General features: G+C 73.3%; 55 protein-coding genes (2 of these 55 running past the window's edge). 20 read left to right on the plus strand and 35 right to left on the minus strand.

Annotation, left to right across the window (positions count from 1 at the left end):
• A protein-coding gene (locus tag GA0070614_RS31020) for a terpene synthase family protein (RefSeq protein WP_231933561.1) crosses the window boundary here: on the minus strand, nt 1–880 show its 5' portion. It extends 20 nt beyond the left edge of the window; only the first 880 of its 900 coding nucleotides appear in the window; the start codon lies at nt 878–880; its stop codon lies beyond the left edge, outside the window.
• Nucleotides 881–885: 5 nt separating this feature from the next.
• Nucleotides 886–2274: a cytochrome P450 gene (locus tag GA0070614_RS06490; RefSeq protein WP_088975099.1), complete on the minus strand. Its 1389-nt coding sequence runs from the start codon at nt 2272–2274 to the stop codon at nt 886–888.
• 534 nt (nt 2275–2808) lie between these two features.
• Here GA0070614_RS06490 and GA0070614_RS06495 point away from each other — a divergent pair.
• A complete protein-coding gene (locus GA0070614_RS06495; protein ID WP_088975100.1) occupies nt 2809–3057 on the plus strand; it encodes a DUF2630 family protein in 249 nt (82 codons plus the stop codon).
• A gap of 54 nt (nt 3058–3111) precedes the next feature.
• On the opposite strand, the gene GA0070614_RS06500 is transcribed toward GA0070614_RS06495, so the two are convergent.
• From GA0070614_RS06500 to GA0070614_RS06510, 3 genes are all read right to left on the minus strand, one after another.
• A complete protein-coding gene (locus tag GA0070614_RS06500; RefSeq protein WP_088975101.1) occupies nt 3112–4041 on the minus strand; it encodes a serine protein kinase RIO in 930 nt (309 codons plus the stop codon).
• Between the two features lie 203 nt (nt 4042–4244).
• On the minus strand, nt 4245–4889 hold the full coding sequence (locus GA0070614_RS06505) for an HAD family hydrolase (RefSeq protein ID WP_088975102.1): 645 nt from the start codon (nt 4887–4889) through the stop codon (nt 4245–4247).
• 61 nt (nt 4890–4950) lie between these two features.
• Nucleotides 4951–5823, minus strand: a complete 873-nt coding sequence (locus GA0070614_RS06510; RefSeq protein WP_088975103.1) for a carbon-nitrogen hydrolase family protein — start codon at nt 5821–5823, stop codon at nt 4951–4953.
• A gap of 105 nt (nt 5824–5928) precedes the next feature.
• On the opposite strand from GA0070614_RS06510, the gene GA0070614_RS06515 reads away from it, so the two are divergent.
• From GA0070614_RS06515 to mug, 6 genes are all read left to right on the plus strand, one after another.
• On the plus strand, nt 5929–6501 hold the full coding sequence (locus GA0070614_RS06515; RefSeq protein ID WP_088975104.1) for a TetR/AcrR family transcriptional regulator: 573 nt from the start codon (nt 5929–5931) through the stop codon (nt 6499–6501).
• A 99-nt stretch (nt 6502–6600) separates the two neighbouring features.
• Nucleotides 6601–7515: a TIGR04222 domain-containing membrane protein gene (locus GA0070614_RS06520; protein ID WP_088975105.1), complete on the plus strand. Its 915-nt coding sequence runs from the start codon at nt 6601–6603 to the stop codon at nt 7513–7515.
• A complete protein-coding gene (locus GA0070614_RS06525) occupies nt 7512–8324 on the plus strand; it encodes a DUF692 domain-containing protein (RefSeq protein WP_088979271.1) in 813 nt (270 codons plus the stop codon). The genes GA0070614_RS06520 and GA0070614_RS06525 overlap by 4 nt, the downstream gene beginning before the upstream one ends.
• A gap of 179 nt (nt 8325–8503) precedes the next feature.
• A complete protein-coding gene (locus GA0070614_RS06530) occupies nt 8504–8959 on the plus strand; it encodes a hypothetical protein (RefSeq protein WP_172892382.1) in 456 nt (151 codons plus the stop codon).
• Between the two features lie 48 nt (nt 8960–9007).
• Nucleotides 9008–9769, plus strand: a complete 762-nt coding sequence (locus GA0070614_RS06535; RefSeq protein WP_088975106.1) for an SDR family oxidoreductase — start codon at nt 9008–9010, stop codon at nt 9767–9769.
• A gap of 287 nt (nt 9770–10056) precedes the next feature.
• The gene (gene mug, locus GA0070614_RS06540; RefSeq protein WP_231933665.1) at nt 10057–10581 is read left to right on the plus strand and encodes a G/U mismatch-specific DNA glycosylase; all 525 of its coding nucleotides are present in this window, start codon (nt 10057–10059) and stop codon (nt 10579–10581) included.
• Here the strand turns inward: mug and GA0070614_RS06545 are convergent.
• From GA0070614_RS06545 to GA0070614_RS06555, 3 genes are all read right to left on the minus strand, one after another.
• The gene (locus GA0070614_RS06545) at nt 10578–12560 is read right to left on the minus strand and encodes an ABC transporter ATP-binding protein (RefSeq protein WP_172892566.1); all 1983 of its coding nucleotides are present in this window, start codon (nt 12558–12560) and stop codon (nt 10578–10580) included. The genes mug and GA0070614_RS06545 overlap by 4 nt on opposite strands.
• Nucleotides 12561–12674: 114 nt before the next feature.
• The gene (locus GA0070614_RS06550; protein WP_088975108.1) at nt 12675–13442 is read right to left on the minus strand and encodes an enoyl-CoA hydratase/isomerase family protein; all 768 of its coding nucleotides are present in this window, start codon (nt 13440–13442) and stop codon (nt 12675–12677) included.
• A gap of 46 nt (nt 13443–13488) precedes the next feature.
• The gene (locus GA0070614_RS06555; protein WP_007072022.1) at nt 13489–13716 is read right to left on the minus strand and encodes a helix-turn-helix domain-containing protein; all 228 of its coding nucleotides are present in this window, start codon (nt 13714–13716) and stop codon (nt 13489–13491) included.
• 204 nt (nt 13717–13920) lie between these two features.
• Between GA0070614_RS06555 and GA0070614_RS06560 the strand changes: the two genes are divergently transcribed.
• A complete protein-coding gene (locus tag GA0070614_RS06560; protein WP_231933562.1) occupies nt 13921–14502 on the plus strand; it encodes a cadmium resistance transporter in 582 nt (193 codons plus the stop codon).
• Nucleotides 14503–14658: 156 nt separating this feature from the next.
• Here GA0070614_RS06560 and GA0070614_RS06565 read toward each other — a convergent pair whose 3' ends face one another.
• A complete protein-coding gene (locus tag GA0070614_RS06565) occupies nt 14659–16263 on the minus strand; it encodes an ABC-F family ATP-binding cassette domain-containing protein (protein WP_088975110.1) in 1605 nt (534 codons plus the stop codon).
• Between the two features lie 244 nt (nt 16264–16507).
• Here GA0070614_RS06565 and ypfJ point away from each other — a divergent pair, with 244 nt between their 5' ends.
• Complete coding sequence (gene ypfJ / locus GA0070614_RS06570; RefSeq protein WP_088979274.1) at nt 16508–17422, plus strand: KPN_02809 family neutral zinc metallopeptidase; 915 nt, start codon at nt 16508–16510, stop codon at nt 17420–17422.
• A 101-nt stretch (nt 17423–17523) separates the two neighbouring features.
• Here ypfJ and GA0070614_RS06575 read toward each other — a convergent pair whose 3' ends face one another.
• The 3 genes from GA0070614_RS06575 to GA0070614_RS06585 all read right to left on the minus strand — a co-directional run bounded on the left by GA0070614_RS06575 (nt 17524) and on the right by GA0070614_RS06585 (nt 20205).
• Entirely contained in the window at nt 17524–18738 is a 1215-nt protein-coding gene (locus tag GA0070614_RS06575; RefSeq protein WP_088975111.1) for an RCC1 domain-containing protein, read from the minus strand.
• A 160-nt stretch (nt 18739–18898) separates the two neighbouring features.
• Nucleotides 18899–19537, minus strand: a complete 639-nt coding sequence (locus tag GA0070614_RS06580; protein ID WP_088979275.1) for an acVLRF1 family peptidyl-tRNA hydrolase — start codon at nt 19535–19537, stop codon at nt 18899–18901.
• Between the two features lie 41 nt (nt 19538–19578).
• Nucleotides 19579–20205, minus strand: coding sequence for a LysE/ArgO family amino acid transporter (locus GA0070614_RS06585; protein WP_088979276.1), 627 nt, complete (start codon nt 20203–20205; stop codon nt 19579–19581).
• Between the two features lie 352 nt (nt 20206–20557).
• On the opposite strand from GA0070614_RS06585, the gene GA0070614_RS06590 reads away from it, so the two are divergent.
• Nucleotides 20558–21304, plus strand: a complete 747-nt coding sequence (locus GA0070614_RS06590; RefSeq protein ID WP_088975112.1) for a VOC family protein — start codon at nt 20558–20560, stop codon at nt 21302–21304.
• A 52-nt stretch (nt 21305–21356) separates the two neighbouring features.
• Here GA0070614_RS06590 and GA0070614_RS06595 read toward each other — a convergent pair whose 3' ends face one another.
• From GA0070614_RS06595 to GA0070614_RS06630, 8 genes are all read right to left on the minus strand, one after another.
• Nucleotides 21357–21782, minus strand: coding sequence for a metal-sulfur cluster assembly factor (locus GA0070614_RS06595; RefSeq protein ID WP_088975113.1), 426 nt, complete (start codon nt 21780–21782; stop codon nt 21357–21359).
• Nucleotides 21779–22252, minus strand: a complete 474-nt coding sequence (sufU, locus tag GA0070614_RS06600) for a Fe-S cluster assembly sulfur transfer protein SufU (protein WP_088975114.1) — start codon at nt 22250–22252, stop codon at nt 21779–21781. Before sufU ends, GA0070614_RS06595 begins: the two co-directional genes overlap by 4 nt.
• 45 nt (nt 22253–22297) lie before the next feature.
• Nucleotides 22298–23602: a cysteine desulfurase gene (locus GA0070614_RS06605; protein ID WP_088975115.1), complete on the minus strand. Its 1305-nt coding sequence runs from the start codon at nt 23600–23602 to the stop codon at nt 22298–22300.
• A gap of 20 nt (nt 23603–23622) precedes the next feature.
• A complete protein-coding gene (gene sufC, locus GA0070614_RS06610) occupies nt 23623–24396 on the minus strand; it encodes a Fe-S cluster assembly ATPase SufC (RefSeq protein WP_088975116.1) in 774 nt (257 codons plus the stop codon).
• The gene (locus GA0070614_RS06615; protein ID WP_088975117.1) at nt 24396–24722 is read right to left on the minus strand and encodes a non-heme iron oxygenase ferredoxin subunit; all 327 of its coding nucleotides are present in this window, start codon (nt 24720–24722) and stop codon (nt 24396–24398) included. The genes sufC and GA0070614_RS06615 overlap by 1 nt, the downstream gene beginning before the upstream one ends.
• A complete protein-coding gene (gene sufD / locus GA0070614_RS06620) occupies nt 24722–25867 on the minus strand; it encodes a Fe-S cluster assembly protein SufD (protein WP_088975118.1) in 1146 nt (381 codons plus the stop codon). The genes GA0070614_RS06615 and sufD overlap by 1 nt, the downstream gene beginning before the upstream one ends.
• 97 nt (nt 25868–25964) lie before the next feature.
• Complete coding sequence (gene sufB / locus GA0070614_RS06625; RefSeq protein ID WP_088975119.1) at nt 25965–27395, minus strand: Fe-S cluster assembly protein SufB; 1431 nt, start codon at nt 27393–27395, stop codon at nt 25965–25967.
• Nucleotides 27392–28189 (minus strand): helix-turn-helix transcriptional regulator, encoded by a 798-nt coding sequence (locus GA0070614_RS06630; protein ID WP_408630737.1) that lies wholly within the window; start codon nt 28187–28189, stop codon nt 27392–27394. Before GA0070614_RS06630 ends, sufB begins: the two co-directional genes overlap by 4 nt.
• A 116-nt stretch (nt 28190–28305) precedes the next feature.
• Between GA0070614_RS06630 and GA0070614_RS06635 the strand changes: the two genes are divergently transcribed.
• A complete protein-coding gene (locus tag GA0070614_RS06635) occupies nt 28306–29244 on the plus strand; it encodes a COX15/CtaA family protein (RefSeq protein ID WP_088975120.1) in 939 nt (312 codons plus the stop codon).
• 127 nt (nt 29245–29371) lie between these two features.
• Here the strand turns inward: GA0070614_RS06635 and GA0070614_RS06640 are convergent, their stop codons facing one another.
• From GA0070614_RS06640 to GA0070614_RS06650, 3 genes are all read right to left on the minus strand, one after another.
• Nucleotides 29372–30295: an ATP-grasp domain-containing protein gene (locus tag GA0070614_RS06640; protein ID WP_088979278.1), complete on the minus strand. Its 924-nt coding sequence runs from the start codon at nt 30293–30295 to the stop codon at nt 29372–29374.
• Nucleotides 30296–30303: 8 nt separating this feature from the next.
• A complete protein-coding gene (locus GA0070614_RS06645) occupies nt 30304–30636 on the minus strand; it encodes a hypothetical protein (protein ID WP_088975121.1) in 333 nt (110 codons plus the stop codon).
• A 289-nt stretch (nt 30637–30925) separates the two neighbouring features.
• A complete protein-coding gene (locus GA0070614_RS06650) occupies nt 30926–31885 on the minus strand; it encodes a heme o synthase (protein ID WP_088975122.1) in 960 nt (319 codons plus the stop codon).
• 262 nt (nt 31886–32147) lie between these two features.
• Here GA0070614_RS06650 and tkt point away from each other — a divergent pair, with 262 nt between their 5' ends.
• The 6 genes from tkt (at nt 32148) to pgl (ending at nt 40716) form a co-directional block, all read left to right on the plus strand.
• Nucleotides 32148–34286 carry a transketolase gene (gene tkt, locus GA0070614_RS06655; protein ID WP_088975123.1) on the plus strand — a complete coding sequence of 713 codons (2139 nt, stop codon included), beginning with the start codon at nt 32148–32150 and terminating at the stop codon, nt 34284–34286.
• 16 nt (nt 34287–34302) lie between these two features.
• Nucleotides 34303–35484, plus strand: a complete 1182-nt coding sequence (gene tal, locus GA0070614_RS06660; protein ID WP_088979279.1) for a transaldolase — start codon at nt 34303–34305, stop codon at nt 35482–35484.
• A gap of 75 nt (nt 35485–35559) precedes the next feature.
• Nucleotides 35560–37173: a glucose-6-phosphate isomerase gene (locus GA0070614_RS06665; protein WP_088975124.1), complete on the plus strand. Its 1614-nt coding sequence runs from the start codon at nt 35560–35562 to the stop codon at nt 37171–37173.
• Nucleotides 37174–37175: 2 nt separating this feature from the next.
• Nucleotides 37176–38726 (plus strand): glucose-6-phosphate dehydrogenase, encoded by a 1551-nt coding sequence (gene zwf, locus GA0070614_RS06670; RefSeq protein ID WP_088975125.1) that lies wholly within the window; start codon nt 37176–37178, stop codon nt 38724–38726.
• A gap of 58 nt (nt 38727–38784) precedes the next feature.
• On the plus strand, nt 38785–39801 hold the full coding sequence (locus GA0070614_RS06675) for a glucose-6-phosphate dehydrogenase assembly protein OpcA (protein WP_088975126.1): 1017 nt from the start codon (nt 38785–38787) through the stop codon (nt 39799–39801).
• 144 nt (nt 39802–39945) lie between these two features.
• Nucleotides 39946–40716: a 6-phosphogluconolactonase gene (gene pgl / locus GA0070614_RS06680; protein WP_088975127.1), complete on the plus strand. Its 771-nt coding sequence runs from the start codon at nt 39946–39948 to the stop codon at nt 40714–40716.
• A 52-nt stretch (nt 40717–40768) separates the two neighbouring features.
• Here pgl and GA0070614_RS06685 read toward each other — a convergent pair whose 3' ends face one another.
• The 8 genes from GA0070614_RS06685 to rapZ form a co-directional block, all read right to left on the minus strand.
• The gene (locus GA0070614_RS06685) at nt 40769–41113 is read right to left on the minus strand and encodes an RNA polymerase-binding protein RbpA (protein ID WP_088979280.1); all 345 of its coding nucleotides are present in this window, start codon (nt 41111–41113) and stop codon (nt 40769–40771) included.
• 133 nt (nt 41114–41246) lie between these two features.
• A complete protein-coding gene (secG, locus tag GA0070614_RS06690; protein WP_088975128.1) occupies nt 41247–41507 on the minus strand; it encodes a preprotein translocase subunit SecG in 261 nt (86 codons plus the stop codon).
• A 95-nt stretch (nt 41508–41602) separates the two neighbouring features.
• Nucleotides 41603–42394, minus strand: a complete 792-nt coding sequence (tpiA, locus tag GA0070614_RS06695; protein ID WP_088975129.1) for a triose-phosphate isomerase — start codon at nt 42392–42394, stop codon at nt 41603–41605.
• Nucleotides 42394–43593: a phosphoglycerate kinase gene (locus GA0070614_RS06700; protein WP_088975130.1), complete on the minus strand. Its 1200-nt coding sequence runs from the start codon at nt 43591–43593 to the stop codon at nt 42394–42396. The genes tpiA and GA0070614_RS06700 overlap by 1 nt, the downstream gene beginning before the upstream one ends.
• Nucleotides 43594–43645: 52 nt before the next feature.
• Nucleotides 43646–44650: a type I glyceraldehyde-3-phosphate dehydrogenase gene (gap, locus tag GA0070614_RS06705; RefSeq protein ID WP_088975131.1), complete on the minus strand. Its 1005-nt coding sequence runs from the start codon at nt 44648–44650 to the stop codon at nt 43646–43648.
• 264 nt (nt 44651–44914) lie between these two features.
• Nucleotides 44915–45895 (minus strand): DNA-binding protein WhiA, encoded by a 981-nt coding sequence (whiA, locus tag GA0070614_RS06710; protein ID WP_076467662.1) that lies wholly within the window; start codon nt 45893–45895, stop codon nt 44915–44917.
• A 54-nt stretch (nt 45896–45949) separates the two neighbouring features.
• On the minus strand, nt 45950–46912 hold the full coding sequence (locus GA0070614_RS06715; protein ID WP_088975132.1) for a gluconeogenesis factor YvcK family protein: 963 nt from the start codon (nt 46910–46912) through the stop codon (nt 45950–45952).
• Complete coding sequence (gene rapZ, locus GA0070614_RS06720; protein ID WP_408630761.1) at nt 46912–47760, minus strand: RNase adapter RapZ; 849 nt, start codon at nt 47758–47760, stop codon at nt 46912–46914. The genes GA0070614_RS06715 and rapZ overlap by 1 nt, the downstream gene beginning before the upstream one ends.
• A gap of 290 nt (nt 47761–48050) precedes the next feature.
• Here rapZ and GA0070614_RS06725 point away from each other — a divergent pair, with 290 nt between their 5' ends.
• Nucleotides 48051–48389, plus strand: coding sequence for a hypothetical protein (locus GA0070614_RS06725; RefSeq protein ID WP_088975134.1), 339 nt, complete (start codon nt 48051–48053; stop codon nt 48387–48389).
• Nucleotides 48390–48474: 85 nt separating this feature from the next.
• On the plus strand, nt 48475–50316 hold the full coding sequence (gene recQ / locus GA0070614_RS06730) for a DNA helicase RecQ (protein WP_088975135.1): 1842 nt from the start codon (nt 48475–48477) through the stop codon (nt 50314–50316).
• A gap of 137 nt (nt 50317–50453) precedes the next feature.
• Here recQ and GA0070614_RS06735 read toward each other — a convergent pair whose 3' ends face one another.
• The 4 genes from GA0070614_RS06735 to GA0070614_RS06750 all read right to left on the minus strand — a co-directional run bounded on the left by GA0070614_RS06735 (nt 50454) and on the right by GA0070614_RS06750 (nt 55955).
• Nucleotides 50454–51830, minus strand: coding sequence for a glycosyltransferase (locus GA0070614_RS06735; RefSeq protein ID WP_231933563.1), 1377 nt, complete (start codon nt 51828–51830; stop codon nt 50454–50456).
• Nucleotides 51831–52061: 231 nt separating this feature from the next.
• Entirely contained in the window at nt 52062–52592 is a 531-nt protein-coding gene (locus tag GA0070614_RS06740; protein ID WP_231933564.1) for a nucleotidyltransferase family protein, read from the minus strand.
• Between the two features lie 26 nt (nt 52593–52618).
• Nucleotides 52619–54613 carry an excinuclease ABC subunit UvrC gene (gene uvrC, locus GA0070614_RS06745; RefSeq protein ID WP_088975138.1) on the minus strand — a complete coding sequence of 665 codons (1995 nt, stop codon included), beginning with the start codon at nt 54611–54613 and terminating at the stop codon, nt 52619–52621.
• Between the two features lie 10 nt (nt 54614–54623).
• On the minus strand, nt 54624–55955 hold the full coding sequence (locus tag GA0070614_RS06750; RefSeq protein WP_088975139.1) for a jacalin-like lectin: 1332 nt from the start codon (nt 55953–55955) through the stop codon (nt 54624–54626).
• A 137-nt stretch (nt 55956–56092) separates the two neighbouring features.
• On the opposite strand from GA0070614_RS06750, the gene GA0070614_RS06755 reads away from it, so the two are divergent.
• Nucleotides 56093–56936 carry the 5' end (the start) of a penicillin acylase family protein gene (locus tag GA0070614_RS06755; protein WP_088975140.1) on the plus strand. The gene runs 2387 nt beyond the window's last position, so only the first 844 of its 3231 coding nucleotides appear in the window; the start codon lies at nt 56093–56095; its stop codon lies beyond the right edge, outside the window.

The raw sequence follows: 56936 nt of genomic DNA on the forward strand, positions 1-56936 counted from the left end.
CGGTCGACCGGTAGAAGCCGCTGGTGTAGCCGAGCTGACGGGTCAGGTAGGCGGCCTCGCGGGGGCAGTCGGGACGCAACTGGTCGAGCAGTTCGGTGGCCCGCGCGACCAGTCCGGTCAGCTCCCGTTCGACCACCGACCGGTCGTCGGCCAACAGCAGGGCGTTGAGGTCGCCCCAGCGCCGGTCCCGGTCCCAGGTGGCCAGGTCGTTGACGAGCCGCAGGGCGCGCTGCACGGCGTCGCTGGCGGCGACCAGCCGGTCGAACCGGTCGTGGGCGTCGGAGCCGCCCGCCCGGATCCAGTGCGCCACGTTCACCACCGTGCAGGCCAGGTTGTCGGCGTTGGCGAGGTAGTCGGCGAGCCCGGGCAGCGGTGCGCCGTCGCGGGCCGCGGCCCGCCAGTGCCACTCCCGCCGCATCGCCGCGCAGGTCCGGCGCACCGCCTCCCGCCAGACCCCGCCCAGCGTGGCGAAGGCCGGCACGGCGGCCAAGTCGGCGTGCAGGCCGGCGAGGAACCGACCCAACGGGTCGTCGACGTCGGCCGGCCGGCCGTCGGCGATCGCGACCTGCCGACGGACCAGCAGGTCGAGGTCGGCGGCGGCGGCGGTCTGGTGGTCCACCTGCCAGTCGAGGGCGAACCCCCAGAGCACCGCCCGGTTGGTCAGCCGCAGCTCCGCCGGGTCGCACCAGGGCGCGCTGAACGCGATGGCGAGGGCGATGCTGCTGGCCAGCGCCCCGTCGAAGGGGCCGTCGGCGAACAGGTCCGGGTGCGCGGCCAGGCAACGCTGCAGGTCCCGCTGGCCCTGCGCGGCCAGGGCGCAGATGCGTCCGTGTTCGGCGGCCTCCCGCAGTTCGTCGGTGGCCGTCTCGACTGCTGCCACGGCGGTCAGGCCAGGGCCGGCTGCCGGTGCGGGGTGAGCATCAGCGGCACCCGCTCCCGGGGACGCAGCGACGCGGCGAGCTGCGGGTGGGGCATCCCGGGCTCGCAGAGCCGGTACCGGAAGCGGCTGAACAGCGTCGCCACGATCAGCGGCGCCTCCAGCTGGAACAGGTACTGGCCGATGCACTGGTGGGCGCCGCCGCCGAACGGGTAGTAGGCGTACCGGTGGGCACGCCGGGGCCGCTCGGGGGCGAACCGCTCCGGGTCGAAGACCTCCGGCCGGTCCCAGAAGCGGGCCAGCCGCTGGGTGACGTACGGGCTCAGGATGATGGTCGCGCCGGCGGCGATCCGGGTGCCGCCGATGACGTCGTCGGCGACCGCCGTGCGCGGCACCAGCCAGCCGGACGGGTACGCCCGGACCAGCTCGTCGAGGACCATCCGGGTGTAGCGGAGCTGGCCGAGCTGATCCCGGCTGATCACCTCGCCCGGGCCGACCACCCGGTCGATCTCCTCGTAGAGCCGGGCGGCGACGTCGGGCAGCTGCTCCAGCAGGGGGAAGAGCCAGGTGAGCACCACGTAGGTGGTCTCGGTGGTGGTGGCGAAGATGGACACCAGGTCGTCGCGGACCTGCTGCTCGTCCAGCTTGTTGCCGTGCGCGTCGCGGGCCCGGGCCAGCGTGGCGAGGATGTCGTCCCCGCCGTCGCCGCCGGCGCGCTCGGCGCGGACCAGCGGCAGCAGGATGTCGTCGATGTTGCGCACCGCCCGGCGGAACGCCCGGTCCCCGGGCATCGGGACCGCGTCGGGCAGGAAGGGGGTGAGCAGCCGGTACCGCAGCGAGGTGGCCACGACGTCCCCCTCGGCGACCACCCGTACGCCGTCGGCGACGGAGATCTTGTCGCCGAAGAAGACCCGGATGACGGCCTGGCAGATGATCCGGGAGATCTCCTTGGCCGCGTCGACCGGCGCGCCGTCGCGGGCCGGGGCGGCCAGTTCGTCGACGGCCTCGCTGATCGCCCGGCTCAGGTCGTCCACCACCGCGTCGATCCGCTTGGCGGTGAAGTGCGGCTGGAGCCGTCGCCGGCTCGCCTCCCACGACGGGCCCTCGCCGAGGATCCCGTCGCCGGTCATCTTCCGCACCGACTTCCACATCATGCTGTCGCCGGCCCGGGTGTAGTTGGCGGCGTTGTCGCGCAGGACGTGCTGCACGTGGGCCGGCTCGGCCACCAGGTACGGGCGGATGGTGCCCAGGTTGAGCCGGACCACCTGCTCGGGTGCCCCGTCGGCGAGCGCGACCAGGGTGCCGAGCGGGTCGCGCAGCAGCCCGGGCAGGGTACGCCGCAGCGACGCGACGTACGGCGGGCGGAGGGTGGGGGTGGGGGCGGTCGAGTCAGCCACGGCTCACCTGCACGGGTCCTCCTCGCGTCGAGCGCCGTACTGCGCTGCGTACCCCCGTGGTCATTGCGCGTGACGGTCCCGGGAAGCATGCCATCGACACACTCACTTTCTCCAGACATCCCGGCGGGAGAAAATTTCACAGCGCTCCCCCGAACCTCCACTTTGGACGGGCAGCCGGCCGGTTCGGCGCACAGGATTTCGCTGGTGGCACCACCTGACACCGACCCGCCGGTAACCTGAACCTCGGTTGACGCCGAGCGTCACCGTGTTGCCGGCGTCATGCGCCGGGACGCATCCCGCAGGCCCGGGTCGGTACGCCCCGCCCGGCGGTGCGGACCCCGGGCGTCGCGGACCCCCAGGCGTCGCGGAACCGGGCGTCGCGGACCCGGGCCCGCCACCGGGCCGGCGGGCGCGGGCGGCCCGGCAACGCCGGGCTGGCGGGCGCGGGCGGCCCGGCGACGCGGCCCGGCGGCGGCCCGGCGGCGGTCGGGCGAATCCGGGCGCGCCCGGACGCCCTGTGCCAGGCTCAGGGGCATGGACGACAAGACCATCCTGAACCGGATCTCGGAACTCGTCGACGAGGAGCACCGGCTGCGCTCCGCGGCACAGGAGCACGAGACCGGCACCGACGACGAGGCCCGGGAACGGCTGCGCGCGCTGGAGGAGTCGCTGGACCAGTGCTGGGACCTGCTGCGCCGGCGGCGGGCGGCCCGCCAGGCGCACGGCGACCCGGACGCCCAGGGCGAGCGCCCGCTGTCGGAGGTGGAGCGCTACCTCCAGTAGCCGGCGCATCGGACGCGCGCCCCGGGCGGTCGGTGGACCGCCCGGGGCGTCGGCTCAGCGGATGCCCGCCTCGCGCAGCAGCAGCCCGGTCAGCTCGGCCGGGTCCGCCCCGTCGGGCGGCAGCCCGCGCGAGGCGAACCAGGCGCCCACCACCCGTACGTCGCGAGCCAGGAACTCCGGCCCCTGCGGGTTGGCCACCACGTCGACCACCTGCGGCAGGTCGATCATGACGAGTCGGCCCCGGTGCACCAGCAGGTTGTACGGCGACAGGTCGCCGTGGGCGTACCCGGCCCGGGCCAGCACGACCAGGGCGTCGACCAGTTGCTCCCACAACGAGCGCAGCTCGGCGCCCTCCGGACGCAGCTGGGCCAGCCGGGGTGCCGCCGTGCCCTCGTCGGGGTCGCCGACGAACTCCAGCATCAGCTCGGTGCCGATGAGCTGGACCGGGTACGGCACGGCGATCCGGCCGGTGGCGGAGCCGATCTCCCAGAGCCGGGACAGCGCGGCGAACTCGGCCGCCGCCCACTGCCCGGCAATCATCTGCCTCCCGAAGGCGGTCCGCCCGGCCATCGCCCGGTTCTCCCGGGAACGGCGGACCCGGCGTCCCTCCAGGTAGCCGGCGTCGCGGTGGAAGAGGCGGTGCTGGGCGTCGCGGTAGCGCTTGGCGGCCAGCAGGCAGGAGCGCCCGGTGTCCGGCACGCCCCGGCGGACGAGGTGGACGTCCGCCTCCTTGCCGGTCTTGAGCACACCGAGTTCGGTGTCCCGGGCGGCCAGCTCGGTGACCAGCCAGTCCGGGTGGGGTTCGGGCCCGTGCACGGCCTCGTCCCAGGAGGACCAGCGGTCCTCGGGGTCGGGCTCGTCGTCGGGTTCGGCGAGGGCGGGCTCGGCGGCCCGTCCCCGCTTCAGGAACTGTGGTTCGTCGTCGTCGAAGCGGCCCTTGCCGCGGCCACGGCGCTGCGGCGCCGGGAGTTCGTGTTCACGCACTGAGCTGGTGATCCCTTGATCGAGGCTGATGGAGGCAGGTGGTACGACCCTGCGAAGACGGCCATGACCGACCTCCTCTCCTCGACCGGGCACACCCCGGTTGCGCGCTCGCGCGGCCCCCATGCTGGCGGGTACGCCGAGCCGGGGTCAACCGAATTACCGCACCCCTCGACCCGCCGCCGGGCCGACGCCCCGCCGGACGCTCAGCCGCCGAGCACGACGGAGACCGCGGCGATCAGCGAGTCCACCGTGCGGGTGGGGGCGAAGCGGGCGTCGGACCAGCGGCGTCCCCGGTGCAGCCAGACGCTGGGCAGGCCGACGGCGGCGGCCCCGCCGATGTCGGCCTCGGGGCCGTCCCCCACCACCCACGCCCCGCGCAGCGACATCCGGGCCCGCTGCGCGGCGAGCGCGAAGATGCGCGGGTTGGGTTTGCTGACCCCGGCCTCCTCGGAGATCACCCAGTCCGCGACGTACCGGTCCAGCCCGGTCCCCCTGATCTTGGCGTCCTCCTGCTGGACCGAGCCGTTGGTGACCACCACCGGCACCCAGCCGGCGTCGTCGGCGATTCGCAGCGCGCAGGCGACCAGCGGATCGAGGCGGGTGTTCGCCACCACTCCGTCGCGCAGTTCGTCCACCAGGTCGATGGAGGGGATGCGCAGGTCGTACCGGTCGCGGATGGCGTCGGCGACGTCCCACCGGTCGGTGAGCCCGTCGGCGTCGATGGAGAGCAGCCAGTCGATGTCGGTGCCGGGCGCGCCGATCGCGGACAGGAAGCGCTCACCCCACGCGCGGAACGACCCGGCCCGGTCGAGCAGGGTGTTGTCCAGGTCGAGGAGGAGCAGCGGCACTCGGGCACCTTACGGGAGTGGGCGTCTCGGTCGACAGGGTCGAGGGCCCCGACGACGTCCGTCAGGCCGACAGCGCCGATCGGGGGAACCCCTGGTCGGCGGGTCGGTCGGCGAGCATGGTGTGCGCGGAGCGGGTGGCCGCCAGCACCGCCGGATCGAGCGTGGCGACCAGCACGTCCTCGCCGGAGTCGGCGCCCCGGGCCAGCGGGCGGCCCTGCGGGTCGTAGACCGCCGCGCCGCCGTTGAACCGCCACGGCTCGGCGCCGTCCACGGCGTTGGCGAAGACCACGTACATGGTGTTGTCCAGGGCCCGGGCGGCGTAGTAGAGGTCGCGGCGGTGCGCGGAGCCGGCCAGGTAGCCGCTCGGGCACAGGTAGCCGTGCGCGCCGTCGAGCGCCGCGGCCCGGGCGTGCTCGGGGAAGCAGCCGTCGTAGCAGATGCCGAGGGCGAGCCGCCAACCGTCGACGAGCAGCGACGCGCCTCGCCGGCCGGGGTCGAACAGGTCCCGCTCGCCGCCCCAGAGCTGCTGCTTGTCGTACCCGGCCCGGACCGCGCCGGTCGGGTCGACGACCAGGGCGGAGATGGTCCGGCGGCCGTCCGGGTGGCGCACCGCCGCGCCGACGACCGCGGTGAGCCGGCCGTCGCGGGCGGCGGCCCGCACCGGGTCGAGCCGGGGGTCGTCGACCGTGCCGTCGTCGGTGGCGGCCACGTCGGTGCCGGCCGGGTCCGCGGCCAACGTCGGCGGGTGGTACGCCGGCAGGAACAGCTCGGGCAGCACGGCCACCCGGGTGCCCTGTCCGGCGGCCCGGGCGAGCAGCCGGGCGGCGGTCGTCGCGTTGCCGGGCAGGTCGCCGGGGGTGGGGTCGGCCTGCACGGCGGCGACGGTCAGCGGGGTGGGAGGAGGGGGTGCGGAGGTGACCGGGGGCGTCGTCACCGGGCGATCCTAACCGCAGCGGCCCGGATCGCCGTCCCGCGAGGGGAGCAATCCAAGCCGTACGTACGGTTTGCGTAACGGAGGGTCAGCTGGGACGATCGACCCGTGCCCAGAGTAAGTCAGGACCAGCTCGACGCGCGCCGGCAGGAGATCCTCGGTGCGGCGCGGGCCTGTTTCGCCCGGCACGGCTACGAGGGAGCCACCGTGCGCCGGCTGGAGGAGGCCACCGGGCTGTCCCGGGGCGCGATCTTCCACCACTTCCGGGACAAGGACTCGCTCTTCCTCGCCGTGGCCGAGGACGACGCCGCCGCGATGGTCGAGACGGTGGCCCGCAACGGTCTGGTCCAGGTCATGCGGGACCTGCTCGCCCGGGCCGTCTCCCCGGACACCACCGGCTGGCTGGGCAGCCAGCTGGAGGTCTCCCGCCGGCTGCGCACCGACCCGGCCTTCGCCCGCCGCTGGGCCGAGCGCTCCGCCGCGATCGCCGAGGCGACCCGGGAGCGGCTGGTCCGCCAGCGGGAGGCCGGAGTGCTGCGCGAGGACGTCCCGATCGACGTGCTGGCCCAGTTCCTGGAGCTGGCGTACGACGGTCTGGTGCTGCACCTGGCCATGGGGCGCCCGGCCGGCGACCTGGGGCCGGTGCTGGACCTGGTCGAGGAGGCCGTGCGCCGGCGCTGAGCGCAATATCGACTCGGTAACTGGACCGGCGCACCGGTCGGCGCGTGGCGGGGCTGCTCCACAATGATGCCGCGATCCCCTCGCGCGACAGGAGCAGCCATGACCGTCCTCGCCGCCCCGGGTGACACCTGGGGCATCCCCGGTCCCGTCTTCCTCGGCCTGTACCTGACGGCCGCCGTCGTGGTGGTCGTCGGCGCGATCGTGCACCGGTCCCGGATCATCGCCGGACGGCCGGTCGGCCGGATCGACGCCCTCGGCCCGCAGCAGGTGGCGTACCTCAACGGCGGCGACCAACTCGCGGTCTGGACCTCGCTCGGCGGGCTGCGCGGCAGCGGCGCGGTCGGCGTCCGCCCCGACCGGCGGCTCACCACCGGCAGCGCGCTGCCCGCCGGGGTCACCCCGCTGGACCAGGCGGTCCACCACGCGGCCCGGCGCAACCTGTACGCCCGCGAACTCAGCCGCGACGAGTGGGTGGTCCGGGCCCTGACCCAGCTGCGGGAGGGCCTCGAACGGCAGGGCCTGGCGCTCTCCCCCGCGCAGCGGCGCACCGCCCGCAACGGCTCCCTGGCGGTGCTCGGCCTGCTCGTGCTCGGCGCGGTACGGATGGGCGCCGGGCTGTCCCAGGGCAAGCCGATCGCCTTCCTGCTGATCGCCTTCCTCGTCCTGGCCGGCACGGCAATCCTGCTGAACCGGGTGCCGTGGCGTACCCGGGCGGCCGACGCCGCGCTGCGTGAGCTGCGCCGGCGGCACACCCACCTCGCCCCCTCCTCCGCGCCGGCGTACGCCACCTACGGCGCGGCCGGCGCGGCGATGGGCGTCGCCCTGTTCGGCACGGTCTCGCTCTGGAGCCTGGACCCGGGCTTCGCCGAGCAGGCCGAGATCCAGCGGCAGGCGCTCAGCGGCGGCGGCGCGGGCAGTTCCGGCGGCACCTCCTGCGGGGGCGGCAGCTCGTGCAGCGGCGGCAGCTCCTGCGGCGGCGGTGGCGGCTGCGGCGGTGGCGGGTGCGGCGGGTGACCGGCCCGAGCGGGGTGGGCATCGGCTGGCGGCCGGAGATCGCCGGTTTCGTCGCCGAGCTGCCCGGGCTGCGCTTCGTCGAGGTGGTCGCCGAGTCGGTGCACGCCGAGCTGCCGCCGGGCCTCGCCGAGCTGCGGGCGCGCGGGGTCACCGTCGTGCCGCACGGGGTGCGGCTCTCCCTCGGCGGCGCGGAGCCGGTCGACCCGTCCCGGGTGGCCCACCTGGCGCGGGTGGCGGAGCTGGTCGACGCGCCGCTGGTCAGCGAGCACATCGCGTTCGTCCGGGCCGGTGGCCTGGAGGCCGGCCACCTGCTGCCCCTGCCGCGCAGCCGGGAGGCGGTGGCCGCGGTGGTGGCCAACGTCCGGCGCACGCAGGCCGAGCTGCCGGTGCCGCTGGCCCTGGAGCCGATCGCCGCCCTCTTCGACTGGCCCGACGACGAGCTGGACGAGGCGGACTTCCTCACCGAGATCCTCGACGCCACCGGGGCGGGGCTGCTGCTCGACGTCGCCAACGTGCACGCCAACGCCCGCAACCGGGGCGGCGACCCGCTCGCCCTGCTGGACCGGCTGCCGCTGGACCGGGTCGCCTACGTCCACGTGGCCGGCGGCGCGCAGCGGGGCGGTTTCTACCACGACACGCACACCGACCCGGTGCCGCCGGAGGTGCTCGACCTGGTCGGCGCGCTCTGCGCCCGGCGCCGCCCCCCGGCGCTGCTGCTCGAACGCGACGGCCACTACCCGCCCGCGCCGGAGCTGCGGGCCGAGCTGGACGCCCTGGCCGCCGCCTCCGGGTACCCGGTGGTCACGTGACCGCCACCGACCCGCCGGGGCCGCCCGCCGGGGCCGGACCACCCGCCTCGGCGGCACCCCGCACCGGGACCGGAGCACAGGCGGCAGCACCGCAGGTCGCCGGACCGCCCGCCGGGACCGCAGCGCAGACGGTTCCGCGAGGCGGCGGGCCCGCGGCCACGCCGTCGTCCGTACCACCGGTGGTGGCGCCGTCCGGCGACCTGGCCGCCCGACAGGCCGCCCTGGTGGCGGCCCTGGTCGCCGGCGCGCCCACCCCGCCCGGCTTCGCCACCGCCCCGGTGGCGGCGGCCCGGGCCGCGCTGCTGCGCAAGCGGGCCGGTGACGTGGCGCGGCACTGGCCGCTGCTCGCCGCCGGTCTCGGGGACACCTGGTGGGAGACATTCCGTGCCTGGGCGGCGGACCGGCCGACCAAAGGGTCGCTGCGCGACGGCTGGGACCTGGCCCGCGACCTGCGCGCGCGGGACGCCCTGCCCCCGCTCGGCGCCGAGGAGCTGGCGACCCGGGAGGCGAGCACCCGCTACGACGGCCGGGGCACGCCGCGACCCCGCCGGCTGCCGGCCGTCGCCCGCGCCGGCGGCGCCGTCGCGGTCCAGCTCGCCGGTCGGGTACGCCTGCTGCGCCCGGCCCGCCGCTGAGCCCACCGCCGGGTGCGACCGGTACCCGGGTACGGCAGGATCGACGGTATGGATCTCGGACTCACCGATCGGGTGTACGTGCTGACCGGCGCCTCACGCGGGCTGGGCTTCGCCACCGCGCAGTGCCTCGTCGCCGACGGCGCCCGGGTGGTCGTCTCGGCACGGGTGCCGGAGCAGGTCGCCGAGGCGGTCGCGCGGCTGGGCGGCCCGGAGCACGCGATCGGGCTCACCGCCGACCTGGCCGACCCGGCCACCCCGCAACGGCTGGTCGCCGCGGCCCGGGAGCACTTCGGCCGGCTCGACGGCGCGCTCGTCTCGGTCGGCGGACCCCCGCCGGGCACCGCCGCCCAGGTCGACGACGAGCAGTGGCGGCAGTCCTTCGAGACGGTCTTCCTGGGCAGTGTGCGGATGGCCCGCACGGTCGCCGCCGCGCTCACCGACGGTGGCGCGATCGGGCTGGTGCTGTCCACCTCGACCCGCAGCCCGGTCCCCGGCCTCGGCATCTCCAACGGCCTACGGCCCGGCCTGGCCGGGGTGGCCAAGGACATGGCCGACGAGTACGGGCCCCGGGGCGTCCGGGTGCTCGGCCTGCTGCCCGGACGGATCATGACCGACCGCAACCGTGCGCTCTTCGCCGCGACCGGCGACGCGGAGGCGGCCCGGGTCGAGGCGGAGGCGGGCATCCCGCTGCGTCGCATCGGCGACCCGGCCGAGTTCGGGCGGGTCGCCGCGTTCCTGCTCTCCCCCGCGGCGGGCTACGTCACCGGCGTGACCGTGCCGGTCGACGGCGGCGCGCTGCGCGGCCTGTGACCCCGCCCCGCCGTACCCCCGCCGGGGGACGGCCCACGGACCCGGCCACCGGCGGTCGTGGGCGCACCACCGACGGCACCACCGACGACCTCGCGCACACCGCCGACGGCCCCGGCCGCAGCACCGACGACCTGGGGCACAACGCCGACGGCTACGGCCGCGCCACCGGCGAACTCGGGCACACCGCCGACGGCCTCAGCCGCAGCACCGGCGGCCTCGGGCACACGGGCGGTGACCTCGCGCGGACCGGAGGCGGCGGGCGACGCGCGCGGCCGACGAAGGCGGAGCTGGCCGCGGCGGCGGACCGGACCATCCCGGACGTCATCGCCGACGGGCTGGACGTGGTCTTCGTCGGAATCAACCCGGGCCTGTGGTCGGCGGCGACCGGCTGGCACTTCGCCCGGCCGGGCAACCGCTTCTGGCCGGCCCTGCACCGGGGCGGATTCACCCCGCGCCAGCTGCACCCCGGCGAGCAGGACGAGCTGCCCCGCCTGGGGCTGGGCATCACCAACATGGTGGCCCGGGCCAGCGCCCGCGCCGACGAGCTGACCGCCGCCGAGCTGGTGGCCGGCGCGGAGATCCTGGCCGACAAGGTGCGGCGGCGCCGGCCGGCCTGGGTGGCGGTGGTCGGGGTGACCGCGTACCGGATCGGCTTCGCCCGGCCGAAGGCCGGATTCGGCCCCCAGCCGGAGCGGCTGGCCGGCGCCCGACTCTGGGTGCTGCCCAACCCGAGCGGGCTGAACGCCCACTTCACCGCCGAGACGCTCGGCGCCGCCTTCGGCGAGCTGCGCGCGGCGGTCACCCGCCCTTAGTTGGCGGCGGCGGGCGGCAGCGCCTCCTGGGCGACGTACGTGCCCATCGGCACCGTGGTCACCACCGGCTCGGGCTCCACCTCGTCGGCGTACGGGGCGGGCGAGTCGGTGACCGCGAACTGGGTGCGGTACAGCTCGGCGTAGAGGCCGCCGACGGCGACCAACTCGTCGTGCCGGCCCCGCTCCACGATCCGGCCGTCGTCGAGGACCAGGATCTGGTCGGCCTCCCGGACGGTGGAGAGCCGGTGCGCGATGACCAGCGCGGTACGCCCGGTCAGCGCCACCGACAGGGCCCGCTGCACGGCCGCCTCGCTCTCCGAGTCCAGGTGGGCGGTGGCCTCGTCGAGGATCACGATCGACGGCGCCTTGAGCAGCAGCCGGGCGATCGCGATGCGCTGCTTCTCCCCGCCGGAGAAGCGGTAACCGCGCTCGCCGACCATGGTGTCCAGCCCGTCGGGCAGGGCCCGGACCAGGTCGGCGACCTGCGCGCCGGCCAGCGCCGCCCAGATCTCGTCGTCGGTGGCCTCGGGCTTGGCGTACCGCAGGTTCTCCCGGATGGTCTCGTGGAAGAGGTGGCTGTCCTGGGTGACCACGCCGATCTCGTCGCGCAGCGAGGCGAGCGTGGCGTCGCGGACGTCCACCCCACCGACGCGCACCTCACCGTCGGTGACGTCGTAGATCCGGGAGATCAGCATCGACAGCGTCGACTTGCCGGCGCCGGAAGGGCCGACCAGGGCCACCATCTGGCCCGGCTCGACGGTGAACGAGACGCCCTTGAGCACCGGCTCGTTGACCGTACGGTCGAGGGTGGCGACCTCCTCCAGCGAGGCCAGCGACACCTCGGCGGCGGCCGGGTAGCGGAACCGCACGTCGCGGAACTCGACCCGGCCGTTGCCCCGGGGCACCGGCGTCGCGTCCGGCTTCTCCTCGATGCCCGGACGCAGGTCGAGCACCTCGAAGACCCGGTCGAAGGAGACGAGGGCGCTCATCACGTCCACCCGGACGTTGGAGAGCGCGGTCAGCGGGCCGTACAGGCGGGTGAGCAGCAGCGCGAGGGTGACCACGGTGCCGGCGCTGACCGCGCCGGTGACCGCCAGCCAGCCCCCGAGCCCGTAGGTCAGGGCCTGGGCCAGCGAGGCGACCAGCAGCATCGCCACGAAGAAGGTGCGCGAGTACATCGCCGACTGGATGCCGATGTCGCGGACCCGCTCGGCCCGGCCGGCGAAGCGGCGGGCCTCCTCCTCGGGCGAGCCGAAGAGCTTGACCAGCAGCGCCCCCGCCACCCCGAACCGCTCGGTCATGGTCGCGTTCATCTTGGCGTCGAGGTTGTACGACTCGCGGGTGATCTCGGCCAGCCGCTTGCCGACCCGGCGGGCCGGGATGATGAAGATCGGCAGCAGCACCAGCGACAGCGCGGTGATCTGCCAGGAGAGGGTGAACATCACCGCGGCGGTGAGGACGAGCTGGATGACGTTGCTGACCACGCCGGACAGCGTCGAGGTGAACGCCCGCTGGGCGCCCATCACGTCGTTGTTGAGCCGGCTGACCAGCGCCCCGGTCTGGGTGCGGGTGAAGAACTGCAACGGCATCCGCTGCACGTGGTCGTAGACCCGGGTGCGCAGGTCGAGGATGATCCCCTCACCGATGCGGGCCGAGTACCACCGCTGGGCCAGGGAGAAGAGCGCGTCGGCGACCGCCAGGGCGGCGATGATCAGCGCCAGCCGGACGACCGCGCCGCCGGCGTCCGGGCCGCCCCGGGTGATGGTGTTGATGACGTCGCCGGCCAGCACCGGAGTGGCCACCCCGATGATCGCGGCGATCACCACGGTGATCAGGAAGACGACGATGTCGCGCCGGTACGGCCGGGCGAAGGCGACGATCCGCCGGGCGGTACCACGCTTGAGCCGGTGCGCGGAGACCTCGTCCTGGCTGCGCATCGAGCGGAGCATGCTCCACCCGGCCATGCCCCCGCCGGACATCGGGTTGGACATCGGTCACCTCCGGATCGTGGGCAGCGCTGCGCCGTCGGGTTCGATTCTCCCGACGACTACGACAACCTCGGCAGTAACCCGGATCTTCCCGAACGGTCCTTACTATTCTCCCCGGCCGGCGAGATCGCGCAGCCGACGGGTCTGCGCCTCCCGCTCCGCGCGCTGCTGCTCGGCGTGGGTACGGCCACCGGCGCCGGCGAGCAGGGCCTTGATCTCCACCACCGCGTCACGGTTGGCCGCGAGCAGCCCGGCGGTGAGGTCACGGACCGCACCGTCCAGGTCGGCGCGGGGCACGACGAGGGTGGCCAGACCGATCCGGTCCGCCTCGGCGGCGTCCAGCCGCCGGCCCGTCGCGCAGATCTCCAGCGCGCGGGAGTAGCCGACCAGCTCCGCCAGGCGCTTGGTGCCGGCCAGGTCGGGCACCAGCCCGAGGGTCACCTCGGCCATCGAGAAACGGGCGTCGTCGGCGAGCACCCGCAGGTCGCAGGCGAGCGCCAGCTGGAAGCCCGCGCCGATGGCGTGCCCCTGCACGGCGGCCACCGAGATCACGTCCGGGCGGTGCAGCCAGGTGAAGCCCTGCTGGTACTCGGCGATCCGGTCCGCGCACTCCTGCTCGGGCAGGGTGGAGAGCTCGGCGAAGGAACCGGGGCCGGAGGCGCCGGCCACCGACAGGTCGAGGCCGGCCGAGAACGCCCGCCCCTCACCGCGCACCACGACGACACGCACGTCGCCGGGAAGATCCCGGGAGAAGTCGCTCATCGCGCGCCACATCGCCGGGGTCTGGGCGTTGAGCACGTCGGGCCGGCACAACGTGACCGTCGCGACCGGCCCGTCGCAGTCGAGTCGTACCCCGGTCGTCTCTGCGGTCACCGGACCGCCCGGAGGACGACGCTGATGGACGACGCTGGTGGGCGGGTCACGCCTTCTTGCGGCGCCGGGCGCCGCCACGCTGGCGCAGCTGCACCCCGGACTCGGTGAGCACCCGGTGGATGAACCCGTAGGATCGTCCGGTCGAGGCCGCGAGAGCGCGGATGCTCTCTCCGCCGGTGTACCGCTTTACCAGGTCCTTGGCGAGCGTCTGACGCTCGGCTCCGACGATCCGGCGACCCTTCTCAGTGCTGGTGGCTGTGCCAGTGGCTGCCATGCTGATTCCTCACGTCCCAGACTGTGCGGTTCGGATACGGTCCCACCTATTAGACCGCCTCGAACGATCATGCGCCAGATATCAACTCTTCGCCAACCGACACGCTATGCGATGTCAGCTTCCCGATAGAGTGATCCTCCCGACGCCGATCTGTGGTGGGCGTCCGGTTCGCGGGGCCGGGCGGCTGCCCGTACCGTGCCGGGCGTGACGGACCTGCTCGCCGCCGCGGCCGCCGCGGCGCTGGTGTTCGCGGCCACCAACGTCGACGACATCGTGGTGCTGACCGTGCTCTTCGTGGCGGCGCGCGGCACCGGGCGACCCCGGCCGTGGCACATCGTCGCCGGGCAGTACCTGGGCATCGGCGCGCTGGTCACCGCGAGCGTGGTGGCCGCCGCCGGCCTGCTGGTCGTCCCCGACCCGTGGACCGGGCTGCTCGGCCTGCTGCCGATCGCGCTCGGCGTCCGCGCCCTGCTCGCCCGCTCCGACGACGACGCGCCACCGGCGGTCGTCGGCAGCCTGCTCGGGGTGGCCGGCGTGACGATCGCGAACGGCGCCGACAACATCGCCGTCTACGTCCCGGTGTTCCGGTCCCTCGACCCGGCCGCCGGGCTGGTGTGGCTGCTGGTCTTCGCCACCCTGGTGGCCGCCTGGTGCGCGGCGGCGGCCCTGCTCGGCAGCCACCCCCGGGTGGTCGCGCTGGTCGGTCGGGCCGGCCACCGACTGGTCCCGGCGATCTTCATCGCCATCGGCGCCACCATCCTGGCCACCTCCGGCCTCCTCCCCTGACCCACCCCTCCCCCGCCCCGCACCCCCTTCACCCCGTTGATCAAGAGGTTTGCGCACTCGCGCCCGGCGTGTCAGTACCGAAACTTCTTGATCAACCGGCCAGGCGGGGCCGGGCCGGGCCGGGGGGACCGGTGGGGGGGTGGGTGGGGGGTGGGGTCAGGCCAGTTCGACGAGTTCGAGGAGGTCGTCGGACCAGGCGTCCTCGTCGCCGTCGGGCAGCAGGATCGCGCGGTCGGGCTTGAGGGCCAGCACGGCGCCCGGGTCGTGGGTGACCAGCACGATCGCCCCCGGGTAGCGGGCGATCGCGTCGAGCACCTGCTCGCGGCTGACCGGGTCGAGGTTGTTCGTCGGCTCGTCGAGCAGCAGCACGTTCGCGCCGGAGCAGACCAGGGTGGCCAGCGCCAGCCGGGTCTTCTCGCCGCCGGAGAGCACCCCGGCGGGCTTGTCCACGTCCTCACCGGAGAAGAGGAACGCGCCGAGGATCTTGCGCAGGTCGGTGTCGGTCTGGTCCGGCGCTGCGCTGCGCATGTGCTCCAGGATGGTCCGCTGCACGTCCAGCGTCTCGTGCTCCTGGGCGTAGTAACCCAGCCGCAGCCCGTGGCCCGGGTTCACCGACCCGGTGTCCGGCTCCAGCAGGCCGCCGAGCATCCGCAGCAGGGTGGTCTTGCCGGCGCCGTTGAGGCCGAGGATGGCCACCCGGGAGCCGCGGTCCACCGCGACGTCCACGTCGGTGAAGATCTCCAACGAGCCGTACGACTTCGACAGGCCGGACGCGGTCAGCGGGGTCTTGCCGCAGGGCGCCGGGTTCGGGAACCGCACCTTGGCCACCTTGTCGGCGACCCGGACCTCGTCCAGCCCGGCCATCAGCTTCTCGGCCCGGCGGGCCATGTTCTGCGCGGCGACGGTCTTGGTGGCCTTGGCCCGCATCTTGTCGGCCTGCGCCATCAGCGCGCCGGCCTTCTTCTCGGCGTTGGCCCGCTCCCGGCGGCGACGCCGCTCGTCGACCTCCCGGGCCTCCAGGTACGCCTTCCAGCCCAGGTTGTAGACGTCGACCACCGAGCGGGTGGCGTCGAGGAACCAGACCTTGTTGACCACCGACTCCAGCAGCGCGCCGTCGTGGGAGATCACGATCAGCCCGCCCTTGTGGTTGGCGAGGAAGCCGCGCAGCCAGGTGATCGAGTCGGCGTCGAGGTGGTTGGTCGGCTCGTCGAGCAGCAGGATGCCGCCGCCGTTCTCGCCGGCGTCGCGGAACAGGATCCGGGCCAGCTCGATGCGGCGGCGCTGACCGCCGGAGAGGGTGCCGATGGTCTGCGCCAGGGCGCGGTCGGGCAGCCCGAGGTTGGCGCAGATCCGGGCGGCCTCGGCCTCGGCCGCGTACCCGCCGAGGGCGGCGAACTGGTCCTCCAGCGCGCCGTAGCGCCGGACCAGCTTCTCGTCGGCGTCGACGGCGAGCCGGGCCTCCAACTCCTTCATCTGGGCCATCAGCACGTCCAGCCCGCGGGCGGAGAGCACCCGGTCCCGCCCGGTGACGTCCAGGTCACCGGTACGCGGGTCCTGCGGGAGGTAGCCGATCGCGCTGCGCCGGTCGATCTGGCCGGCGTACGGCTGCCCCTCCCCGGCCAGCACCTTCAGCGTGGTGGTCTTGCCGGCGCCGTTGCGGCCGACCAGGCCGATCCGGTCGCCGGGCTGCACCCGCAGCGTGGTGTCGGACAGCAGGATCCGGGCGCCGGCGCGCAACTCCAGGCCGGTGGCAGTGATCATTTCCGGTACTCGCTCTCGGGGTCTGGAAGGGCTGACTCAGGGCACGCGAAACGGCCGGCGGGCCTCAGGGACCGTCGGCGCGGGGCGGTTCAGCCTTCGCAGAGCAGCACGGGGGCAAGTGTACCGGGCGGCCCGTGGCGGGCCGTCCGGATTACCCGGCAAGATCATCGGGTACCGATTCGCCGTCCGGACCCGGTCCGGCACCGCAACCACCAGACGTGACGAATCGGTGATCGGGGTCAACATGGAGCTGAACGAGAACGCGCGGATCGACACCAGCCAGGTGGACGACCGGCGAGGGTCCGGCGGAGGCGGCGGGATGGGCATCCCCATCCCGATCGGCGGCGGTCGCGGGGGCATCGTCGGCATCATCATCGCCGTGCTGGTGGCCCTGGTCGGCGGCGGCTTCGGACTGAACGCGATGAACGGCGGCGGCGGGGCGGAGCAGGGGGACAACACCTCCCTGGAGCAGAAGTGCTCCGCCGACGACGCGCTGCAGCAGCTCGACTGCCGCAACACCCTCTACGTGAACTCCATCCAGGCGTACTGGCGCACCGCGCTGCCGGAGGCGTTCGGCGAGCAGTACCGCCCGTCGAAGACGGTCTTCTTCAGCCAGGGCGTGAACACCGCCTGCGGCCAGGCCGACTCCGGCGTCGGCCCGTTCTACTGCCCGGCCGACTCGCTCGTCTACATCGACCTCACCTTCTACCGGGTGCTGGCCGACCAGCTCGGCGCCGAGGGCGAGTTCGCCCAGCCCTACGTGCTGGCCCACGAGTACGGCCACCACGTGCAGAACCTGCTCGGCACCAACGAGCAGATGCGCCGGCAGCAGCAACGCGACCCGGACAACGCCAACGCGCTGTCGGTGAAGCTGGAGCTGCAGGCCGACTGCTACGCCGGGGCCTGGGCGAAGAACGCCACCGGCACCGCCGACGAGTCGGGTCAGAAGATCTTCAAGAGCATCTCGGAGCAGGACATCGCGCAGGCGATCGACACCGCCGAGAAGATCGGCGACGACGCCATCTCCGAGCGGGCCAACCGTCCGGTCAACCCGGAGGAGTTCACCCACGGCTCGTCCGCGCAGCGCAAGGAGTGGTTCACCCGGGGCTACGAGACCGGTGACCCGAAGTCCTGCGACACCTTCGGCGGCAGCCTCTGAGCGTCCGGCGCCGGCCGGAGCACCGGGTCGCCGGCCCGCACCGCTGACGCGCAGCCAGCGGTCGGGCCGACGACCCGGCATCGTGTTCCGGCGGCGGCGGGTCAGCTCGGCAGAGTCACCTGGGCCGGGGTGGACCGCCCGACGGTGGTGCCGTCGCCCAACTGCCCACCGCTGTTGTCGCCCCAGCACCACAGGCCACCGTCGGTGCGGATCGCGCAGCTGTGGCTGCTGGCGGCCAGGCCGCCGGTCCAGGTGCTGGCGTCACCGACCCGGGTGGGCGCGTTGCGGTGCACGGTGGTGCCGTCGCCCACCTGCCCCTCCGCGTTCTTGCCCCAGCACCACAGGCTGCCGTCGGTGCGGGCCGCACACGACGTGTCGCCGCTCGCGCCGACCCTGCGCCAGGTGGTGGCCGTGCCGACCTGGACCGGTGCGGTCTGGTAGTTGCCGCTCACGCCCAGCTGCCCGTAACCGTTCTCACCCCAGCACCAGAGGGCGCCGGACCGGACCCCGCAGGTGTGCGCGTACCCGGCCGTCACGCCGGTCCAGGTGGTCGCGGTGCCGACCTGGGCGGGCGTCGTCTGGGAGCCCAGGGTGCCGAGACCGAGCTGACCGTCCGAGCTGAGACCCCAGCACCACAGCGTCCCGTCGGTGCGGACACCGCAGGTGTGCGCGAAGCCGGTCGAGACGCTCGCCCAGTTGGTCGCCGTGCCGACCTGCAGCGGGGTGGTCGCCACATAGGGCGAGACGCCGACGCCCAGCTGCTGGGTCCGGTTGAAGCCCCAGCACCACAGGGTGCCGTCGGTCCGCACGGCGCAGGTGTGGGCGGGGCCGGCGTCGACGCTGGCCCAGGTGGCGGTGCCGATCCGCACCGGGGTGCTCCGCGTCGTGGTGGTCCCGTCACCGACCTGGCCCCGGAAGTTGCTGCCCCAGCACCACAACGATCCGTCCGCCTGCACCCCGCAGGTGTGCCCGGAGCCGGCGTCGACCCCGGTCCAGGTGGCGGTGCCGACCCGCGCCGGGGCGCTCCGGTTCGTGGTGGTCCCGTCACCGAGCTGGCCGCCGTAGTTCGAGCCCCAGCACCACAGTCCCCCGTCGGCGCCGATCGCACAGGTGTGCGCCGCGCCGGCGGTGACGCTGGTGACCGCGGGGGCGGCCAGCGCGCCGCGCTCCGCCTGGGTGACGCCCGCCGCCGCCGCGCCGGCCGTCAGTGCCACGGTGAGCACGGCGCTTCCGATGGACATCGCCGCTGCGGCGGCGAGGAGTCTCGTCGCGCGGCGCCACCGGGCCCGCAGCCGACCGTCCTGATGTCCGTTCATGTACTGTTCTCTCCCAACGATGTCGGTGCCTGGACGACGGAGCTGCCCCGGCGGGTCGCCCGGAGACCCACCGCTTCGTCGCACCGACGATATGCATCGGCGGGATTCGATGCACAGTCGACGGGTTGGGATTGACCCGTCTTGATGAGATCTTTCCCGTTCAGCGGACCAGAATGTGGACCGCTCGGGCGGCGGAGACGGCGGCGACCAGGACTGCGTGCCGGGGTTCCGGCACGTCCAGGAGACGGTCGGCGCGCAACGCGGCGAGCGGAGCCAGCCGGCGATCGGCCAGCACGGTCTCCACCGCCCGCCGGTCACCGCCGCAGACCAGGGCCGCCAGGGTCGACGCCTCGGGCAGCAGCAGGCGTACCGCCAGCTCCGCCGCGTCACCCAGGGCCGCCTTCGCCTGGTTGTCGCGCCGCCGGGCGAACCGCTGCTGGGACCACCCACCGGCGGCGGTGCGCCCCTGCACGTACCGGGTGTCCACCTTGGAGACGACCAGGTCGGTGCCCTCGGCCACGCCGACGGCGACCGCGCCCTTGCGGGCGAGCAGCAGACCGAGCCGGCGGGGAGCGGCGGCCGCCCCCACGAATCCGGGCAGGTCCCGCGCCGGGCGGGCGCCGGGCGGGGTGTGCAGCTCGGCGGTGGCGCCGTCCGGGGCGGTGAGCAGCAGGCCGTACCCGAGGACGGTGGTGGTGGGCGGGCCGTGCCGGTCGGCGAAGCCCTCGGTCCAGCGGGCCACCCGGGCCGGCTCGACCTCGACCCACCGGCCGCCCCCGGCTGCGGGTCGGCTGCTCATGATCCGACCGTACGGCACGGTCCGCGCCGACGGGGCGGCGGTCACCCGCCGAGCAGCACGGTGACGGCGAGGGCGGCGATGATCGCGCTGGACACCAGGGCGGTGACCAGGCGGCCACGTGGTCCCGCCAGCACCCGGCCGACCAGCGAGCCGCCCCCGGCGATCAGCAGCTGCCAGCTCACCGAGGCGAGGAACGCCCCGAGCACGAACGCGGACGCGGCCGGCAGGTCCGGATCGGCGGAGTCCCGCCGGCCGATGACGAGCGCCGCGAAGTAGACCACGGTGGCCGGGTTCAGCAGGGTCAACGCGAGCACCCCGGCGAAGGCCCGGGACGGGCTGTCCAGGCCCCGGCGCGGGACGTCGGCCGCGACCGGGCCCGCCGGGCGCAGCGCGCGCCAGGCGGTACGGGTCGCGAGGCCGAGCAGCACCAGGGCGGCGACCACGCGCAGCGGGCCGGCGACCGGGGCGATCACGGCGGCGAGGGCCGTCCCGCCGAACGCGGCGGCTGCGGCGTACAGGCCGTCGGCCGTGCCGACACCGAGCGCGGCGGCGGCGCCCACCCGGAACGAGGTCCGCGCGGCCAGCCCCATGACCAGCACGGCGATGGCCCCGACCGGGATCGCGACGCCGTACCCGGCGATCAACCCGGCCAGGAAGGCCGCCGTCACGACGGCGGGCGAGACGTCGGGGCGCACACCGGCCCGGTCCGCTGTCGGCGCGCGACGGTGGCCGCGCGGACAGGGACGGGCATCGGGTACGCCTCGATCATGGCGTCATTCTGGTCCGGGTCCGGCCGGGCGCGCCTCCGATTTCCGCAGGCGACAGGGCAGGCCGAGCACCGGCGGGACCCGTGCGGGGTGGGCCCCGACGACGGCGCGCAGATCAGGTTCCGCTCGCGAGCAGAACTCTCGCGCCCTCCACGCCCGCCCCCGGAAGTCTGTCGCGTTCGGCAAGGGCGGCCCGGCGTGGAACGCGGACACAATGGCCGGGCCGTCGACCGCTACCCCGAGTGAGGTGCCGATGACCACCGATCGCGTCCAGCCCAACGAGACCGTCGTGCCGCTGCTGCACTGCGTGTCGGCCGAGGAGACCCTGACGTTCTGGCGGGCCCTCGGCTTCGCGGTGACCTACGAGCAGCGCAGGCCGTACCTGTTCCTGGCGTTCGGGTGGAGCGGACTCGACCTGCGCTACAAGGGCGCCCCGAGCGGCGTGGACCCGGCGGCCGAGACCACCGGCGGCTGCCTGGTGATGGTCGACGCGGTGGCCCCGTACCACGCGACGTTCAGCGAGGCGATGCGCCGCGCGTACGGCCGGGTGCTCGCCAAGGGACAGCCCCGGATCACCCGCTACCGCCCCGGCGCCTCCCGGTTCACGCTGATCGACCCGTCGGGAAACTCGATCGTCTTCATCCAGCGGGACGAGCCGATGGAGCTGGAGTACGGCGGGTCGAAGCAGTTGCAGGGGCTCGCCCGGGTGCTCGACAACGCCCGGATCCTGCGCGAGTTCAAGGAGGACGACCGGGCCGCGTACCGGGCGCTCAACTCCGGACTGCGCCGACACGGCGAGACGGCGCCGGCCGTCGAACAGGCGCAGGCGCTGGCCGCGTTGATCGAACTGTCCGTCTCGCTGCCGGAGCCGGAGCGGGTGCCCGAGTGGGGCGCCCGACTGCGGGCGCTCCCGCTGACCGCCGCGGAGCGGGCACAGGTGATGCGCGACGTCGCCGACCCGGCCGTGCTCGCGCCCTGGTTGCCCGCGACGGACGCGTGAACGCGTCGAGCGCGGCACCCGGGTTCCGGGTGCCGCGCTCGAGGCGTGCCGCTCAGACGTTGAAGCCGAGCGAGCGGAGCTGGTCGCGCCCCTCGTCGGTGATCTTGTCGGGGCCCCACGGCGGCAGCCAGACCCAGTTGATCCGGATGTCGTCGACCAGGCCGCCGCCCGGGCCGGTGGTGAGCGCCTGCCGGGCCTGGTCCTCGATCACGTCGGTGAGCGGGCAGGCCGCCGAGGTGAGCGTCATGTCCAGCGTCGCGACGTTGTCGTCGCCGACGTGCACCCCGTACACCAGGCCGAGGTCGACCACGTTGATGCCCAGCTCGGGGTCGACGACGTCCTTCATCGCCTCCTCGATGTCGGCGACGGCGGCCTTGCCGCCGGACGCCGACGCCGTGCCCTCGGTCGCCACGGCGCCCTCGGCCGGGGTCCCGCCCGTCTCCGGCGTCGCCGCGGTCGCGGTGTCCTCGCTACTCATGCCTTCACCTCCGGGCTCGCGCCCACACCGGCGCGTGCCGCGGCGTCCTTGAACGCCATCCACGGCAGCAGCGCGCACTTGACCCGGGCCGGGTAGCGCGCGACACCCGCGAACGCCACCCCGTCACCGAGCACGTCCTCGTCCGGCGTGACCTGGCCACGCCCGGACATCAACTCGACGAACGCCTCGTGCACGGCGAACGCCTCACCCGCGCCCCGGCCGCGCAGCAGCTCGTGCAGCACGCTCGCCGACGCCTGGCTGATCGAGCAGCCCATCCCGTCGTACGAGATGTCGTCGAGCACGTCGCCGTCGGTGGCCACCCGGACGGTGATCTCGTCACCGCAGGTCGGGTTGACGTGGTGCACCTCGGCCACCCGGGCCCCCGGGTCCTCGGCGTCGCGCAGCCCACGCCCGTGCGGGTGCTTGTAGTGGTCCAGGATGATCTCCTGGTAAAGAGACTCAAGCTGCATCAGGCTGGACTCCCGTCGATTCGGCGGACTCCTGCGTCGCCCGGCTCATCGGAACACCTTCCGCACCTGCTCGAGACCGGCGACCAGGGCGTCGATCTCCTCCGTGGTGGTGTACAGGTAGAACGACGCCCGGGTCATCGCCGGGACGCCGAAGCGGGTGCACACCGGCTTCGCGCAGTGGTGCCCCACCCGGACCTGCACGCCGAGCGAGTCGAGGACCTGCCCCACGTCGTGCGGGTGCACGTCGCCGAGCGCGAACGAGATCGTCCCGCCCCGGCCCACCGGCACCGTGGGGCCGAAGATCCGCAGCCCGGGCACCGTGGCGAGGGCGTCCAGCGCGTACGCCGTCAGCTCCTTCTCGTGCCACTGGACGGCCCGCATCCCGATCCCGCTCAGGTAGTCCACCGCCGCCCCGAGCGCGACCGCCTCGGCGATCGGCGGGGTGCCGGCCTCGAACCGGGCCGGCGGCGCGGCGAACGTCGAGCGCGCCATCGACACCGTCTCGATCATCGAGCCGCCGCCGAGCACCGGGGGCATCGCGGCGAGCAGCTCGCCCCTGCCCCACAGCACGCCGATGCCGGTCGGGCCGCACATCTTGTGCCCGGTGAAGACGATGAAGTCGGCGTCGTAGTCGACCACGTCCATCGGCATGTGCGGCACCGACTGCGAGCAGTCGAGCAGCAGCAGCGCGCCCACCTGGCGGACCCGCTCGGTGATCCGCGCGGTGGCGTTCACCGTGCCGAGGATGTTGGAGGTGTGCACCAGCGAGACGATCTTCGTCCGCTCGGTGACCAGATCCTCCAGCCCGGACTCGTCCAGGCGTCCCTGGTCGGTGACCGGGAACCAGCGCAGGGTCGCGCCGGTCCGCTCGGCGAGCAGCTGCCACGGGACGATGTTCGAGTGGTGCTCCATCTCGGAGATCACGATCTCGTCGCCCGGGCCCAGCCGGAACCGTTCGTCGGCGTCGGGCCGCAGCGAGGCGTTGGAGAACGCGTACGCCACGATGTTGATCGCCTCGGTGGAGTTCTTGGTGAACACCACCTCGTCGACGCTCGGGGCGTTGATGAACGCGGCGACCTTCGCCCGGGCCCCCTCGTACGCCTCGGTCGCCTCGGTGCCCAGGGTGTGCACCGAGCGCGACACGTTGGCGTTGTGCATCGCGTAGTGCTCGGCGAGCACGTCGAGCACCTGCCGCGGCTTGTGCGAGGTGTTCGCGCTGTCGAGATAGACCAGCCGGTGCCCGTTGACCTCCCGGTCCAGGATCGGGAAGTCGGCGCGCACCGTGGCCACGTCGAAGCGGGGCACGTCGTCGTACTGCGGCATGCCCTCGGGGATGGCGATGGTGGTCATATCCGCGACCCTTCCGGTTGTCAGGCCCGCGCCGAACCGGCCCCGGCGACGTACCGCTCGTAGCCCTCGGCCTCGAGCTTGTCGGCCAGCTCCGGGCCGCCCTGCTCGACGATCCGGCCGGCGACGAAGACGTGCACGAAGTCCGGCTTGATGTAGCGCAGGATCCGGGTGTAGTGGGTGATCAGCAGCACGCCGGTGTCGCCGGTGTCGCGGACCCGGTTGACGCCCTCGCTGACCACGCGCAGCGCGTCCACGTCGAGGCCGGAGTCGGTCTCGTCGAGGATGGCGATCTTCGGCTTGAGCAGCTCCAGCTGCACGATCTCGTGCCGCTTCTTCTCACCGCCGGAGAAGCCCTCGTTGACGTTGCGCTGGGCGAACGCCGGGTCCATCTGGAGGCGCTCCATGGCGCCGCGCAGCTCGCCGCCCCAGGTGCGCAGCTTCGGGGCCTCGCCGTCGATGGCGGTCTTGGCCGTGCGCAGGAAGTTCGCCACCGAGACGCCGGGGACCTCGACCGGGTACTGCATGGCCAGGAAGAGGCCGGCGCGGGCCCGCTCGTCGACGGACATGGCCAGCACGTCGGCGCCGTCGAGGGTCACCGAGCCGCCGGTGATCTCGTACTTGGGGTGGCCGGCGATCGAGTACGCCAGGGTCGACTTGCCGGAGCCGTTCGGACCCATGATCGCGTGGGTCTCGCCCGACTTCACGGTCAGGTCGACGCCGGACAGGATCGGCTTGAGCTCACCCTCGGGCAGCTTGACCGACACCTTCAGGTCGCGGATCTCCAGGGTGCTCATTATCGGGTCACTCCATTGCTCGGCGTCAGGCTGACGTAGATGTCGCCGTCGCGGACTTCGACGGGGTAGACGGGAACGGGTTCGGTGGCGGGCAGCCCGGTGGGCTCACCCGTACGCAGGTCGAAACGGGAACCATGCAGCCAGCATTCCAGCGTGCACCCCTCGACCTCCCCCTCGGAGAGGGCGACCGCGGCGTGCGAGCACTCGTCGTACACGGCGTAGAACTGGCCGTCCTCGCCGTGCACGAGGGCGATCTGCGTGCCGTCCACGTCGGCGCTGATCACGGTGCCCTTCGGCACGTCCTCGGTCGAGCAGATCCTGATCATCACGCGCCGGCCTTGGTGAGCCGGGCCTCGATCGCGTCGCCGAGCCGCTCGCGCAGCTCCTCGACCGGGATCTTGTTGATCAGCTCGGCGAAGAAGCCGCGCACCACCAGGCGGCGGGCCTCGCCCTCCGGGATGCCCCGGGCCATCAGGTAGAAGAGCTGCTCGTCGTCGAAACGGCCGGTCGCGCTGGCGTGCCCGGCGCCGGCGATCTCGCCGGTCTCGATCTCCAGGTTCGGCACCGAGTCGGCCCGGGCGCCGTCGGAGAGCAGCAGGTTCCGGTTGATCTCGTACGTGTCGGTGCCGGTCGCCTCGGCCCGGATCAGCACGTCGCCGACCCAGACGGTACGGGCGTCGTCGCCCTGCAGCGCGCCCCGGTAGCCGACGTAGCTGCGGCAGTCCGGGGTGTTGTGGTCGACCAGCTGCCGGTGCTCCAGGTGCTGGCCACCGTCGGCGAAGTAGACGCCGTACAGCTCGGCCTCGCCGCCCCGGCCGGTGTACTCCACCGAGGTGTACTGCCGGACCAGGTCGCCGCCGAGGCTGACCTGCACGTGCGTCGCCTTCGCGTCCCGCCCGAGCTTGATCTTCAGGTGCTGGGCCTGCACCGCGTCGGCGGCCCAGTCGGCCACGGTGACCAGGGTCAGCTTCGCGCCGTCGGCCACCGAGACCTCGACGTTGTCGGCCAGGGTGGCCGAGCCGAGGTGCTCCAGCACCAGGACCACCTCGGCGAAGCGGCCCACCTCGACGAAGGTGTGCCCGAAGGCCAGGCCCTCCGCGCCGTCGCCGACCACCCGCAGGGTCACCGGCCGGTCGACCACGGCGTCCGGCGCGACCGACACCAGCAGCGCCTGCTCGGCCCCGCCGTACGCCAGCGCGCTGACCCGGTCGACCGGGGTGAGCACGCTGCCCACCCGCCGGTCGTCCCTGGTGATCCGCTCGACGGTGACGCCGGAGGGCAGGTCACCGTACTCGTGGCGGACCGTGGCGGAGGCGGCCTGCGGGTCGCCGCCGACCAGCCCGCGCAGCCGCTTGAGCGGGGTGAAGCGCCACTCCTCCTCCAGGCCGGTGAGGGCCGGGAAGTCGGCGACGTCGTACGAGCGGAGCGCCTGCGTCTTGGTGCTGGGCGGCGCGGAAGCCTGGGTAGTCATCTCTTCCTTGGTCTGTCTGTTCCGTGACGACGAGGTCGGGGCCGGGTGCGGCGGGCCGGGGCTGCCGGCCCGCCACGCGGGGGCGGTGGCGGTGGCGTCAGCCGACCGCGCCCTCCATCTGGAGCTCGATCAGGCGGTTGAGCTCCAGGGCGTACTCCATCGGGAGCTCCTTGGCGATCGGCTCGATGAAGCCGCGCACGATCATCGCCATCGCCTCGTCCTCGCTCAGACCACGGCTCATCAGGTAGAAGAGCTGGTCGTCGCTGATCTTGGAGACGGTCGCCTCGTGCCCCATCGCCACGTCGTCCTCGCGGATGTCGACGTACGGGTAGGTGTCCGAGCGGGAGATGGTGTCCACCAGCAGCGCGTCGCACTTGACCGTGCTGCGGCTGTGGTGCGAGCCCTCCAGCACCTGCACCAGACCCCGGTACGAGGTACGGCCGCCGCCCCGGGCGATCGACTTCGACACGATGGTCGAGGAGGTGTGCGGGGCCGCGTGGACCATCTTCGCGCCGGCGTCCTGGTGCTGACCCTCGCCGGCCATGGCCACCGAGAGCACCTCGCCCTTGGCGTGCTCGCCGGTCATGTAGACCGCCGGGTACTTCATGGTGACCTTGGAGCCGATGTTGCCGTCGACCCACTCCATGGTCGCGCCCTCGTGGCAGACGGCGCGCTTGGTGACCAGGTTGTAGACGTTGTTCGACCAGTTCTGGATGGTCGTGTAACGGCAGCGGGCGTTCTTCTTGACGACGATCTCCACCACCGCGCTGTGCAGCGAGTCGGAGGAGTACAGCGGCGCGGTGCAGCCCTCGACGTAGTGCACGTACGCGCCCTCGTCGACGATGATCAGCGTCCGCTCGAACTGGCCCATGTTCTCCGTGTTGATCCGGAAGTAGGCCTGCAGCGGGATCTCCACGTGCACGCCCTTCGGCACGTAGATGAACGAGCCACCGGACCACACGGACGTGTTCAGCGCCGCGAACTTGTTGTCGCCGACCGGGATGACCGTGCCGAAGTACTCCCGGAACAGCTCCTCGTGCTCCTTGAGCGCGGTGTCGGTGTCCAGGAAGACGACGCCCTGCTCCTCGAGGTCCTCACGGATCTTGTGGTAGACCACCTCGGACTCGTACTGCGCCGCGACACCGGCGACCAGGCGCTGCTTCTCCGCCTCGGGGATGCCCAGCCGGTCGTAGGTGTTCTTGATGTCCTCCGGCAGGTCCTCCCAGCTGGTGGCCTGCTTCTCGGTGGACCGCACGAAGTACTTGATGTTGTCGAAGTCGATCCCGGTGAGGTCGGCGCCCCAGGCCGGCATCGGCTTGCGGTCGAACAGCCGCAGGCCCTTCAGGCGCAGGTCGAGCATCCAGGCCGGCTCGTTCTTCTTCGCCGAGATGTCCCGCACCACCGCCTCGCTGAGGCCACGCTGGGCGGCGGCCCCGGCGACGTCGGGGTCGGCCCAGCCGTACTCGTAGCGACCGAGGGCGGCGAGCTGCTCTTCCTGGGTCAGGGGCTGGACGATCTGCTCGGTCATCTATCTGTCCTCACAGTGGTGACGGTGATACCGGACTGGGCACGCGGCTGGGCCGGGATGTGCGTGGTGCACACCCCGTCGCCGTGCGCGATGGTGGCCAGGCGCTGCACGTGAGTGCCGACCAGGCGGGAGATGACCGCGGTCTCGGCCTCGCACAGCTGGGGGAACTCGGCGGCCACGTGCGCCACCGGGCAGTGGTGCTGACAGAGCTGGCCGCCGGAGGCGATCGTGGACGCGTTGGCAGCGTAGCCCTCGGCGGTGAGCGCCCCCGCGAGTGCCTCCGCCCGCGCGAGCGGCTCGTCGCCGGCGTCCTCCATCGCGGCTCGGCAGCGGGCCTCCAACGCGGCCACCTGCTCGGCCGCGAACGCCTCCACCGCGTCGGAACCGCCGTTGCGGGCGATCCAGCGCAGCGCGGCGGTGGCCATGTTGTCGTAGTGGTGCGTGCCGCAGCGGACCCGGGCGGCGTCGGTCAGCAGGAACACCTTGGCCGGACGGCCCCGGCCCCGGCTGCCCCGCACCGCCTGCTCCCGGGCGACGACGTCGCCGTCGGCGAGCATCGCGTCCAGGTGCCGACGGATCGCGGCGGGGCTGAGCCCGAGTGCCGAGCCGAGCTGCGCGGCGGTGGTCGCCCCCCGCTCCAGCAGCAGCTGGGTGACGCGGTCCCGGGTGGAGAGGTCGGCGGACGCGGCCGGCGACACCTCCGGCTCGGCGCGTCCGACGCGGCGCGACCGGGAGCCGCCGGCGACCGGAGCGGTCGCCGACAGGTGCTCGGAGAGCGCCGCCGCGTTTTTCACAACGCCAACGTTACGTAATTCGCCGAAGGCCCGCAAACCCGGGTGCCGGTGATCCCGGACACCGGGCCGGCGGAGTCGCCCGATCGGGCTCCACTACACGCCGTAGGATTCGCTGCGTGACAGCATCCGACCGGTTCCCGGTCTCCACCACCCTGCTGCGCCGCCTCGCGTACGCCTCGATCGTGGCGAACGTGGCCATCGTCGTGACCGGTGGGGCCGTCCGGCTCACCGCCTCCGGCCTGGGTTGCCCGACCTGGCCCCGGTGCACCGACGCCTCGTACACCACCACGCCCGAGATGGGCGTGCACGGGATGATCGAGTTCGGCAACCGGCTGCTCACCTTCGCCGTCGGGATCATCGCCCTCGCCGTGGTGGTGGCCGTGCTGCTGCACCGCCCGCGCCGGCGGGGCCTGCTGCCACTCGCCGTGGCGGTGCTGTTCGGCATCCCGGCGCAGGCGGTCATCGGCGGGATCACCGTGCTGACCAACCTGAACCCGTGGGTGGTCGGGCTGCACTTCCTCGCCTCGATGGTGGTGATCGCGGCCGCGTACGCGCTGTGGCGGCGGATCAAGGAGCCGGACGGCCCGACGGTGGCCGTGGTGCCCGGCCCGCTGCGTACCCTCGCGCTGGTCACCACCGTGGTCAGCGCCTCCGTGCTGGTGGTCGGGACGTGGGTGACCGGCAGCGGCCCGCACGCCGGCGACGGCGGCGCGGCCCGCAACGGCCTGGACCCGGAGCAGATCTCCCAGGTGCACGCCGACGGGGTGTTCCTGCTGATCGGGCTCTCGGTGGCGCTGATCTTCGCGTTCCGGGCGGTCGGCGCGACCGACGCCGCCCGGGCGGCCGGCGTGCTGGTGGCGGTGGAGCTGGGTCAGGGCGTGATCGGCTTCGTGCAGTACTTCACCGACCTGCCCGCGCTGCTGGTCGGCGCGCACATGCTCGGCTCCTGCCTGGTGCTGCTGGCCACCCTGTCGGTGCTCTGGTCGACCCGCGAGCGCCGCCCGATCACCTCCATCCCCACCCCCACCCCCGACCGCGTCACCGCCGCCGCCTGACGGCCGGCTGCGCGCGCCGTTTGCGGTGTGTCGCGGTGTCCGGAGTCCGGGATACCGCGACACGCCGCGAACGGCGTCGGTCGCCACGACAGGGCGGGCGCGTCCGCCGTCGGGTGCGGTGGTGGGGTCAGGGTGCCCGGTGGGGCAGGTGGGTCCGGATCGCGTCGGCGAGGCGCTCGGGGGCGCCGTCGGCGTACCCGAGGAACAGGGACGGCTCGGTCAGCTCCAGCTCCACCAGGACGGGTGAGCCGTCCGCGCCGGGGATGAGGTCCACCCGGGCGTAGAGCAGCCGCTGCGCCCCGCCGGGGACCGCCGCCAGGACCCGCTCGGCGACGGCCAGCTGCTCCGGCGTCGCGGTCCGGGCGGTGATCTCCTCGGGCTTGTAGAGCCCCTCCACGCCGAGGTCCGGGCCGTCCAGCATCGGACCCTTGCGGATCGCGTGGCTGTACGCCGGCCCGTGCGGGCCGGCCAGGAAGAGCAGCGCCGTCTCCCCCGCCGTGTCCACCGCGCTCAGGTACGGCTGGACCATGGTGACCCGGCCGGCGGCGGAGAGCCGCCGCACGTGGGCCACGGCCAGCTCCCGGTGCTCCGGGTCGGCCAGGTCGTAGCGGCCGGTGTCCTGACTGCCGGCGCTGACCGCGGGCTTGATCACGTACTCGCCGGAGTCGGCGGGCGGCGTCCACTCCTGCCCGGGCTCGACCCAGCCGGTCGGCACGGTCGGCACCCCGGCGGCGGCCAGCTCGCCGAGGTAGCGCTTGTCGGTGTTCCAGCGCACCACGTCGGCCGGGTTGGCCAGCTGGGGCACGCTCTCGGCCCAGGCCACGAACTCGTCGCGGCGCAGCGCGTAGTCCCAGGGCGAGCGGAGCACGGCCAGGTCGTAGGTGGCCCAGTCGACGTCCGGGTCGTCCCAGACGGCGGCCTCGGCGGTGACGCCGTGGGCGGCCAGCGGGGCGAGCACGAGCCGGTCGTCGGGGTCGAGGTCGGCGAGCCGGTCGCAGGTGACGAGAGCGACCCGGGGTTCCCCCCGGGTCGACTGGTGGTGGTGGGTCAAGTTGTCCGTCAACGGGCCATCGTGCGCCGGGCCATCGACCGCCAGAGGTCGTTGCTCGGGCGCATCTGGTCCATGAGCTCGCGCTCCCAGGCGTTCTCGACGGTGACTCCCGCCTTCGCGCACGCCTGGCGTGCGACGACGGTGTCGTCCGCGAACTGGTCGGCCCACGCGCCGTCCTCGCCGACGAGGACGATCCGCGCGCCACGCTTGCCGACGTACTCGATGACCGCCTTCGCGCCGCCGTGCCCGGCGGCGAACGACTTGATGCCGGAGACCAGGCCGTTGGGGGCCTGCTCCGCGGTCTGCTCAGCCGTCAGCGTCGTATCGGAACCATCTGCCATGACGCGAAGCCTAAGCAGACATCCACCCGTTGGTGCGAGAACGATGAACCTTTTGTGATGCCAATTACCTACGGGTTTAAGGAAGACCACAGGTAATTCGCCCGTACATGTCGGAAAGAGTAGGACAAACCAGGCGGCCCGGATCGCCCCATTGCGTCCAACTTGAGTCGGCCTGACTCAGCCCGGAAAAAGATTCCGAAATTGACGTCGAGCGAGGTCGCCGGCGTGACGCACGGCACGCCGGGCGGCCGGGATGTGACACCCGTACGCCGCCGATGGCGTGCGGTCGTCAGATCAGCGCGTCGAGCGCGACGGCGGCGAAGAGGATCGTCAGGTAGGTGGTCGACCAGTGGAACAGCCGCATCGGCTTGACCGCCTCGCCCCGCCGCACCCGGCGGCACAGCTTGTGCGACTCGACCAGGAAGATGCCGCCCACGACGAGCGTCGGCACCCCGTAGATCGGGCTCATCCCCATCGGCCAGAGCGCCAGCGAGGTCAGCACGGTGAGCCAGGCGAAGATCAGGATCTCGGCGTTGACCCGGCGGGCCGAGGCCACCACCGGCAGCATCGGGATGCCGGCCCGGGCGTAGTCGTCCTTGTACTTCATGGCCAGCGGGTAGAAGTGCGGCATCTGCCAGAAGAAGACCACCGCGAAGAGCGCCCACGCCTGCGGCGCGAGCGAGCCGGTGACCGCCGCCCAGCCGATCAGCACCGGCGCCGCCCCGCAGGCCCCGCCCCAGAACGTGTTCGCCGTCGTGGTGCGCTTGAGCCAGAGCGTGTAGACGAGGTCGTAGTAGGCGATCGCGGCCACGGTCAGCGCGGCCGCCAGCAGGTTGGTGAACGCCAGCATCAGCGCCGTCGACACCATCGCCAGCACCAGGCCGAAGATCAGCGCGTTGCGCGGCGACACGGTGTGCGCCGGCAGCGGACGGCGCTTGGTGCGCCGCATCAACTGGTCGATGTCCCGGTCGATGTAGCAGTTGAGCACGCTCGCCGCGCCGGCGGCGAGCGAGCCGCCGACCAGCACCACCGCCACCAGCCAGAGCGACGGCATGCCGCCGTCGGCGAGCATCATCGCCGGCACCGTCGTCACCAGCAGCAGCTCGACGATCCGCGGCTTGGTCAGGGCCACGTACGCGGCGACGACCGCCCGGACGTCGCGGCGCGGTGTCGCCGACTCCTCGGCCACCGTGCGCACCGGCGGCTGCCCGGCAGAGTTGCTGACGGGGCGCTCGGTGATCATGCTCACGGATTGCCACCTTCCGGCTTCGGCAGGGGGGATCGGGTCGGCCGGACCCGACTGGGCCCACACACCGCCCCACAGACTACGCGTCGTCGTTTTGGCTGCCCGGGCGACCCGACAACGGTGCCAGCCGTCACACCTCCGACTGAACGGTCCCGACGCCCGACACGTACCCGTGGGCGTGCAGTGATCCCCGGGCGGACGTTTAGGGCCGCTCGATAGGGTCACTGGTGAGGGTTCCGCCCATCTGCCGAGGAGCACAACCATCGTGGCTGCCAACCGTCCCGAGCACCCCGCACTGAACTGGTCCGACCTCGACCGCAGGGCCGTCGACACCGTCCGCGTGCTGGCCATGGACGCCGTGGAGAAATCCGGCAACGGTCACCCGGGCACCGCGATGAGCCTCGCGCCCGCGGCGTACCTGCTCTTCAACCGGGTGATGCGGCACAACCCGGCCGACCCGAACTGGCCCGGCCGGGACCGGTTCGTCCTCTCCGCCGGGCACTCCAGCCTGACGCTCTACATCCAGCTCTTCCTCTCCGGCTACCCGCTGAGCCTGGACGACCTCAAGTCGCTGCGGCAGTGGGGCTCGCTGACCCCGGGCCACCCCGAGCACGGGCACACCCCCGGCGTCGAGACCACCACCGGCCCGCTGGGCCAGGGCATGGGCAACGCGGTGGGCATGGCGATGGCGGCCCGCCGCGAGCGCGGCCTCTTCGACCCGGAGACCGAGCCCGGCGCGTCGGTCTTCGACCACGACATCTGGTGCATCGCCTCCGACGGCGACATCGAGGAGGGCATCAGCCACGAGGCCAGCGCCCTCGCCGGCCACCAGCAGCTGGGCAACCTCTGCGTGATCTACGACGACAACGAGATCTCGATCGAGGACGACACCCGCATCGCCAAGAGCGAGGACGTCGCGGCCCGCTACGAGGCGTACGGCTGGCACGTGCAGACCGTCGACTGGCGCGTCGGCGACGCCGACCAGGGCGACTACCACGAGGACGTCGAGGCGCTGTACCAGGCGCTGCTGGCCGCCAAGGCGGAGACCGACCGTCCCTCCTTCGTCGCGCTGCGCACCATCATCGGCTGGCCCGCGCCGAACAAGAAGAACACCGGCAAGATCCACGGTTCGGCGCTCGGCGCCGACGAGGTGGCCGCCACCAAGCAGATCCTCGGCTTCGACCCGCAGCAGAGCTTCCAGGTCGACGAGGAGGTCCTCGGGCACGCCCGCCAGGTGATGGGCCGGGGCGACGCCGCCCAGCGGGAGTGGCAGCAGGCCTTCGACGCCTGGGCCGGCGCCAACGCCGAGCGCAAGGCGCTCTACGACCGGATGGCCGGCCGGGTGCTGCCCGACGGCTGGACCGAGGCCCTGCCGACCTTCCCGGCCGACGCCAAGGGCGTGGCCACCCGGGCCGCCTCCGGCAAGGTGCTGGAGGCGCTCGCCCCGGTGCTGCCGGAGCTGTGGGGCGGCTCGGCCGACCTGGCGGAGAGCAACAACACCACCATGAAGGGTGAGCCGTCGTTCATCCCGGCCGCCCACGCCACCAAGGACTTCCCCGGCCACGAGTACGGCCGCACCCTGCACTTCGGCATCCGCGAGCACGCCATGGGCGCGATCCTCAACGGCATCGCCCTGCACGGCGGCACCCGCCCGTACGGCGGCACCTTCCTGGTGTTCAGCGACTACATGCGCCCCTCGGTGCGGCTCGCCGCGCTGATGAAGCTGCCGGTGGTCTACGTCTGGACGCACGACTCGATCGGCCTCGGCGAGGACGGCCCGACCCACCAGCCGGTGGAGCACCTGACCGCGCTGCGCGCCATCCCCGGCCTGGACGTGGTCCGCCCCGCCGACGCCAACGAGACCGCCTGGGCCTGGCGGCAGGCGCTGGAGCACACCGACCGGCCGACCGCCCTGGCGCTGAGCCGGCAGGCGCTGCCGACGTTGGACCGTACGCAGCTCGGCGGCGCCGAGGGGGTCGCCAAGGGCGGCTACGTGCTGGCCGAGGCGTCCAACGGCAAGCCGCAGGTGATCATCATCGGCACCGGCTCCGAGGTGCAGCTCTGCCTCACCGCCCGGGAGCGGCTGGAGGCCGACGGCACCCCCACCCGGGTGGTCTCGATGCCCTGCCAGGAGTGGTTCTACGCGCAGGACGAGGCGTACCGGGAGTCGGTGCTGCCGCGCGGGGTAAAGGCTCGGGTGAGCGTGGAGGCGGGCATCTCGATGTCGTGGCGCGGTGTCGTCGGCGACCTCGGCGAGAGCGTGAGCCTGGAGCACTACGGGGCGAGCGCGCCGCACACCGTGCTCTTCGAGCAGTTCGGGTTCACCCCGGACCGGATCGTGGCGGCGGCTCACGCGTCGCTGGCCCGGGTGGGCGACATCACCGGTTTCACGACCGGCAACTGAGGGGAGCGTGGACGGCATGACGACGGACAGGCTGGGCGAACTCACCGCCGCGGGCGTGGCGGTCTGGCTCGATGATCTCTCCCGGGTACGACTGAGCTCCGGCGGGCTGGACCAGCTGCGCCGCGAGAAGCACGTGGCCGGGGTGACCACGAACCCGACCATCTTCGCCAAGGCGCTGAGCGACGCCGACGAGTACAACTGGCAGCTGCGGGACCTGGCCACCCGTGGTGTGGAGGTCGAAGAGGCCGTCCGCATGCTCACCACGTACGACGTGCGCTGGGCGTGCGACGTGATGCGCCCGTCGTACGACGCCAGCCACGGCGTCGACGGCCGGGTCTCCATCGAGGTGGACCCCCGGCTGGCACACGAGACGGAGCGGACCGTCGCCGAGGCCAAGGCGCTGTGGTGGCTGGTCGACCGGCCGAACCTGTTCATCAAGATCCCGGCGACCGAGGCCGGCCTGCCGGCGATCACCGCGACCCTGGCCGAGGGGATCAGCGTGAACGTGACGCTGATCTTCGGCCTGGACCGCTACTCGCAGGTGATGGAGGCGTTCCTCGCCGGCCTGGAGCAGGCGAAGGCGAACGGCCACGACCTGTCGAAGATCGGCTCGGTGGCGTCCTTCTTCGTCTCCCGGGTCGACAGCGAGGTCGACAAGCGGCTGGAGAAGATCGGCTCGGACGAGGCCAAGGCGCTGCGCGGCAAGGCCGCCATCGCCAACGCCCAGCTCGCCTACGAGCGCTACGGCCAGGTCTTCTCCTCCGACCGCTGGCAGGCCCTGGCCGACGCGGGGGCCCACCCGCAACGGCCGCTGTGGGCGTCGACCTCGACGAAGAACCCGGACTACCGGGACGTGATCTACGTCGAGGAGCTGATCGCCCCCGGCACGGTCAACACCATGCCGGAGCCGGTCGTGCACGCGTACGCCGACCACGGCGAGACCCGGGGCGACACCATCACCGGCTCGTACGACGCGGCGCGCACCGTCTTCACCGACCTGGAGTCGGTCGGGGTGGACATGTCCGACGTGATCGCCACCCTGGAGCGCGAGGGTGTGGAGAAGTTCGAGGCCAGCTGGCTGGAACTGCTCGACGGGGTGACGAAGTCGCTGGCCGAGGCGGCGAAGGGCGCCGGGCGGCCGAACCGGGCCGCCAAGGGCAACGCGCAGGCCGCCGAGCAGGCCGGGGGCAACGCGTGACGTTGGGCGTCGGACGCGCCGCGGGGTTCCGCCCCGCGGCGCGCCTCGCCGTCGTCCGCCCGGCCCGGTGGCCAGATGAGTGACCTGACGGCCGACCCGGCCGTCGTGGCCGGCGGGCTGGCCGTGCACGGCGCGGACGCGGTCGACGGCGCCACCCGCCTGCGGGAGGAACTGGTCGGCCGGGGCCTGCCGGCGCGGCTGGCCGCCGAAGCTCCCTCGCGGTGGGGGCCGGACGCCGAGCCGGCGGCACGCCCGGGCCGACGGGACGCCCACCGGCGCAGCCGGGAGCTGCTCCCCCAGCTCGCCGAGCTGGCGGCGGAACTGGAGGACCTGGACCACGTGGTGCTCGCCGGCGCGGACGGCGTGACGGCGGCCGCCGAGACCATCGCCCGCACCCTGGGCCGGCCGTTGACCGTGCTCGACAGCACCGACCCGGGACGGGTCCGGGCGGTGCTGGCCGACCGGCTGGAGCGCACCGTGGTGGTGCTCGCCGGCACCTCCGACGCCACCGTGGAGACCGACAGCCACCGGCGGGCGTACTGGCAGGCGTTCCTGGACGCCGGGATGGGCGAGGCCGAGGCGGCCCGGCACTTCGTGGTGGTGACCGCCCCCGGCTCGCCGCTGGAGGCGGTCGCCGACGAGATGGGCGTGGTGGTGCTGCCCGCCGACCCGCAGGTGGCCGGCCGGGTCCCGGCGCTGACCGCCTTCGGCCTGGTCCCGGCCGCGCTGGCCGGGGCCGAGGTGACCGCCCTGCTCGACGACGCCGAGGCGTTCTCGGCGTCGCTGGGCCGCGACGCGGACGATCCGGCCCTGGCGCTGGGCGCGGCGCTCGGCGCGGCGGCCACCGGCGGCCGGGGCGCCGTCGCCCTGGTCGGCGACGGCACCGGCCTCGACGGCCTGGGCGACTGGGTCGCCCGGTTGCTGGCCGTCTCGACCGGCGGGGCCGTCCTGCCGGTGGTCGTGGAGACGCCCACGGCGCCCGGTGTCACCGGGCCGGACGTGCTGACCGTCAGCTACGGCGGCGCCCTGGCCGCCGGTGACGTGCCCGGCGGCGGGTGCGCGCCGCACGTGGCGGTGAACGGCCCGCTGGGCGCGCACTTCCTCGCCTGGGAGTACGCCACCGCGGTCGCCGCGACGGTGCTCGGCGTCGACCCGCTCGACCGGCCGGACGACGCCGCGAGCACGGCGCACACCCGGCGGTTCCTGGAGTCCGGCCCGCCGGCACAGGCGCCGTCGCACACCGAGGGCGCCATCGAGGTGTACGCCCCGCCGGGCTCCCCCGCCGACCTCGACGGCGCGCTGCGGCACCTGCTCGACGGGGTGGACGACGCGGGTCACCTCGCGGTGACGGCGTACCTGGACCGGGTCGCCGACGCCGACACGGCGCGACTGCGACCGCTGCTGGCCGAGGCGCTGCGCCGCCCGGTCACCTTCGGCTGGGGCGCCGCCGGAGAGCACCACCGAGCCGGCCGGCCCGCCGGCAGCTATCTTCAGCTCACCGGAGCGGTGGACGGTGATCTGCCGGTGCCCGGTCGGCCGTACTCCTTCGGACAGCTCCAGGCGGCGCAGGCCGCCGGGGACCGGCAGGCGCAGGCCGACCGGGGCCGGCCGGTGCTGCGGCTGCACCTGACCGACAGGGCGGCCGGGCTGGCCCAGCTGCGGGATGCGATCGGACGATGGCGGGCGTGACGATGGACGACATGGACCAGACCGAGCAAGGAGGCGGCGTGAATCCGCTGCGCGACGCGCAGGACCGACGACTGCCCCGGATCCCGGAGCCGTGCGCTCTGGTGATCTTCGGGGTGACCGGCGACCTGGCGCGCAAGAAGTTGCTGCCGGCGGTCTACGACCTGGCCAACCGGGGACTGCTGCCCCCCGGGTTCGTGGTCCTGGGCTTCGCCCGGCGGGACTGGGGTGACGGCGACTTCGAGTCGCTGGCCCACGAGGCGGCGAAGAAGCACGCCCGCACGCCGTGGCGGGAGGAGGTGTGGTCGCGGCTGGCCGGCAACATCAAGTTCGTCGGCGGCTCGTTCGACGACGACGCGGCCTTCGACCAGCTCGCCCGGACCTTGGACGACCTGCGCGGCAGCCACGGCATCCACGGCAACGCCGCCTTCTACTTCTCCATCCCCCCGGCGGCCTTCCCGGTGGTGCTCAAGCAGCTCGCCCGCACCGGCATGGCGGACAACGAGAAGTGCGGCGGCTGGCGCCGGGTGGTGGTGGAGAAGCCGTTCGGGCACGACCTGCCCTCGGCCAAGGAGCTCAACGACCTGGTCGACGACGTCTTCACCCGCCAGGACGTCTTCCGCATCGACCACTACCTCGGCAAGGAGACGGTCCAGAACATCCTCGCCCTGCGGTTCGCCAACAACCTCTTCGAGCCGCTGTGGAACTCCAAGTACGTCGACTCGGTGCAGATCACCATGGCCGAGGACGTCGGCATCGGCACCCGGGCCGGGTTCTACGACTCGGTCGGCACCGCCCGTGACGTGCTCCAGAACCACCTGCTCCAGCTGCTCGCCCTGGTGGCGATGGAGGAGCCGACCAGCTTCGACGCCGACGAGATCCGGGCCGAGAAGCTGAAGGTGCTCAAGGCCATCACCCTGCCGAAGGACATCTCCCGGGGCACCGTGCGCGGGCAGTACCTGCCCGGCTGGGTCGGTGGTGAGCGGGCCGTCGGCTACCTGGACGAGGAGGGGGTGCCGGCGGACTCCACCACCGAGACGTACGTCGCCGTCGAGCTGGGCATCCAGAACCGCCGCTGGGCGGGGGTGCCGTTCTACATCCGCGCCGGCAAGCGGCTGCCGCGCCGGGTGACCGAGGTGGCCGTCATGTTCAAGAAGGCGCCCCACCTGCCCTTCAACCCGGCCGACATGGAGTCGCTGGGCCCCAACCAGCTGGTCATCCGGGTGCAGCCGGACGAGGGCGTGGTGCTGAAGTTCGGCTCCAAGGTGCCGGGCACCACGATGGAGGTCCGCGACATCGCGATGGACTTCCAGTACGGCGAGGCGTTCACCGAGAGCAGCCCCGAGGCGTACGAGCGGCTGGTGCTGGACGTGCTGATCGGCGACCGGACCCTCTTCCCGGACGCCGCCGAGGTCGAGCAGAGCTGGGCGGTGGTGGACCCGCTGGAGCACGCCTGGGCGGGCACGAAGCCGGAGCCGTACCGGGCCGGCGAGTGGGGGCCGCGGGCGGCCGACGAGATGCTGGCCCGCGAGGGCCGCGCCTGGCGGCGGGCGTGAGCGCCCACCGCCGGACGGCGGGCGTGGAGAGTCGAAGCGAGCGGACCGGGAGGTGCCAGTGATCGGCCTGTGGGACACGACCGGCAACGAGGTGGTCAAGGCGCTCGCCGCGGAACGGCGCAGCGCGGGTGGGGTGGCCAGCGGCATGGCCCTCACCCTGATCGTGGTGGTGGACGAGAAGCGGGTCCGCGAGGCGGAGGCCGCCGCGACCATCGCCGCGGCGGCCCACCCGTGCCGGCTGCTGGTCGTCGTCCGCGCGGACGTCGAGCGGGAGCGCAACCGGCTGGACGCGGAGATCGTCGTCGGCGGCCGGCTCGGCCCGTGCGAAGCGGTGGTGACCCGGATGTACGGGCGGCTGGCCCTGCACGCCGAGTCGGTGGTGATGCCGCTGCTGGTGCCGGACGTCCCCGTGGTCACCTGGTGGCACGGCGAGCCGCCGCAGGAGATCGCCACCGACTTCCTCGGGGTGGTGGCCGACCGGCGGATCACCGACTCCGCGCAGGCCGCCGACCCGATCGAGGCGCTGCGGCAGCGGGCCCGGGACTACGCCCCGGGCGACACCGACCTGGCCTGGACCCGGATCACCCCGTGGCGCACCCTGGTCGCCGGGGCGTTCGACACCACCGAGGCGCGGGTCACCGACGCGACGGTGGTCGCGCCGCGCACCGACCCGACGGCGGCGCTGATGCGCGGCTGGCTGGCCGCCCGGCTCGGCATCGACCCGCAGTGGCAGCACACCGACGAGCACCCCCGGATGCGCGAGGTGCAACTGCGCTGCGCCAACGGCGACGAGCTGACCCTGACCCGCACCGACAGCCTGGCGGTCTTCCGGCGTACCGGTCAGGAGGACCGCACGCTGCCGCTGGTGCGCCGTCCGCTCGGCGACGAGCTGGCCGAGGAGCTGCGCCGGCTCGACGCCGACCAGGTGTACGCCGAGGCGCTGGGCGCCGCGGCCGGGCTGTCCGGCCTCGACCAGCGCCCCGCCCAGCGGGTGCACGTCTGGAAGGACCCGGCGACCGCGCGGCGCGCCGAGGCCGGGGTGACCGCCCACGCGGGCACCAGCGCCGGCAGTTGACCGCCGTGGGCGCGGGTGGGAGCCGTCCGGCTGCCGTCCGCGCCGACGGGCGCGGGCGAGGGCCCGCGACCCACGGGCCGACCGGCCCCGGGCACGACGAGACAGGGACCGCGTGGACGCGGTCGCGAGACGAAGGCACAACACATGAGTGAGGCGAGTGTCGCCGTCCACGCCGATGCCGATCTGCTGGCGCAGGCGGTGGCGGCCCGGCTGGTGGTGAAGCTGCTCGACGCGCAGGCCGAACGGGGTCAGGCGTCGGTGGTGCTGACCGGCGGGCGGATCGCCGCGGCGGTCTACCGGGCGGTGGCCGCGCTGCCGGCCCACGACGCGGTCGACTGGTCCCGGGTGGACGTCTGGTGGGGCGACGAGCGTTTCCTGCCCGCCGGGGACCCGGAGCGCAACGAGACGCAGGCGCGGGCCGCGCTGCTGGACGCCGTGCCGCTGGACCCGGCCCGGGTGCACCCGATGCCGGCCTCGGACGGCCCGGCCGGGGCGGACCCGGAGGCGGGGGCCGCCGCGTACGCCGAGGAGCTGGCCCGGGCGGCGCGCCCCGGGCACGCCGCGCTGCCCCACTTCGACGTGCTGATGCTCGGCGTCGGCGAGGACGGGCACGTGGCGTCGGTCTTCCCGGAGCACCCGGTGCACCACGACAACCGGCCGGTCAGCGCCGTGCGGGGCAGCCCGAAGCCGCCGCCGCTTCGCACCACGCTGACCCTGCCGACGATCAACACCGCCGAGGAGGTCTGGCTGGTGGCCAGCGGCGCGGACAAGGCCCGGGCGGTGGGCATGGCGCTGGCCGGGGCGGGGCCGGTGCAGCTGCCGGCGGCGGGCGTGCGGGGGGTCGCGCGGACCCTCTGGCTGCTGGACCGGGCGGCGGCGGCCGACGTGCCGCCGCGCTCACGCAGCCTGCGCTGAGACGACAGCGAGGAGCCCCGGCCCCCTGCGGGAGGACCGGGGCTCCGGCGCGTCAGTCGCGGCCGCGACGCCGGCGCAGCGCCGCGAGGGCCTCGGCGAGGATGGCCTCCCCCTCGGCGTCGCTGCGCCGCTCCTTCACGTACGCCAGGTGGGTCTTGTAGGGCTCGGGGCGGGCCCGGCCGGGCGGGTTGTCGGCGTCCCGGCCGGCGGGCAGGCCGCAGCGGGGGCAGTCCCAGAGGGCGGGGACGTCGGCGTCGGACGCCATCCGGATCTGGGTGGCGTGCCCGTTGCGGCACCAGTAGGTCACCGCCCGGCGGGGCGCCAACTGGTAACGCTCGGCGGGGCGCTCCGGGGTCGAACCGACCCGTGCGCCCCGGATGATGTTGACACTCGGCACGGCTGCTCGCTCCTGTCCGTCGGAGGGGACCACCGCCCGGAGGGGGAGGGCGGCGGCGACGCGGTGCACAAAAGAATCTGCGCGCGGTCCGTAACGGACCGCGCGCAGATTGTACGCCGAGACTCCGACGGGATCAGGCCCCGCTGCTGAGCTGGAGCCGGAGCCAGAGGCCCAGCCCGACGATGCAGGCGAACCAGATGATGCTCACCAGGACGGTGTAGCGGTCCAGGTTCTTCTCGGCCACCGACGAGCCGGCCAGGCTGGAGCTGACCCCACCGCCGAACATGCTCGACAGCCCGCCGCCCTTACCGCGGTGCAGCAGGATCAGCATGGTGAGCAGAACGCTCGTGATGACCAGCAACACGATCAACGTGTATGCGAACCAGATCGGCATGGCTGGGGTCAGTCCTCTCGTTACGATCCTCGCCCGGACAGATCGGGCACGGCGGCACCGACCGGTGGACGGGCGGAGTCAAGGATAGCGAGCGATCAGCGGGCCGTGTGCTCCGGGAACCGGCAGATCTTCGCGAACTCCTCGGCATCCAGGCTGGCGCCGCCGACCAGGGCCCCGTCGACGTCCGGCTGGGCCATGATCGCCGCGACGTTCGAGGACTTGACCGAGCCGCCGTAGAGGATCCGGACCTGGTCCGCGGTGCCCTGGTCGTAGGTCTCGACCAGCCGCTTGCGGACCTCGCCGCAGACCTCCTGGGCGTCCTCCGGCGTGGCGGTCTTGCCGGTGCCGATCGCCCAGACCGGCTCGTACGCCACGACGACCTGGGTGACCTGCTCGGCGGTGAGCCCCTTGAGGGCGCCGTCGAGCTGGTCGCAGCAGTGCGGCACGTGCCGCAGCTGCTCCCGGATCTCCAGGCCCTCGCCGATGCAGAGGATCGGGGTGAGCCCGTTGGCCAGCGCGGCGGCCACCTTGGCGTTGACGACCGCGTCGTCCTCGTAGTGGTACGCGCGCCGCTCCGAGTGCCCGACCACCACGTACGTGCAGCCCAGCTTGGCCAGCATCGCCCCGGAGATGTCCCCGGTGTACGCGCCCGACTGGTACGGCGACAGGTCCTGCGCGCCGTAGCCGATGAGCAGCTTGTCGCCGTCCACCGCGGTCTGCACGGTGCGCAGGTCGGTGAAGGGCGGCAGGACCACCGTCTCGACGTCGGTGAGCTGCTTCTCGGTGAGGCTCGCGGCCAGCTTCTGCACCAGCAGGTTGGCCTCGAGGTGGTTGAGGTTCATCTTCCAGTTGCCGGCCATCAGCGGCCGGCGGGTGACGCTCGCCATCAGTTCTCCAGGGCCGCGATGCCGGGGAGGGTCTTGCCCTCCAGGTACTCCAGGGACGCGCCGCCGCCGGTCGAGATGTGCCCGAAGGAGGACTCGTCCAACCCCAGCGCACGGACCGCCGCGGCGGAGTCACCGCCGCCGACCACGCTGAACGCGTCGGCCTTGGTGATCGCCTCGGCGACCCCGCGGGTGCCGTTGGCGAACGCGGCCATCTCGAACACGCCCATCGGGCCGTTCCAGAAGATGGTCTTCGCCTGCGAGAGCGCGGCGGCGAAGCCGGCCACCGTCTCCGGGCCGATGTCCAGGCCGAGCCGGTGGCTCGGGATGCCGTCGGCGCGCACCGTGTCGTGCGCGGCGTCCGGGGCGAAGGCGTCCGCGGCCACCACGTCGACCGGGAGCATGATCTTGCCCGCGGAGCGCTCCAGGAGGTTGCCGCAGGTCTCGACCATCTCCTCCTCCAGCAGCGAGGTGCCCACCTCGTGGCCCTGGGCCTTGAGGAAGGTGAAGCACATCCCGCCGCCGATGAGCAGCCGGTCGACCTTCGGCAGCAGGGCCTCGATCACCGCCAGCTTGTCGGAGACCTTCGACCCGCCGAGCACCACCACGTACGGGCGCTCCGGCTCGCCGGTCAGCTTGGAGAGCACCTCCACCTCGCGCAGCACCAGGCGGCCGGCCGCGTGCGGCAGCCGCGCCGGCACGTCGTAGACGCTGGCGTGCTTGCGGTGCACCGCGCCGAACGCGTCGTCGACGTACGCCTCGCCGAAGGCGGCGAGCTGGTCGGCGAAGGCGCCCCGCTCGGCCTCGTCCTTACTGGTCTCCCCCTTGTTGAAGCGGAGGTTCTCCAGCAGGGCGACCTGGCCGTCGGCCAGGCCCTCCACCGTGGAGCGCGCCGAGTCGCCGACGGTGTCGGTGGCGAAGTGCACCGGCGCGCCGAGCAGCTCACCGAGCCGCCCGGCGACCGGGCGGAGGCTGAACTGCGGGGCCGGCTCGCCCTTCGGGCGGCCCAGGTGCGAGCAGACGACCACCTTGGCGCCGGCCTGGACCAGCGCGCCCAGGGTCGGCAGGACGGCCCGGATCCGGCCGTCGTCGGTGATCTCACCGGTCTGCTTGTCGAGTGGGACGTTCAGGTCGGCGCGCACGAGCACGCGCCGACCCGACACCCCCTCGGCGAGCAGGTCGTCGAGGTTGCGGATGCTCACCGAGCTAGGCCTCCGTTCGGGACTGCGGGGCTCGCCAGCTCACTCCTCGCACTCACAGGGAGCTGCCCACCAGCTTGACGAGGTCGACCAGGCGGTTGGAGTAGCCCCACTCGTTGTCGTACCAGCCGACGACCTTGACCTGGTTGCCGACGACCTTGGTCAGCGGCGCGTCGAAGATGCAGGACGCCGGGTCGGTGACGATGTCGGCCGAGACGATCGGGTCGTCGTTGTAGCTCAGGAAGCCCTTGAGCGGGCCCTCGGCGGCGGCCTTCATCGCGGCGTTGACCTCGTCCACGGTGGTCTCCCGGTTGAGGTTCACCGTGAGGTCGGTGGCCGAGCCGGTCGGGATCGGCACGCGCAGCGCGTAGCCGTCCAGCTTGCCCTTGAGCTCCGGCAGCACCAGGCCGATCGCCTTCGCGGCGCCGGTCGAGGTCGGGACGATGTTCAGCGCGGCGGCCCGGGCGCGACGCAGGTCCTTGTGCGGCGCGTCCTGCAGGTTCTGGTCCTGGGTGTACGCGTGGATCGTCGTCATCAGGCCGTGCTGGATGCCGAACGTGTCGTGCAGGACCTTCGCCATCGGGGCGAGGCAGTTGGTGGTGCAGGAGGCGTTCGAGATGATGGTGTGCTTGGCGGCGTCGTACTGCTCGTGGTTGACGCCCATCACCACCGTGACGTCCTCGTTCTTCGCCGGGGCGGAGATGATGACCTTCTTGGCCCCGCCGTCGACGTGCGCCTTCGCCTTGGTGGCGTCGGTGAAGAAGCCGGTGGACTCGATGACGACGTCCGCGCCGACCTCGCCCCACGGCAGCTTCGACGGGTCCTTCTCCGCGTACGCCTTGATGGTCTTGCCGCCCACGGTGATCTCGTCGGCGGTGGCCTTGACCTCGTGCGGCAGGCGACCCAGGATGCTGTCGTACTTGAGCAGGTGGGCGAGCGTCGCGTTGTCGGTCAGGTCGTTGACCGCGACGACCTCGATGTCAGCGCCGGACGCCAGCACTGCCCGGAAGAAGTTACGGCCGATCCGGCCGAAGCCGTTGATGCCAACCCGGATGGTCACAGGTCCCATCTCCTCGCGTTCTGGTCCGCCGGCGTCAGACCCGGGCCGGCGGAGGTGTGTGCGCCGACCGTTGGAGCCGGCCGTTGACGGTTCATCTCGGCCACCCCGCCGCGGTCCTGGAGGACCTGACCGCCCGAGGCGGTGAGCACGGCGAGGGGTGCCTGTGCCGGCCCCCTTGCCGTACGCAGCGACCCTATCCGAGCGTGCCGCGCCGTGCAGCGTCGGGTGGTGACCCCACTCGCGCCACCGGCCCTCACCGTCCTATCAGACCACGAGCATGTCCGGCGTGACGGCCGCTTCCGTATCCGGGATGCCCAGGTCACGGGCGCGCTTGTCGGCCAGCGCCAGCAACCGGCGGATCCGGCCCGCGATGGCGTCCTTGGTCAGCGGCGGGTCGGCCAGCGCGCCCAGCTCCTCCAGCGAGGCCTGCCGGTGCTCCAGACGCAGCCGCCCGGCCGAGGTGAGGTGGTTCGGCGCGTCGTCGGCGAGGATCTCCAGCGCCCGGGTCACCCGGGCGGCGGCGGCCACCGCCGCGCGCGCCGACCGGCGCAGGTTGGCGTCGTCGAAGTTGGCCAGCCGGTTGGCCGTCGCCCGCACCTCGCGGCGCACCCGCCGCTCCTCCCAGGCCAGCACACTGGAGTGCGCGCCGATGCGGGTGAGCAGCGCGGCGATCGCGTCGCCGTCCTTGACCACCACCCGGTCCACCCCGCGCACCTCGCGGTTCTTGGCGGTGATGCCGATCCGGCGGGCCGCGCCGACCAGGGCCAGCGCCGACTCCGGGCCGGGGCAGGTGATCTCCAGGGCGCTGGAGCGGCCCGGCTCGGTCAGCGAGCCGTGCGCCATGAACGCGCCACGCCACGCCGAGACCGCGCAGCAGACGTTCGCCGCCACCACGTGCGGCGGCAGGCCCCGCACCGGACGGCCACGCACGTCCAGCAGGCCGGTCTGCCGGGCCAGCGCCTCGCCGTCCTTGACCACCCGGACGATGAAGTGGCTGCCCTTGCGCAGCCCGCCCGAGGCGAGCACGTGGATCTCGCTGGGATAGCCGTACACCTCGGCGATCTCCCGGCGCAGCCGCCGGGCCACCGCCCCGGTGTCCAACTCGGCCTCCACCACCACCCGACCGGAGACGATGTGCAGCCCGCCGGCGAAGCGGAGCAGCGCGGCCATCTCCGCCCGTCGGCAGCAGGGCTTGGGCACGTCGACCCGACTCAGCTCGTCCTTGACCGCAGCCGTCATCGCCATTGTGCGCCCCTCCACGGACCGGTACCGGCGTGTCGCCGGTGATTACGTACGTGCTTAACGATCGGCGCCCAGGACAGGCACCAGCGCGGCGCCCAGGGCGGCAGGGTCGTGCCGGGCAGAGCCGTCGTCGACGGCGACGGGGGCGAGCACCAGCCGGGCACCCAGCGATTCTGCCGCACGGGCGACCGGTTCGGGATCACCCACCGCCTTCGAATCGGCCAGCACGAAGTCGACCGTGAGCTGCGGAAGGTACCAGTGCAGGGCGGCCAGGTGGTCGGCGACGGAGAGCCCGAGGGTCTCCTTCTCCGCCGCCAGGTTGAGGGTGACCAGCCGTCGGGCCGGGCTGGCGACGATGGCGGCGGCCAGCCCGGGCACCAGCAGGTGCGGCAGCACGCTGGTGTACCAGCTGCCCGGGCCGAAGATCAGCCAGTCCGCCCCGCCGACGGCGTCGACCGCCTCGGCGCAGGCGACCGGGGCGTCCGGGGTGAGCCGCAGCGACTCCACCCGGCCGGTGGTCACCGCGACCTGGTGCTGCCCGCGTACGGTGCGCACCTCGCCGGGGCGCTCCGGATCGGCGCCGCGTACCCGGGCCTCGATGCCGACCGGCTGCGGCGACATCGGCAGCACCCGGCCGACCGCGTCGAGCATCGCCCCGGCGTGCTCCAGCGCGGCCACCGGGTCGCCGAGCTGCTCCATCAGGCCGCAGAGCACCAGGTTGCCCACCGCGTGCCCGGCCAGGCCGTCGCCGCCGTCACCGGCGAAGCGGTGCTGGAACAGCCCGGCGCTGCGCCGGGTGGCCGGGTGGTCGCCGGCCAGCGCGACGAGGGCCTGCCGCAGGTCGCCGGGGGGCAGGCCGCCGCGCTCGGCGCGCAGCCGGCCGCTGGAGCCGCCGTCGTCGCCGACGGTGACCACGGCGGTGATGTCCAGGTCGAGTTCTCCCGTGCAGTGCCGCAGGGCACGCAGCGAGGCGGAGAGACCGTGTCCTCCGCCGAAGGCGACCACCTTCGTCGCCGCCACTACTCCCGCCCCAGGTCCCGGTGCTGCGCGTTGGCGGCGAGCCCGGACTGGCGCAGCCGGCCGGCGAGTTCCTCGGCGATGGCGACACTGCGGTGCTTGCCGCCGGTGCAGCCGACCGCCACCGTCAGGTAGCGCTTCCCCTCCCGCTCGAACCCGGCGGTGGTGGCGTTGACCAGGTCGGCGTACGACGACACGAAGGCGTCCGCCCCCTCCTGGCCGAGCACGTACGCGCTGACCGCCTCCTCCCGCCCGGTGTGCTCGCGCAGCTCGGGCACCCAGTACGGGTTGGGCAGGAACCGGGCGTCGAGCACGAAGTCGGCGTCCGGCGGCAGCCCGTACTTGAAGCCGAAGGAGATCACGGTGACCCGCAGCCGGCGGGCGTCCTCGCCGCCGAACAGCTCCTCGACGCGGCGGCGGAGCTGGTTGACGTTGAGGTGGCTGGTGTCGATGATCACGTCGGCCTGGTCGCGGGCCTCCTCCAGCAGGCCACGCTCCACGGCGATGCCGTCGGCCAGCCGCCCCTCCCCCTGCAACGGGTGCGAGCGCCGCACGCTCTCGAACCGGCGGATCAGCACCTCGTCGTCGGCGTCGACGAAGATCACCCGGGGCGAGAAGCCGCGCTCCTTCAGCTCCCGGATCGCCCCGGCCAGGTCGGTGGAGAAGGCCCGCGAGCGCACGTCGAGCACCATCGCGGTGCGCCGGGCGGCCCCGCCGGCCTTGACCGCCAGCTCGGCCATGTCCAGCAGCAGCGCCTGGGGCAGGTTGTCCACCACGTAGTACCCGACGTTCTCCAGCGCCCGGGCCACGGTGCTGCGGCCGCCGCCGGACAGGCCGGTGACCACCACCAGCGAGGTGTCCGACTCCGCCGTCGCCGTGCCGTCGCCCGGGGCGTACCCGTCGGCAGTCCGCGCCTCGCTCACTCCCGCAACCCCCGGTGTCCGTGGCGCCGGGCCTGGTCCCCCGGCCGCGCATGGTCGACCCACGACTCTATCCCGGCGGGTGGGGTCGATCGTCGCTCGCCCGTCGGGACGGCGGCGCGTCGTCTCCCCGACACCACCCGCCCCCTTGATAACGATCAGTGATCGTTAATACACTCTCTGCGATCATTGCAGGTCAGGCCGAGCGCAGAGGAGACGCCATGCACGATCTCGCGGACAGGAACAAGTACGTCGGCTTCCTGTTCATGCGGATCAGCCCCGAGTACTTCGCCCTCGGGCGGGAGGGCATCCACGAGGTGTCCGCCGAGCACGCCCGCGACCTGGCGAAGTTCGCCAAGCAGCTGACCCACGTCGTCTGCACCGGGGTCAACGGCCGGTACGACCAGGTGACCATGGTCGAGGCCGACACCCTGGAGGAGATCAACGCGGCGGCGACCGCGTTCCGGATGGGCAACAAGGCCAGGTACATCGAGATCGTCGACATCGTGGTGGGGATGAAGGCCCCGCCGCGCGCGCTGGCCAACCGGTCGATGGACTGACCGGGTGGCCCGCCGGGCCCGACGCGTCCGGGCCCGGCGGGTCGGCGCGGGCGGCGGTGTCGGGGTCGGCTCGTAGACTCCCCGGGTGACCTCCCCCACCGAGACGCGCACCTCCGACGCCCTGCGGGTGCTCAACCGGGTCTTCGGCTACGACGCCTTCCGCGGCTTCCAGCGGGAGGTCATCGACCACGTGGTGGCCGGCGGCGACGCGCTGGTGCTGATGCCGACCGGCGGCGGCAAGTCGCTGTGCTACCAGATCCCGGCCCTGGTCCGCGACGGTGTCGCGGTGGTGGTGTCGCCGCTGATCGCGCTGATGCAGGACCAGGTCGACGCGCTGACCGCGGTCGGCGTACGGGCCGGTTTCCTCAACTCGACGCAGGATCTCGACGCCCGCCGCCAGGTCGAGCGGGCGTTCGTCGCCGGCGAACTGGACCTGCTCTACCTCGCTCCCGAGGCGCTGGGCACCCGGGGCGCGCAGCAGCTGCTGGACCGGGGCCGGATCAGCCTGTTCGCGATCGACGAGGCGCACTGCGTCTCGCAGTGGGGGCACGACTTCCGCCCCGACTACCTGGCCCTGTCGATGCTGCACGAACGCTGGCCGGACGTCCCCCGCATCGCGCTGACCGCCACCGCGACCAGCGCCACCCGGGCGGAGATCGCCACCCGGCTCAAGCTCACCGAGGCGCGGCACTTCGTGGCCAGCTTCGACCGGCCCAACATCCAGTACCGGATCGTGCCGAAGCGGGAGCCGCGCAAGCAGTTGCTCGGCCTGCTGCGCGACGAGCACCCGGGCGACGCCGGGATCGTCTACTGCCTGTCCCGGGCCTCGGTGGAGAAGACCGCCGAGTTCCTGGTCGCCAACGGCGTCGCCGCGCTGCCGTACCACGCCGGCCTGGACGCCGGCACCCGCGCCGCCAACCAGCAGCGCTTCCTGCGCGAGGACGGCCTGGTCATGGTGGCGACGATCGCGTTCGGGATGGGCATCGACAAGCCGGACGTCCGGTTCGTCGCCCACCTCGACCTGCCCAAGTCGGTCGAGGGCTACTACCAGGAGACCGGCCGGGCCGGCCGGGACGGGCTGCCGTCGACCGCCTGGCTCGCCTACGGGCTGCAGGACGTGGTGCAGCAACGCAAGATGATCGAGACGTCCGACGGGGACCTGGCCCACCGGCGCAACCTCGCCACCCACCTCGACGCGATGCTGGCGCTGTGCGAGACGGTCCGCTGCCGCCGGGTGCAGTTGCTGGAGTACTTCGGCGAGACCGGGACGGCCGGCTGCGGCAACTGCGACACCTGCCTCACCCCGCCGGAGACCTGGGACGGCACGGTCGCGGCGCAGAAACTGCTCTCCACCGTCTACCGGCTGGACCGCGAGCGCAACCAGCGCTTCGGCGCGGGGCACTGCGTCGACATCCTGCTCGGCCGGCAGACCGACAAGATCACCCAGTACGGCCACGACGCGTTGAGCACCTTCGGCATCGGCACCGAACTGCGCGAGGCGGAGTGGCGCGGGGTGGTCCGGCAGCTGCTCGCCGAGGGGCTGCTCGCCGTCGAGGGCGACTACGGCACGCTGGCGCTGACCGAGGCCAGCGCGGAGGTGCTGGGCCGCCGCCGGGCGGTCACCATGCGCCGGGAGCCGGAGAAGGTGGCGTCGGGCCGGTCGGCGAAGCCGCGCGGGGCCGCCACCGTGGTCGCCGAGCTGTCCCCCGAGGCCACGTCGCTGTTCGAACGGCTGCGCGGCTGGCGGGCGGCGACCGCCAAGGAGCAGGGCGTGCCGGCGTACGTGATCTTCCACGACGCGACGCTGCGGCAGATCGCGACGGACGCGCCGGCCTCGCTGGTCGAGCTGTCCCGGATCAACGGCGTCGGGGAGAACAAGCTCGCCAAGTACGGGGAGGCGATCCTGGCCGTGGTCGCCGAGGCGTGACGCACGACGGAGGGCCGACCCCGTGCGGGCGCCGGCCCTCCGTCTGCTGTTCGAGCGGGACTTGCCGGCGGTGGCGGCAACCCCGGTGCGACCACCCCGACACGCCGGGCCCGACGCGCGGTCGGTGCGGCGGCGGTTCAGCCGGCGACGGGCGGCCGTTCCCGGGTGACGGCGTCACGGAGCAGTTCTGCGGCCACCCTCGCCCCGTCGGTGCGGATCGTGCCGGCCACGGCCCGCGCTCGCGCGCCGGTGTCAGGCCGCAGGGCCGTGGCGAGTGCGGCGGACAGGGAGTCGACGGTGGGCGTCGGGTCCTCGTGAGCCGAGCCGATGCCCAACTCGGCCACTCGGGCTGCCCAGTAGGGCTGGTCGGCGATCCGGGGAACCACCACCTGCGGCGCGCCGGCCCGGGCCGCCGTCGTGGTGGTGCCGGCCCCGCCGTGGTGCACGACGGCGGCCACCCGCGGGAACAGTGCCTGCTGGTTGACCTCGCCGACGACGAAGCAGTCGTCAGCGCCGTCGATCGGGGCCAGGTCCGCCCAGCCGCGGGCGAGGAGCACGCGGCGGCCGTGCGCGCGGCACGCCTCGATGGCGGTCCGGGCGATGCCTTCCGGGGCGTACGCGGCCATGCTGCCGAAGCCCACGTACACCGGTGACGCGCCCGCGCCGAGGAAGGCCTCCAGCCCGTCGGGGAGCGGACGGTCGTCGGGCAGGATCCACCCGCCGCTCTGCACGATGTCGAGGTCGGTCATGCCCTCCGACGGACACAGCGTCGCGTCCGCCGCCAGCCACGGCCGAGCCGTGAAGACGTGATCGCGGACGTTGTCCACCGGCGGCAGGCCGATCGCCGCTCGATGGCTGTTCAGCGCCTCCCCGTACAACGCGTTGACCCGCTGGGCGTCCTGCTCCCACAGCACCCGGTTGTCCGTCTCGTCCGGCGACGACTGCCGGCCCGGTCGTGCCCCGGGAGGGAAGCGCCGCGACGGCAGTCCGAAGATGTGGAAGCACGCGTACATGTAGGGGATGCCCAGTTTCTCCGCGACGTCCCGCGCGCCGGCCGGCATCAGGCCGGTTGCCAGCAGCGCGTCGCATCCCTCGGCAGCCGTGGTGAGCGTCTCGAATCGGGCGGCCACCAGTTCGGAAGCGAGTCGGAACGCGTCCTCCACCGTCGGCCGCCTGGGCCCGGCAACCACCGAGCGCACCGTCGGGCCGAGCGGCACCAGCGGAACACCGGCCCGAGCCAGCAGCGCGGCGAACTCCTCGTCCGGCGGCGCGCAGATTCGCGCCTGAACGCCGATTTCCCGCAGCGCCACCGCCAGTCCCACCAACGGTTCCACATCTCCGCGCGATCCCCATGTCGTCAACAGCACTCGCACTTCGGGACTCCCGTTTCCGCAGGTCATTGCTTCCGGCCGCCGATTCTGCGGCAGTGCCCCGGTCTTGCCGCAAGCCCCCGGGTGCGGTATAAGTTGAGAGTGGCAGGGAGTTCGATCTCCTTGCCTTTTCTTTTTCGGCATTCACATCCTGTCGAGCCCGGCCATTCGACACCGGGTCGAGCATCGTCGGCGGGCCCGAGCGAAAACCCGGACACTGGCAGGAATCCGAGCGCGCGGAACGCGGACGACCCGGGCCGCCGTCCCGCGCGGACAACGCTCACGTTCGTCCGGGCAGGTCGCTCAACGCCCACAATTCGTCGCCGGAAAGAGGACGTCCCGTCGGGGCCACCCTTCCTCCGCTCGGCGTCAGCGCTAGATCTCCAGCCGCAGGCCGGGCCATCGGTCCTGCCACCCCTTGGCCTCCACGCGGCGCCGTACCTTCGCCCGACCCGCTGCGTCGGCGAAGGCCGGAGAGGGGCGGACGACCATTCCCACCAGGTCGGCCAGACCGTGGCAGGACATCAGGCGAACAGAGTCGCCCCGCAGGGTGACCGCGACGCAGGTCGCCGTTTCCGGCCAGCGTGACATCGCGTCCAGGGCGGACGTGTAGGGCTCGTCGCCATTGCGCAGATGCATCCGTGCCTGATTACGGATCTCCCACGGCACCCCGGGCAGGGCCTTCCTGGCCCGGGCTTCGGCGCGTTCGTCCTCGCGTGGGTCCCGCTCGTCCGGGTCGAAGTAGGCGACGTCCACGTCGCGCTCCGGTGCGAACGGGAGATCGCTGATCGCGTCCCACACCCGGTTGCGGACGAAGCCGGCACCGATCCACCAGTCCGGTAGTCCGAGGTCGGCCGTGGCCCGAAGGACCGCCATCGCTCCCGGGTCCGACTCGATCACGCCCACCACGTCCCGGGCGCTCCTGACCACGCTCACTCCGCGGCCGTGGCCCTCGCGGTGTCCCCGTCGAGGGCGGCGAGGATGGCCTCGGCGGTCCGCCGCCCCACTCCGGGCACCTCGGTGATCTCCTCGACGGTGGCGGCGGAGAGCCGCTTGAGCGAGCCGAAGTGCCGCAGCAGCGCCTTGCGGCGCACCTCACCGAGGCCGGGGACGTTGTCCAGCGCCGACTCGGTCATCCGCTTCGAGCGCCGCTGCCGGTGGAAGGTGATGGCGAAGCGGTGCGCCTCGTCGCGGACGCGTTGCAGCAGGTAGAGCCCTTCGGAGGTGCGCGGCAGGATGACCGGGTACTCGTCGTCGGGCAGCCAGACCTCCTCCAACCGCTTGGCCAGCCCGCAGAGCGCCACGTCGTCGATGCCCAGCTCGGCCAGGGCCTGGGCGGCGGCGGCCACCTGCGGCGCGCCGCCGTCGACCACCACCAGCTGCGGCGGGTACGCGAACTTGCGCGGCCGACCGGTGAGAGGGTCGACGAGGGCGCCGACGCGCGGCTCGTCGGACTCGAGCGCGGCGGCGTCCTCGCCGCCGGGACGGTCCGGGTCGCCGGCGGTCTCCTCGCCGATCTCCCCGGTCTCGGCCCGGGCGTCGAGGTAGCGGGCGAAGCGGCGGCGCAGCACCTCGGACATGGCGGAGAGGTCGTCGGTGGCGCCCCGGACGATGAAGCGGCGGTACTCGGCCTTGCGCGGCAACCCGTCCTCGAAGACGACCATGCTGGCCACCACGTCGGTGCCCTGGATCTGCGAGACGTCGAAGCACTCGATGCGCAGCGGCGAGGTGCGCATGCCCAGCGCGTCGCTGATCTCGTCGAGGGCCTTGCTGCGGGTGGTCAGGTCGCCGGCCCGCTTGAGCTTGTGCCGGGCCAGGGCGTCCCTCGCGTTGCGCTCGACGGTCTCCAGCAGCGATTTCTTGTCGCCGCGCTGCGGCACCCGCAGCGCGACCCGGCTGCCCCGGCGGGTGGCGAGCCAGTCGGAGAGGGCGTCGGCGTCGGCCGGCAGCTCGGGCACGAGCAGCTCCCGGGGGACGTCCGACTCGCCCTGCTCGCCGCCGTAGACCTGGGTGCAGAAGTGGTGCACCAGGTCGCCGGTGGTCAGCTCCTCGGTCTTCTCCACCACCCAGCCGCGCTGGCCGCGCACCCGGCCGTCACGGACGTGGAACACCTGGACGGCGGCTTCGAGCGGATCGTCGGCGAAGGCCACCACGTCGGCGTCGGTGCCGTCGCCGAGCACCACGGTCTGCTTCTCCATGGCCCGGCGCAGCGCGGCCACGTCGTCGCGCAGCCGGGCCGCCCGCTCGAACTCCAGCTGCTCGCTGGCCTCGATCATCTCGCGTTCCAGCTTGCGGACCATGGTGTCGGTGCGGCCGGCCATGAAGTCGCAGAAGTCGTCGACGATCTCCCGGTGCCGCTCGGCGGAGACGGTGCCGACGCAGGGCGCGGAGCACTTGCCGATGTAGCCGAGCAGGCACGGCCGGCCGACCTGGCCGGCCCGCTTGAACACCCCGGAGGAGCAGGTCCGCGCCGGGAAGACCCGCAGCAGCAGGTCCAGCGTCTCGCGGATCGCCCAGGCGTGCGAGTACGGCCCGAAGTAGCGCACCCCCTTGCGCTTGGCGCCGCGCATCACCTGCAGGCGCGGGTACTCCTCGTCGAGGGTGACCGCGAGGTAGGGGTAGGACTTGTCGTCGCGGTAGCGGACGTTGAAGCGCGGGTCGTACTGCTTGATCCAGGTGTACTCGAGCTGGAGCGCCTCGACCTCGGTGCCGACGGTGACCCAGTCCACCGACTCGGCGGTGGTGACCATCTGCTGGGTGCGCTGGTGCAGCCCCCACAGGTCGGCGAAGTAGGAGTTGAGCCGGCTGCGCAGGTTCTTCGCCTTGCCGACGTAGATCACCCGGCCGGTGCCGTCGCGGAACCGGTAGACCCCCGGTGACTCGGGGATGGTGCCGGGCGCGGGACGGTAGGTCGAGGGATCTGCCACGGTTCCGAGACTATCCGCTGGCCCCGACACTCCAGATCACGCCGAGCTGGTCGACCTCGGAGCCGCTGCGGCCGTGGAAGCCGGCCAGCCGCCCGCCGGGTGGCGCGGTGAAGGTCACCGCCGCCGAGGTCGGGGTGCCGCCGGCGAGGGTACGGCCCCGGTTGGTGGTGAACCGGGCGGAGAAGATCCTGGTCCGGCCGTCCTTCTGCCCCTGGGTGAGGGTGACCCGGGTGACGTGCTCGCCGTCGGCCAGGTCGAGGGCGGCGGCGGTGCCACCGGTCCCGCCGTGGCGCGGCGCGGCGCCGTCGGCGAGGTCGACGCCGATCTGGTCGAGCCGGGACCCGGCGCGCAGCGACACCCGGGTGACCGGTGCGCCCACCAGCTCGACGTCGGTGAACGGCGTGCCGTGCGGGCCGCCCCAGGGGTCGCCGGCCCGCAACCCCGCGTCGAGCGTCCAGTCGAACCAGGCGGCGTGCGGGTAGTGGTCGGAGAGCGGACCGCCGGCCGGGGTCAGGAACCGGGCGTGCGCGTTGTGGTAGCGCACCAGGTCGAGCCGGACCAGCCGGCTGCCCCGGTAGAGGATCTTGTCGACCACCTCGCAGGCGTCGGTGACGTTCGCCGGGTCGCAGACCAGCGCCGGATCGCCGGCAGCCGGTGGGTCCCCGCCGCGCTCCTGTCGTACCCAGGCGTCGGTGAGGCCGTGGGCGGCCACCAGTTCGCGGATGGTGTCGCCGGTGCGGGTGTACCGGACGTTCAGGTCCCCCATCACGACCACCGCGGTGCCGGCGGAGTGCGTCCCGATGTACGCGGAGAGCTGGGCCAGGTTGGCGCGACGGGCGGCCAGGTCGGCCTCGGTGCTGCCGGCGTTGGTGTGCACGTTGTAGAAGTCGACGAGGACGCCCTCGGCCAGCCGGATCCGGGAGTACGTGAAGCCCTTCGGGGTCAGGCAGTCGGTGCCGTTGCACCTGTTCCACCTCACCCGGGCGAAGTCGCGGTACGCCAGGTGCGACAGCGTGTTCAGACCGTCGCCGAAGGGCACGCCCCCGCTGGTCGGGGTGCGGTACGGGTGCCGGTCGGCGGCGTAGAGGTCGGCGTGGTAGTTGAAGTCCTCCTGGACGTGCACCACGTCGTAGCCGCCGAGCCGCTCGCCGATGGGCCGGGTGTTGGTGGCCGGGTCGCCGCCGGAGAGCGGTTCGGGCAGCCCGGCGACGTTGTAGGTGAGCACGGAGAAGGCGCCGGAGGTGGGGGCGACCGGCGCGGACCCGGCTGCGGCGACGGGCGTCGGGACGGTGGCCAGGGTGGCGAGGGCCACCGCGGCGGCGAGCAGGCGTACGGGCGTCATCCGTCGTCCTCTCTGGACGCAGCGATCAGGGCTATCGACCACTTCCGATGTGCTGCCCGGGAACGTTACCATCCGGTATCCGAATGTTCTTCGTGTAATGCTCCCCGCACTGATCCCCACCCCCTCGGAGGATCACCATGCACCGTCCCCCCACCACCACCCGCCGTCTGCTCGCCGGCCTGGGCGCCGGCATCCTGGTGGCCGCCGTCCTGGTCGCCTCCCCCACCCCGGCGTCCGCCGCCCCCGCCGCCGCGACCACCTCCTTCGCCCCCGACGACTACTGCCTCGGCGAGTGCGCCGACATCCTGCCGCCGGGCCAGAACGGCAACGCCACCCTGGTCGAGATCCTCGGCAACCAGTCCGTCGGCACCCTGCCCCGGCACTCCGCCGACCAGCTCGGCCGCTACGCCGACCTGGTCTACTCCTACGCCGGGCTGAAGCAGGACCAGATCGGCTCCTTCTTCCACGACGCCTCCTTCGGGGTGCCGCCGACCCAGGTCGAACGGGACTACTCCCCCCGCTCCGACGTGCGGATCCTGCGGGACAGGGCCACCGGCGTCCCGCACATCACCGGCACCACCCGCGGCGGCACCATGTACGGCGCCGGCTACGCCGGGGCCGAGGACCGGCTGTTCACCATGGACCTGCTGCGACACGTCGGCCGGGGCACCCTCACCCCGTTCGCCGGCGGCGCGCCGGGCAACCGCGCCCTCGAACAGAGCGTCTGGCGCAACTCGCCGTACACCGAGGCGGACCTGCGGACGCAGGTCGAGGCGCTGCGCACCAGGGGCGGCGCGCGCGGCGAGCAGCTCTACGCCGACGTGCAGGAGTACATCGCCGGCATCAACGCCTACATCCGCCACTGCATGGCCAACCGGAACTGCCCCGGCGAGTACGTCCTCACCGGCCACCTCGACGCGATCACCAACGCCGGTGGCCCGCAGCCGTTCCAGATGACCGACCTGATCGCCATCGCCGGCG

Origin of the sequence: Micromonospora coxensis (genome assembly GCF_900090295.1) — a bacterium.
Classification (GTDB): domain Bacteria; phylum Actinomycetota; class Actinomycetes; order Mycobacteriales; family Micromonosporaceae; genus Micromonospora; species Micromonospora coxensis.

Coding starts and splice junctions, on each gene's coding strand:
- GA0070614_RS06645 (WP_088975121.1), bottom strand. CDS start 30,636: ATGGCAGATGGTTCCGATACGACGCTGACGGCTGAGCAGACCGCGGAG.
- GA0070614_RS06735 (WP_231933563.1), bottom strand. CDS start 51,830: ATGCCGAAAAAGAAAAGGCAAGGAGATCGAACTCCCTGCCACTCTCAA.
- GA0070614_RS06590 (WP_088975112.1), top strand. CDS start 20,558: ATGACCACCGATCGCGTCCAGCCCAACGAGACCGTCGTGCCGCTGCTG.
- sufC (WP_088975116.1), bottom strand. CDS start 24,396: ATGAGCACCCTGGAGATCCGCGACCTGAAGGTGTCGGTCAAGCTGCCC.
- sufD (WP_088975118.1), bottom strand. CDS start 25,867: ATGACTACCCAGGCTTCCGCGCCGCCCAGCACCAAGACGCAGGCGCTC.
- whiA (WP_076467662.1), bottom strand. CDS start 45,895: ATGGCGATGACGGCTGCGGTCAAGGACGAGCTGAGTCGGGTCGACGTG.
- zwf (WP_088975125.1), top strand. CDS start 37,176: ATGGACGACATGGACCAGACCGAGCAAGGAGGCGGCGTGAATCCGCTG.
- tal (WP_088979279.1), top strand. CDS start 34,303: ATGACGACGGACAGGCTGGGCGAACTCACCGCCGCGGGCGTGGCGGTC.
- ypfJ (WP_088979274.1), top strand. CDS start 16,508: ATGGAGCTGAACGAGAACGCGCGGATCGACACCAGCCAGGTGGACGAC.
- GA0070614_RS06750 (WP_088975139.1), bottom strand. CDS start 55,955: ATGACGCCCGTACGCCTGCTCGCCGCCGCGGTGGCCCTCGCCACCCTG.
- GA0070614_RS06580 (WP_088979275.1), bottom strand. CDS start 19,537: ATGAGCAGCCGACCCGCAGCCGGGGGCGGCCGGTGGGTCGAGGTCGAG.
- sufB (WP_088975119.1), bottom strand. CDS start 27,395: ATGACCGAGCAGATCGTCCAGCCCCTGACCCAGGAAGAGCAGCTCGCC.
- sufU (WP_088975114.1), bottom strand. CDS start 22,252: ATGCAGCTTGAGTCTCTTTACCAGGAGATCATCCTGGACCACTACAAG.
- GA0070614_RS06615 (WP_088975117.1), bottom strand. CDS start 24,722: ATGATCAGGATCTGCTCGACCGAGGACGTGCCGAAGGGCACCGTGATC.
- GA0070614_RS06495 (WP_088975100.1), top strand. CDS start 2,809: ATGGACGACAAGACCATCCTGAACCGGATCTCGGAACTCGTCGACGAG.
- GA0070614_RS06555 (WP_007072022.1), bottom strand. CDS start 13,716: ATGGCAGCCACTGGCACAGCCACCAGCACTGAGAAGGGTCGCCGGATC.
- GA0070614_RS06535 (WP_088975106.1), top strand. CDS start 9,008: ATGGATCTCGGACTCACCGATCGGGTGTACGTGCTGACCGGCGCCTCA.
- pgl (WP_088975127.1), top strand. CDS start 39,946: ATGAGTGAGGCGAGTGTCGCCGTCCACGCCGATGCCGATCTGCTGGCG.
- GA0070614_RS06565 (WP_088975110.1), bottom strand. CDS start 16,263: ATGATCACTGCCACCGGCCTGGAGTTGCGCGCCGGCGCCCGGATCCTG.
- GA0070614_RS06665 (WP_088975124.1), top strand. CDS start 35,560: ATGAGTGACCTGACGGCCGACCCGGCCGTCGTGGCCGGCGGGCTGGCC.
- GA0070614_RS06545 (WP_172892566.1), bottom strand. CDS start 12,560: ATGTCCGGCGGGGGCATGGCCGGGTGGAGCATGCTCCGCTCGATGCGC.
- tpiA (WP_088975129.1), bottom strand. CDS start 42,394: ATGGCGAGCGTCACCCGCCGGCCGCTGATGGCCGGCAACTGGAAGATG.
- GA0070614_RS06575 (WP_088975111.1), bottom strand. CDS start 18,738: ATGAACGGACATCAGGACGGTCGGCTGCGGGCCCGGTGGCGCCGCGCG.
- GA0070614_RS06595 (WP_088975113.1), bottom strand. CDS start 21,782: ATGAGTAGCGAGGACACCGCGACCGCGGCGACGCCGGAGACGGGCGGG.
- GA0070614_RS06725 (WP_088975134.1), top strand. CDS start 48,051: ATGCACGATCTCGCGGACAGGAACAAGTACGTCGGCTTCCTGTTCATG.
- GA0070614_RS06520 (WP_088975105.1), top strand. CDS start 6,601: ATGACCGTCCTCGCCGCCCCGGGTGACACCTGGGGCATCCCCGGTCCC.
- secG (WP_088975128.1), bottom strand. CDS start 41,507: ATGCCGATCTGGTTCGCATACACGTTGATCGTGTTGCTGGTCATCACG.
- GA0070614_RS06605 (WP_088975115.1), bottom strand. CDS start 23,602: ATGACCACCATCGCCATCCCCGAGGGCATGCCGCAGTACGACGACGTG.